Below are 57,671 nucleotides of genomic sequence, written 5' to 3'. Positions count from 1 at the left end.
ATCCGCAGGTTCCATCCTAGTCGCTCATGAAAAAATCGCCTATCTGGCTGGAAACATAAATTGCGCAAACTTCGGCAGGCTTCGGCTATGTCGTCGTCATCGGTCAGGATCATCCCGCCTTCCCCAGTCGTGATGTGTTTGTTAGGGTAAAAGCTGAACGTGCTGATCTCGCCGAAACTACCACACGGCCTCCCACGATACGTCTGTCCGATCGCTTCGGCGGCGTCCTCTATGATCTTTAGCTCGTAACGTTCGGCAAGTTCCAACACCGGATCCATATCGACTGGAAGTCCATAGATGTGCACGACCATTATTGCTTTAGTGCGCGACGTAATCTTGCATTCAATCTGTGTCACATCCATGTTCCATGTCCGCGGATCTGCATCGACAAACACGGGCTTGGCGCCGGAACGTACAATCTGAAGCACACAGGAAATGATGGTGAATGTAGGCAGGATGACTTCATCCCCCGGCCCAATTCCAAGCGCCTCCACGGCCGCGTCAATCGCTGCGGTCCCGTTGCATACAGCGATCCCATGCTTGCGCCCAATCCGCGCAGCGAACTCCGTTTCAAACCGCTCGACAAAGGGCCCTTCGGATGAAATCCACCCCGTGTCGATACACTCTGCAAGATACTTCTTCTCGTTGCCATCGAGGAGCGGTTCATTTACGGGGATCATGGCTGTCCTTTAATAGATACGTTTCGATTCTGGAAGACGTAAGGCCCCTTTCGGTCAAAGGAAGAAACGGCGATCATCTTCGCTCGCTCTGCCCGCCGTGGTTTATCGGTTTATCTATACCGGCGTGGTTGACCAGGGCCCCGCGACACCGTCGCACTCGCCACGCGGCGCAAGCCAGGGTCCAGCTAGCCGCTGCATGAGCCGCCGCGCCGCGCGCATCATGTTCTGGGTCCACTCTCACTACACGGTCTCCAGCAAATGATCTTGTCAGCTGAGGCCCCGCGCTGAAGTTAGGCGCCCGGCAGTCCCTTCTGGCTCGCGGGTGAGTCAGGGAGCCCTATGGCCGCCATAGGACACTTTCTGAGAGCCCCAGCCGTGCGAGGGTTTTCGGTTCATCGCCTGCACTCAGATCTTCCGCATGACCACACAAACGCCCCACGTCTCCTCCGACGGGGCTGCACCTGTCAGAAAGGCTTCGGCACCGATTCGCTCAAAACCGTTCATCGCCCCAAGCAGGTCGAGTTCTGGCAGTGAAAAATGGCGCATTCCATGAACCTCCGTTACCGTCTCCACCGACTTCGTCACCAGATCCGTCACGAATACGTTGTATGCGACATCCACGCGGTCCTCGTTGGGATAGACGATGGGTTCCGCAATACGAAGAACCTCCACCGATGCGTTCGCCATGCGCTTCACCCGCACTTCCGGGCGACTGTGATAGACCGCCGGACTGTACCAGATATCGAACACGAAGAGCCCACCGGCCTCCAGATGCTCCGCCGCACGGGCGAAGACAGCCGTTGCTGCTGCGTTGGTAACCTGGTAGCTCACCACATGAAAGAGCGACAGTACGGCATCGAAAGTACGAGCGAGTCGGACGCTACAGATGTCCCCGGCCTCACAGGTGAATCCTTCGGTCTGCAACGCCTGACTCACCATTTCCCGACTACGCTCGATGCCATGCACCCGATAGCCTAAGAGCGATAGAAGCCGCCCATGCTTTCCCGTGCCGGAGCCGAATTCGAGCAAGTCGCCATGTTTTACCCCGTGTCGCTGCAACACGTCATGGATGTAAGCAGCTTCGGCAGGGTAATCCTTGTCCTGGTACAGAAGATCGTAATAGCGGCTATAGGCGGTGAAAGGCGCTGACGCGCTTGTGTGCTCGACCTTCGCCTTATTCATCAAACTTCGCCTCATCGCCGGTTATGCCAGCAAAACGCGTCTTGTCCCCCTCGCCGGCGTATGGGCCCTGCTTTACCTCGATGATTTCTGATTTCTCCAGCATTTCGAAGCCATGCCCCCCGACTATAAGCAAAAGCACATCACCCTGCTGCAGAACGCGGCTTTCCAAATAATTCTGCTCATCGTCGTAGAAGTCCACACGAACCCGTCCTGATTTGATAAAAAGAACTTCGTTAGTGTATTGTACCTCGCGCCTGACCGGATTGTGCACATGCGGTGGAATCACATAACCTGCTGGACGATTCATGTAACCAAGTTGCTGCGAAAAGTCGCCGGGCGTGAAAAATCGAATACCGTCCTCATGGAAGCCAGCGCGCAGCAATACGGCCAATGTGCGGTCGAGTTGAACGATGTACTCGATCACTTATTTATCTCCAGGATAAAATGACAGTAAATATCTCGACCGAGCGACTCCTTATTTCTTATCGCCAATAGTCGAAAACCTAGGCCAGCGCGTTCCAGTGGATCAAGAACCCTAGACTTTAGCCGTCTCGCGTCGTACTTTCGAGAGGATGGGACACCGTAACAGTCCATGCGAATGTACTCCTTTGCAGCTGGGTCTGAACACCCCTTTCCGAAATATTCAGGGGTCGCGTACGCGCAATAATGCGTGTGCATATACAACGGCAGAATAACTGCCTTACCGCCTGGGGTAAGTATCCGAGCAAGTTCTGCCATTAGTTGGGTATCATCGTCCCCCATGAACATTTCATAAGCGCAGTGCAACGAAACACCGCGCACTGACGCGTTTGGAAAACTGGTCCTAGTGGCGTCCTCTCGGCGATAAAAGTGAAGATCTCGATAGGCGTCACTTACCGGGTTCAGGTCTAGGGCAAATGCCTGAAGACCGTATCGCTCCCTCAGCACCTTAACCCAGGGGGAACTACTGGCAGCCATGTCCACGTAGAGATCGTCAACGCCATACGTAGCGAGGCCAAGGCGGTCAGCGGAGATCCAGTGTTCCAGAAGCTTCTCATCCCAGACCACGCTTTTAGCTCCGCCATGATAATCGGGCGGGAACCATTGATTAGACTGAAAGTACTTGAATTCAATGGGATTTGGGGTATAGTCCTCGATTCCGACTCCCATTGAACTCAGATCCTGCTCGATTCTCGTCAAATCATTGGCAGTCGGGTTCGAGTAGCGTGGCGCGTTTCGAAAGCGGCATCGATCATAATAGGGACGAACCTGTCGCCACACCATACCAGCACCAATTCGCACGGACCCAGCGAGGCCGTTACGCCAAACTTTTTCCACCAGGCTCATCCCCCACCTCCCTTCATCAGTAATATTGCTTACGATGGACCCATTCTCGCACTTCGGGATCGGCTCGATAGGCATCCTGGTGGAAGGAAAAGCCCTCCCTGTATCCGCTGCGAAGCGCGTCAGTCGCCGCGTTAATTTGGGCCTGCTTTGAGGCCGCCTTAACTTTTCGCCACGCCCAACGGGCAACTTGGTAGGGTAATCGAGTGGTTATCCACACCTGCGCCGACCTACTACGTAGTTTTGTGTAGGAGTCAGATATACCTTGATTGAACCCACGCTGATGGAAATAGCGCAGCGTCATTCGCTCGGACGTTACCTTGTGATAGACCGACGCGCCGGAGTGAAACATGCACTTAAGACCCTGTTTCGAGATCCAGCGCGAAACATGCGACTCCCCATCACCACGGAAACGAATCAGTTCACGAGGCATCCCGTCTGGATGGAACCCACCGGCCTTCATCAGAACCTCCTTCCGGATCGCGAAGTTGCAGCCCCAGACATACATGGGGTCGATTTCCCTCACGCCCTCTGGCAGTTCGAGGATGCTAAGCGAAGCCAGACACCTGCCACCGATATGCCCTGGCTCAGCCCAAAGCTCTAGCAGCCAATCTGGCGGCGCCCCCACAAATTTCGGCAGATTATTTCCACCGACCAGAGCCACCTTCGGATCCGAAAATGCGTCGTCTATCGCTGCGAGCCAAGTCGGGAACGCCTCGATGTCGTCGTCGGCAAACACGAGAACATCACCGCGTGCCGCATTCATCCCCCGGTGTCGCCCGACGTGAAGGCCGGGTGTCGCATCGTAAATGTACCGTACGTTAGGGCAACGCCGGCGGAATGACTCGACGACCTGCTTCGTGTCATCGGTAGAGCCGTTGTCCACCACAAGAACCTCGAACTGCTCCACGGGCAATGTCTGCGCGTTAATTGAATCCAGACATAGCGCCAAAAAATTAGCGCGATCGCGGGTGGGAATGATGGCACTTAGCATGCTTAGCCTTTGATCGTGCCCCACCACATGTTTGGCAGGCTCTCCACGGAGTCAACCAACGGAAGAACGTCCTCGTTGACGACGCGCTTTACGCCATCAGCCCATCCCCAGTCATGGAAGACCACAACGGAACCGGGTTTTAGGAACTTTTTATAAGCTTCCCAATCCGATTTCACGCCCTGGTATGAGTGGTCTCCGTCGATAAAAAGCAGGTCCAGTTCCTCGATGCTATTCCGAATAGTCTCGACCACATCCGTGCTGAATCCCCTAACGCTTCTCACCAAACTCAGAAAAGGCGCTGTGTTTTTCACAAACTGCGCAAATGTATCCCAACCACCCTCAGACATCGCGTCGTTATTCCATGTATCGACACAAATCACCTGACCTGCACCGCGAGCCTTCAACTGCGCCGCAAAACAGCATGCAGACGCACCCAAATATGATCCTATCTCTAAAATTATCTTTTTGTCATTCGCCAGCCGGTAAAGCGCCAACCTTTCCCTGTAGGTCAAATCAGATTTCACACGAAACGACGATCTCAATGGTGGATAGCGGAGAATGTAGTATCTCCTCTTGAGAACGCTTTTGAGATTCTCTAGCATCGACACTCTTAGAATTCGTAACCGGGACATCGCATAAACCGAAATGAATGAGATACCTTAAAATATTCCGCCAAATAGGCCACACATAATGTACGGAACCACGTCGGAAACATCGCCCCTTCATTGGTAGAACTGGCCATCTCGGGGTGACCATAGACAAATGGTTCCGAGAGCCGAAAAACGAACCCCCCATCAGCTACCTGATTCACCAATACCCAGTTGAACGCCCGTGCCAAGGCAGCCCGGATCTCTCTTTGCTTTTCAGGTACGAGTGCTGCAAGCCGGATCAGTAGGTCTACGGAATCGATGTCCTCACAGGCGCTTGAGTTAGGGCAAACCCCGAACCCACCGATACTATTCTGAGTGCGCAATACCAACTCCACAATTCGATCGGCGTTTCTTATTGGAATTTCATCGTAGAAGAATAAAGGAAACAAATGATAGGCGAACTGTACCGCCCTTGATAGTTGGACGGGGTCGTTTTGGTTGAAGGTGCACCATAGGCCGGTATTTGAGTTTGTCTGTTCCGCAAGAAATGTCTGTATGAATCTTATCGCCTTTCCGGCGTGCTCGTCATTCCACGCATCGCGCTGATATTGTAGCGCACATCCGATGTTCATTATCTTGTTGTCAAGATCGCCGGCGCTCTCTATTGAGCCATGCCAGTTAAAGCCCTCAAGCCATCGCTTTAGCTGCGCAACGTCGTAATATGCTTCCAAGAAGTGGAAGGGCATCTTTGGCGTACCACCTAAATCTGTATAGGCGCTGATCATGTGCAAAGCGAGGTGTCGCGCCCCCCACCAGTCTTCTGATGGGTAATTTTCCGAATCTAAGACGGGGTCATAGTACAAACCGTCGTCAGCGTTTTGAAAGCTATCGAAATACTGGATCCAACTTGATTTAGCTTGGCCTGATAACTCGTCAAGTTTGCCGAGAAGAGAATATATCATGCACGCGTAAGCAGAAGCATACAGTGTCGGCCGATTACAACTGGCTGAGTATTTAAACGCGAAGCTTTGTTTTACACTCAAGCCTTCAGTGAAATTTAGGACAGGTTGGCGAAAGCTCTGATAGTCGAAAGTCTGGGCAATGTCTTGGTTGAGTGTCCTAGCCGGAAGTTGACGCTTAAACCTCACCGACCGAACATGGTTGGCAACCCTGCGTATAAGTCGCCTACTAAGATGGTAGATCATGCCGTTCTCTTTTTCCGCGCAAACGCTTCAAGGACTTGGGCCAGGACTTTAGTTTCAGACAAAAAGATCAGGAGAAAAGTTATCGCTATACCAGACGCCAACCCCACTATCCCATTGATTATAGGTTCCCGGAAGGTGAAAATAAGCGCAAAAAGCACTGCAGGCAAACACAGGATACTGATCTTCAACATATACCTTATCGTCGGGATAATTTGAATAGACAGAACCACCTTTGCGACCCAGAAGTGAATAGTCAAGGCCCCTAAAGCTAAAGCCAATCGTGTCCAGAGAAAGACTGAGAAGCCATGCCTGACACTGAGCAAGTAACCAATGGCGTAGAAAAGAACCATTACCGCCATAATCTTTGTCTCGTTCGCGGGGACACCTAAAGCCCGATACGCTTCACCATTGGCGCCGACTACCCAAGAATATCCATGCATCAGCGCCAACACTGAGATAACTTCGGCGACTCCATACCACTTCGCACCAAACGTGAAATCGGCGATAAAGAAAGCATTCGCGCAAAGGATTAGAGCAATAGGAATAGCAAGTAATGTGATCAACTTAATCACACGAAATAGGTCCGATTGGACCCGCTCTATGCTTCGTTGGACACCTGAGAAGTAGGCGTAGACGACAGGCATGACCGGACCAAAAACAAGACCATAAATCATGGACACGAATGCATTTCCGGTGCGGAATAGTCCCAAGTCATGCGGACCGAAGTATCGTCCGACAATCAATGAGTCAGCCCAGCTATAAACCCATGCTAATAGGGCAGTCGCCGCCACCCATCCACCAAACCTTGTTAACCTGTAAGCCGCTTGGGTATTGAACTGCATGCTGGGACGCCAAGGACTGGTGAGCCAGATGAGCGTTACTTGTAATGCCTGGCCAGCAATAGATCCGGCAACCAACGACCAATAGCCGAAACCATACCATGCAAGCGGAACGGAAGTGAGCCCCGGTAATGCCACAGTCACGAACCGGACCCAAAACAGGTGCTTGAACTGCATGTCTTTCTGCAGCAACGCCACATGGACCGAGATCGATGCTGCCAGGAACACCTGGATTGCCATCACCTTTAATACGGAGGCCACTCGTGCGTCATGAAAAATCCCCTCGGCGATGACATCGGAACCGGCGACGAGCGCTGCGGCAACCAAGATCCCACATCCGTTATTGATCCAGAATGCGGCACTCGCTGCCGATTGGCGATCACCCTGATATTGAATGATCGCCTTCCCCATCCCGGCTTCCCAGAAGATCTGAGAGAAGCTGATGACCATCGTAGCCGCGGCAACCACACCGTAATCTTCCGGAGTGAGCAAGCGCGCCAGCACCACGAAAACAGCTGGGCCCACTGCCTTTGAAGCAAGTTCGCCCAGGAAAGACCATTTCAAAGCATGGAGCACCGTGTGATGCTGATTTCTCGCCTCGTCCTTAACGTTCGCGCCCCGCTCCGTGGCGGGTACCTGCGCCTCGCCGAGCACGTCGGGGGCAATTAGCGCCTGAGAGGAACGCGGGCTGGGTGCTGACGCGGGCGAGGGCTTCACCTCCATACGTTCTGCTGAACTCGATTCCGTGGATCGGCGCTTCGAGCAGGCCACCGCGAGTAGGTACCCGAACGCCAACATCGCAAAGGCGATGCCTGACCATCCGCTTGGGATGAAGGACGCACTCAAGAGCACGCCGACTGCGCCTAGGATTGTACTGGTACCGATCAATACCCGCGCCCTGGTCTTCCGGCTGTGACCAAGCTGCACCGACAGATACCAAGGGTGGGGCAAGCAGGAGCCGCACCCGTCGGCTCGAAATCCACGCGGCAAAACGGAAGCCAGGAAATGGAGCATGGGCAGTGCGAAAGCCCACAGCAGCGTTGCTGTTGGCACACTGCCCGAGTACCAGGCCGTTGCCCCAAACCAAACTGCGACCCCACCCGGCAGCAATGCACCCAGAAAGCCAAAGCGATGTGCGGTCAGCCCTCGGAATCGGGAAAGCGCGATGAATAGCGCGGAGCCCATCAGCGCTACGAAGAGCCCTGGGGTTTTGCTGACGGGGAGCAAACCCGTGTCAAGCCATCCGGCGAACAGGACCCAACAGATTGCGACCCAAGGAACGCACAGAGCGACAGCGACCACCTTGTCGGCGTGCACCGCGGCATCGATGAACCTCAGCATGCACAGGGCTAACAGGAAAACGATCAAGAGGTCCCATGGAAGGACCCATGCGCCCCACAATTCCGCGAGGCGCCTAACTAGATCGGGCAGCATGGCTGGCGAAGCTCTAAACCCGATTTGGCAAGCGCCCAGCACAAAGGAGCACCGCGCGAAGTCCGGCTCCTGCCCGGACAGAAGTTATCTTCAGCGAGCTGTATCCACGGAAGAGTGGATTTTCTGGCCAGCGTGGGGATGCATGTACTGTCATGGCTGGTGGGTTGCCGCCACGGTGAGAAGACTGCTCGCCGGCGAGCAGAAGGATTTGTGACGTCCACGCAGATGAGCCGCGATACTTCTCGGGTGGCAGGCTGGTCTCGGTCCCTGGCAGCGATGAAAAGCACAGAGCAAAGCATCTCCTCTAATCACCCAAGCGGCAGCGCTTCAAGGGTTCGTTGCTTTCATCCGCTAATTGCGGGGCCACTCAGAAAACTGTCGAAATAGGCGATCGTGCGCCGCAGCCCTTCTTCAAGTTGGACTGTTGGTTCCCAGCCCAACTCGGCCTTGGCCACGCCAATGTCCGGCCTGCGCTGCGCTGGGTCATCGCTCGGCAAGCTCTGGTAGACAACTTCCGACCGAGACGCGGTCAAATCGATGACCTTCTCGGCCAGTTGCTTGATGGTGAACTCGCCCGGGTTGCCCAGGTTCACTGGACCGGGCAGTTCATCGCGCGTCGCCATGAACCGTACGAATGCTTCGATGAGATCATCCACGTAACAGAACGAGCGCGTCTGGCTACCATCACCATAGAGCGTAATCGGTTCGTTCTTGAGGGCCTGCACGATGAAGTTCGAAACGACGCGCCCGTCATTTGGATGCATCCGTGGGCCATAGGTGTTGAAGATTCGCGCCACCTTGATCCGCAGGCTGTGCTGCCGTCGGTAGTCGAAAAACAGCGTTTCGGCACAGCGCTTCCCTTCATCGTAACAGGAGCGAAAACCGATCGGGTTGACCCTGCCCCAGTAACCCTCAGGCTGTGGGTGCACTTCGGGATCCCCATATACTTCGCTGGTCGACGCCTGGAAGATCTTAGCCTTCACCCGTTTAGCAAGACCCAGCATGTTGATGGATCCATGCACGCTGGTCTTGGTAGTCTGCACTGGATCGAACTGGTAATGGATCGGCGACGCGGGGCAGGCCAAGTTGTATATCTCGTCCACTTCCACGTAAAGTGGAAAGGTTATGTCATGCCGCATCAACTCGAAATGCGGATTATCGAGGATCTGGAGTAGGTTTTCTTTCGCCCCCGTGTAAAAGTTGTCGACGCAGAGTACGTCGCACCCATCCTGCAGCAAACGCTCGCAGAGGTGAGAGCCCAAAAAGCCGGCGCCGCCGGTGACGAGAACGCGTTTTCTAAGGCTGGAGCGCATGGAATTTCTCGTACCGTCTGATAGATGGTTAACAATACTTTGGTCGTCTTGGTGGGAGAACTCCAGAATCAAGCGAAATCGCCCCTCATCCAAAGTAACGTCCCGTTCGGCCGCGTTCTAGAGTCCTATACCGGACTGACCCGATAATCCGGATTACCGTCGTGACATGATGGCTATCGGTCTTTCGCTTTGTCGGCGGATACATGCTACCAAAGCCGCACGATCGATATGGTTGCGACAGCATTCGCCCGATCTACTGGGACGGTGGCATCGGATCATTTAGCCCCAGCTCGTTGCGCAGTTTTTCCACTTCCTCCCGCAGCGCTTCATATTCGGCCTCCTTGCGCGCGAGATAGGTGCGCATCAGACGCAAGCGCATATCGATGCCGCTTGGCGTAAGCACATACAAATAACCAAGTTTTTTGTCACTGCGCCGGAAATTCTCAGCTTTTATCAGCCCTTTCTCGACCAGTGCCTTAATCAGATAGTTGGTTTTCCCAAGACTGACCAAAAGAGCCTCGGCCAGTTCGCGCTGACTGATCTCGGGTCGCTCCGCAAGTATCTTAAGCACTTGAAGGTGGGCTTGTTCCCGTGGCGTCATCCGCGCACCTTACGGTCAAATCCCCGCAGGCCTGCGTTGACTATAAAGCACTTCAGCTTCTGGTTTCCCCCTAGTACGCGCAACTCCAGATTAATCTCCTCAATTGTGGATGCTGTGGCCCCGTGGTCATGGCCGGTTTCGCTTGCCCTTGACCCGTCGAGCCTGTTCACTCGGCAGAACTCCATCAGTATGAGCCGTGGCAAGCAGTGCGTACGAGGGCAATGCGTCGGGCGTCCACCGGAGCGACGAATGAAGACCGCTCAATCCTTCCGTCCTCCCCGGACGGTCGCTTTGGGCACGCTACCGCTGTGCGGAGTCAGGATGGGACCTGGCACCGGTGCTCGGTCGCATGTGAACCGCCTCGCGCCGATCTTTACAGTGGCCTGAGCCGCGGGCAATCGATTTTGGGCGGACCGTTCATTTGTTGAACGGAAGGATAACGTGGGTCGACGAACGTGGCAAGTTACGCGTCGGGGCACAAATGGTTTAGACAGTAGCGCCGTTTTCGCAATAACATGTTGACGCGAGCGGGGTGCCCCGAGAGTTTCCAGCTGACGAGGAATGCTTTCCGTATCAACAACTAACAGACGGGAATTTTCCAAGGGGTGGTCAGAAATGAAGTTGGGCAACATACCCTGCATTTGGGACTGAATTCCTGTCGCCATCTGCAACCCATGAATAACCGGATGGGCTTGTCGGGATTGATCCTGGAAGACACACAGTTTCTTGATCTCATCATTTTAAGGCGATCCCCTATAACGCTCTGCGGCATAAATCCGACGCCACCCTTTGATGTCGTCCAAGATGTGTGGCGGCGTGCCGGACTATCGCGCAACCCCTTATCCTCGTCGTGCCTGATACTTAACCGATAGAAGAAGTCCAATTAAGCCATTGATTGCAGATGTGGGGATAGACGCATCCTCTCCGTTGGCAGGATGTTGAGGCCGTGAGTTGCGGCTATCGGGCGAGGCCGGGTAGCCCGGGAATTCCGTGGATTCCTGCGTTCGCGGGAATGAAGGGTCAGAGTTCCGTGGGAATGGCAGGTGAAGCCTCCCCGGCGAACCAAGCACCTGAATGCGGTGCGCGAACGCTCGAGCATGGACGGAGCGACCCCGCGGCAGGTGCCGGGTTCGGCACGTACCTGACCAGCGCTCGCATGACGATGCGATCGTGCAATTGCTTACGCTGCCCGTAGCATAAGCCGATGCGTTACCCATAAAGTCCACACAGCTGAAGGCTAGACCGTCGCCAAGCTTACTGCTAATGTTCGCCCATGTAACATCAATGCGCCTGAATTGGGCATTTGAGTGGCGCCGAGAGGCTCACGGGTGGGGATTTGATCAAGGGACACGAAGAGGCATTTATGCTTCCACCGCAATTCCTTATCTACATCGCATGGTGATCTAACACAGCTATTCCGGGGTCCTCCTGTAAGTATTCCTGGCATGGATGTGTCGTAGGAAAGCCTGAGATTCCCGGACTGGTGTCGTGTTACCGTAGGCGGGCGACCTGACCCATTGGACCGCATCAATGGCTTCAGTCAACACACTATCGTTGTAGCTGGACCTGAAGGATGGACACTGTCTGAACGAAGTCTGAAATCGTTATCTTTCGAGGAGTTAGCCCGTGGTTTACAAACTTTCACCGGGTGCCCGTATAGGGATTTTGCTGTGCCCAACGCTGCTCGCCGGGTGCGTGATCGCTCCGGGCCTGAATCTCGACGCGGGGCGCGGCTGGTTCGAATCGGAGGATCAAGCCAAGGAAGAGGAGACTTACACCTTGGTGCCGGTCACTACCGATGTGGTGACGCGGCTGCAGACCGAGCGAACTCAGGCCGTGGCCCGGGACGCCAAACGGGAAATCCCCGCGGATTGGATTATCGATCCGGCATCGCTGGTCTATCGGCTCGGACCTGGCGATCAGCTCGAAGTCGCGGTGTGGGACCACCCCGAACTGAGCATGACGCAGGCACCGACGGCGGCTAGCCCGTCGGCAACCGACGCCGCGCAGACCCAGGTGGGCAGTGGCTTGGCCGCCCTCACGGTCAGCGCCAATGGGGCCATCTTTTTTCCTTTTGCCGGCACCACTAAAGTGGCCGGCAGAACGGTTGAGGAAGTCCGCGAGATCCTCACTCAGGCCCTGGCACGCTACATTGCCGTGCCGCAGGTGGACGTGCGCGTGACGAGTTTCCGCAGCAAGAAGGTGCTGGTTACCGGTGAAGTCATGAAGCCGACTGGCGTGCCGATCTCTGACGTACCCTTGCGCTTACTCGATGCGATCCAGGCCGCCGGAGACGTGCGGCCCACTGCGGCAATGGACCGCGTCAAGGTGATCCGAAAGGACAAGACGCTGACGATCAGCCTGCTCCACATTTATGACTTCGGCCGTTTTGATGAGAACATCGTCTTGCTGCCCGGTGACATCGTCGAGATAGAAAACGCGGATTCCGAGCATGTATACGTGATGGGTGAGACGACGCGTCAGGGCTTACGTCCGTTTGAACGTGGAGGGTTGACACTTGCGGCAGCGTTGATGGGTAGCGCGCAAAGCCCAATTCTGGGAGCCAGCAGCGGCGGCGGCAACAGTGGCGGTGGCGGCGGTCTGATCATGGCCACGGCCGATGCTTCGCAGATCATAGTCTTGCGGCAAGGGCAAACGAAGCCGATCGTCTATCTGCTGGATGGAAATCGGCCTGACAAACTCGAATTGGCTAGTCGGTTCCCACTTCGCCACAAGGACGTGGTTTACGTCGCGACAGCAAATATCCATAGATTCGGCAAGGTTGTTCAGGCCTTCCAGCCGTTCATCCAATGGGGTACGGTCGGTGCTGCCATTGCCAAATAGCGCGGAACCCAAAGTCGGCTAGGTGTGACTGCAAAATCTGTCGCGCTGGGCCAGCCACCGCTGACCCAGCGTGCTCTTCCGCATAGGCCTGTAAGAATGGTCGTAACAACGCCTTTAGCGGTCGATAGCTTTAGGTAAACCGGTCTTGATCACCCGCGTAACGTCACACGGAACGTCCGAATTAATACCCCGCCCCGGATCATGAAAGAAAGCGAAGAGAAACCCGCCGGCCTCAGCGGCTCGGCGCCTGCGCGCACGGAACACCTGATCGAAGACGAAGGCGACGGCCTCGACCTGTTGCGCTGGTGGGCGATTATCGCCGAGAGCAAATGGCTGATTGCGGGCGTGACGGGTCTTGTGGCTTTGGCAGGCCAGGCTTACCTCTACAAGGCGGTGCCGATTTACGCTGCCGATGCATTGGTGTTGATCGAGGACGAGAAGAAATCGCTGCCGGGCCTCGAGGCGATGATGTCGCTGACACAGGAAGAGGCCTCGACCTCGGCCGAGATCGAGGTCATCAAGTCGCGTATGGTGCTCGGCCGCGTGGTCGACCACTTGCAATTGGATATCGTTGCCAGGCCGAACTTCTTCCCGATTATTGGCGATGCGATAGCGCGCCACTATCAACCGGACTCCCCGGAGTCCATCGCCGAGCCTTGGTTTGGGTTGGAACACTATGCCTGGGGCGGCGAGCGGATCAAGCTCTCCAGCCTGGATGTGCCCAACAGCCTGCTTGGGGCGTCCTTCATCCTGCGCGCTGGTGAAGAGGGGGCGTTCCAGGTTTTTGGGGAAAACGAAAAGCCACTAGTGGAAGGCCGCGTTGGTCAAAAGATCCGTTCTGAGATGGGTGACGGCCAGGCGCTGCAGCTGTTCGTGTCGGAACTGCACGCGCGACCCGGCACCGAGTTCAAAATCACGCGCCTGTCCCCCTTGTCCGCGATTCAGGCGCTCCAGACCAACCTGGTTGTGAAAGAGCGAGGGCGGCAGTCGCAGGTCATAGAACTGACGCTGAACGATCCCGACCCGGTCGCGGTCGTCGATATCTTGAATGAGGTTGACCGTGTCTACTTGCGGCAGAACGTCGAGCGCCGCTCCGAGGAAGCGCAAAAGCAGCTGACTTTCATCGAGAAGCAGCTGCCCGACATGAAGGACCAGCTTGAAACGGCGGAGCAGAACTACAACAGCTATCGCCGCAAGTCGGGCTCGGTGGATCTGCAGCTGGAAACGCAGACCTTGCTAAATCAGATCGTTTCCATCGAATCCGAACTGCGCATGCTCGATCTGCGACGCGGGGAGCTGACGCAGCGCTTTACGCCGGCTCATCCGCAGGTGATCGCACTGGATGCACAGATTGCCGAGACGCGCGCCCGGCTGGATGACCTTAACAAGCGGACAACCAAACTGCCTCAGACGCAGCAGGATGTGCTGAATTACTCCCGTGACGTTCAGGTCAGCACGGAACTCTACACCTCGCTATTGAACAGCGCGCAGGGGCTCCGGGTTGCCAAGGCGGGCACGATCGGCACGGTGCGTATCCTGGACCACGCGATGCACCCCGCGGCGTTGGTGTCACCCAAGGTCTCCCGGATTCGGCTGCTGTCGGTGCTGGGCGGGCTCGCCGCGGGCATCGGTTTGGCATTCCTGTTGCGCACGTTCCGCCGCGGCGTGGAGGATCCGGACGAGATCGAAGGAGGTTTGAATCTGCCTGTCTACGCGACCGTGCCCCACTGCGTGGAGCAGGAAAAGCTGGACAAGCAAATTCGGAAGGCCCCACGTCGCAAGACCGAACCCGCGCACCTCGTCAGCCGGGTCGTCGCCGATGTGGAGCGCGATGCTTTGGCCGTGGAAAGCCTGCGCAGCCTGCGGACCACCCTGCACTTCGCCATGATCGATGCGCGGGAGAATTCGGTCCTGCTAACCGGCCCGACGCCGGGGGTAGGCAAATCCTTCATCAGCGTCAACCTGGCCGCTGTTCTGGCGCAATCGGGCAAGCGGGTGATACTGGTCGATGCCGATATGCGGAAAGGTCATTTGAACCGCTTCTTCGGCTTGCCGCGTGACAATGGCTTGTCGGAATACATCAGTGCTGGCCTGACACTGGACCAGGTGGTACACGAGACCTCGGTCGCAGGACTGCATTTGGTACCCACGGGTGTGATGCCGCCGAACCCGTCCGAATTGTTGATGCATGACCATTTTGGGGAGCTGCTGCAGGAGTTGCAGAACCGTTACGACATCGTGTTGATCGACTCGCCTCCGGTGCTCGCCGCGACGGATTCGATGATCATCGGCCAGCAGGCCGGTGCCACGCTGCTGGTGGCACGCGCGGGCGCCCACCCGATGCGCCAGTTGCGCGACACGGTTAAGCGCCTGGAGAACGCGGGAGTCAACCTGCGGGGCTTCGTGTTCAATGGCATGCCGATCGCGACACGAGGGTACGGCTACGGTTATGGGTACGGGTACGGGTACGGGTACGGATATCGGAAGTACGATTACAGCTATACGTACAAGGACAAGAAGAAAAAGGCGTAACCGCAGACAGGGGGCTTTTCGTACGTAGGGCACGCGGCGTTTAGTGCGCATGGCGCACGCGACGGTTGAGGTTTTTCCTGAACGGGGTGCGCGCAACCACCGAGCGTGTCGTAGCATGCGCCGCGCGCACGTAGGCGAATTGTCGGGCTGAAGCCCAACCTACGGGCCGACCGACGGGCCGACCGACGGGCCGACCGACGCTACGGCTGGGTTGTTCGTGCGCATGGCGCACGCTACGGTTGACCGGCGGGGTGTCGGGCTCAAGCCAGACGGGGGCCCTCTCGGGCAATAGGGACAGAGACACCATGATCGGTAGAACTAACCTCAGACCAGGGACGAATACGCGAAGGTGACACGTGGAATTCCAATGGGACGACCGAAAAGCCGAGATCAACCTGAAAAAGCATGGTGTGTCTTTCCGCGAGGCCGCGTCGGTCTTTGGTGATCCATTGGCGCTTACCTTTGATGATCCCGATCATTCCATTGGCGCGCACAGGCTGCCGACATTCGGCACCACAAGAACCGGTAAATTGGTTTTTGTCTCCCCCTACCGAACGAGATGGATCCATGCGAATCGTTAGCGCTCGACTCATGCAGAAACGCGAGAGAGAGATTTATGAAAAAGGCTAAGGATCAAGATGAAATGAGGCCCGATTATAAAAGAGCGGACCTGGGTGCCGGGGTTCGTGGCAAATATTATGAGGCCTATAACGAAGGCCACAACCTGGTTCTTCTGAGACCTGAAGTAGCGAAGGCGTTTCCGTCAGAGGAAGCGGTCAATGAAGCACTCCTGTCATTGATCAGGATCGCCGAAGCATCCACTGGCCTGACAAAAGACACAAACAGAAGCTCATAAAGGCGCGTGAAATCCGCGGATGCGCCTGACGGCTTATCCGCCCTACGTTTGGCCCACAGAACTCAAGGTTGTTCGTGCGCACGGCGCTCACTACGGTTGACATACGGAGTTCAAGGCCGGCGATGCGGGGACGGCAGCGAGTGAGGTTACCTTCTGCCCCTGCCATGACGTGATCTGATCGTACTCACCCGATGACAGATAAGCTCTCAGGGCCACCCTCCTCTACGCGCCGCGGCAAGCGGCGACGCTCGTCGTCGAAGCGGCGGCAGCGCATCAAGCGGTGGCGTCAGATTGGTTCCTGGGTGCTGCTGGTCCTGCTGCTCGGGCTGCTGCTGCGCTGGCTGGGCGGCTATCGGCCGGCGCCGGCGGTGTATTCCAGTCACAGTCAGCATCAGGCGTTGGTGCAATTGCCGCGCGACGACGCGCCGCACGATGATTACATGGAGTGGTGGTACTACAACGGCCACCTGAAGGCGGACGACGGGCGGGAGTTCAGCTTTCATTACGTGTTCTTCGTCGTCAATTCGGCCGTGGGCTATACGGTGGCGCATGTCGCGCTGACCGATCATCAGACGCTGAAGCGCTACAGCTTCCAGAAGGAGACGACCGGCAATCCGTCCTTCGGCACGCAGGAGCGGTTCGGCTTCGTGCTGGGTGACCTGGCGATGACCGGCGGGGGCGGCAAGGACACGCTGAAGGCGAAGACGCGGGATTTCGCGTTCGAGTTGAAGCTGGAGAACAGCGCCCCGGCCGTGCTGCAGGGCGGCACCGGCTTGCTCGATTTCCATCAGGGGGGCACCAGCTATTACTATTCGCGGCCGCGGATGAAGGTGTTGGGGACGCTGTTGCTGCGCGGCAAGCCGATCGCGGTAACGGGGGAAAGCTGGTTCGATCATCAGTGGGGGGACTTTCACCCGCCCAGCCTCACCTGGAATTGGTTCGCGCTGCAGCTGGACGACGGTGCGGACATCATGCTGTACCAGTTGACCGACGGGTCGTCGGCGCTGCCGATGTTCTCGGGGACGTATACGCGGAATGGGCGGACGGAGGTGCTGCACGAGCCGGAGGTGAGCCTGTCGTCGACGAGTACCTGGATCAGTCCGGCGACCGCCATCCCCTACCCCATCGCCTGGCATGTGCGGATACCAAAGCACGGGATCGACGTGAAGGTCGTTCCGGTCATGCAGAATGCCGAGGTGGATTCACGCCAGACCACGCACACCATTTATTGGGAAGGCGCCGTGAAGGTGGCGGGCAGCCATACCGGCAAGGGGTTTTTGGAGGTCAATCCGACGCAGGAAAAGAAGGCGCCGAAGAAGGGGCCGGCGGATGGGCGGTGAGGGGGGTGGTTGGAGGGGTGCTGGAGGCGTGATTGCCTCCCCTGTAGGAGCCGAGCCCTCTCGGCGAATTGCCATTCGGCCGCGGCATTGGTCGGTTCGCCCGGAGGGCCGGGCTCCTACAGGAAATGCCATATACGGCCAGGGCCGTGGATTCCCGCTTCCGCGGGAATGACGGGGTTGGGAGGCGGAGTTCGGGCCGGCGCACGGCCGCGCTGCGGAGCCGCACCCGCCCTGTAGGAGCCGAGCCCTCTCGGCGAATTGCCATCCGGCCAGGGCATCGGTTGGTTCGCCCGGAGGGCCGGGCTCCTACAGGAAATGCGTAGGTTCTGCCAGGGCCTTGGATTCCCGCCTCCGCGGGAATGACGGGGTTGGGGGGTGCGGCAGTCTCGTAGCACGGAATGCTGGGTGCGTGTTGCGAAACAATCCGTGGTCTTTTCCCGTAGGGGCAATTCATGAATTGCCCCTACATGATCGCGGTCCGTTCATTGCCGTGTCGCGCCGCTTTTTGGTGCGCGGCCCATGCGCGTCCGGCAAGGGTATCGCTCGGTTCGCCCGGAGGGCCGGGCTCCTACCGGTAATCATGGAGCACGAGCCCATCGGCTTGCTGGTGTCTTCCGTCGAATCATTGATGAATGATCAATGAATGCCGACCAAGCTCGACATACCGAGCGTGTTCGAACGCTCGTAACACTGCTGGCAAGGCTGCTGAAATTAACCGTCCGAGCTCTGTATTGGAAACATTCCCCACAGCAATCAACAGTAGTCGCTGCGGCGTGTTCCGCAACAGGAAGGATTGGACAAAGTCGTCATCCTTCGTCACCACAATCCGACCGTGTTGATCTGCGAAACGCATGATTTCAGCGTCCGGTGTCCGATTGCCCAAGTCGAGGTCGAGGGTGTGTACTGCATCGTGCCCCTCTTGCCGCAACCAATCGCAGAGACGGCGCGGTAGTTGGGCATCTACCAGAAATCTCATGCGGCTATGCCATTGATACTCTTCACATGCGCTAATCGTGCAGCGTAGGCAAGAACGGCGAGAATATCTTCCCGTTCGAGATCCTCGTAGTCACCCAGAATATCGTCGATGGTCATTCCCCCGGCTAGCCATTCGAGCACGTTTTCGACGGGATAACGTAACCCCCGAATACAAGGCTTGCCATGACAAATGCTGGGGTCTGTCGTAATGCGGTCAATCGTTTGCATCGCGTTATTGCTCCTCGATCAGTGCAACTCAGTCGCCTGGCGTGCGCTGCGCGCAAGGAATGATGGGTGCGTGTTGCGAAACAGGCCGTGGTCTTTTTCCGTAGGGGCAATTCATTAATTGCCCCTACATGATCGCGGTCCACACATTGCCGTGTCGCGCCGTATTTTCGTACGCGGCGCATGCGTATCCGGCCCGGGCATTGGTTGGTTCGCCCGGAGGGCCGGGCTCCTACAGAGGATCCTGAAACACGGCCTCCAGCGTGTCGGCGTCGAGCAGACGATCGGCCCACAGTTCCAGTGTGTCGGTCGAGGCCTCGCTCAGCTTGGCTTCGACCCACTCGGGCAGTGGCCCGAAGCGGCGGATTAGCAAACGGCGCAAAATCTGGGCTTCGCCTTGGGGAATGCCTTCCAGCTTGCCTTCCAGCTTGCCTTCCAGCTTGCCTTCCCGCCGACCCTTTTCTTCACCGATCAAGATCCCCTTTTTGATCCCAAGTTGTTCGCCTTCCGCTCGGTAATGTTGTGCAAAGCCCATGAGTTCACCTCGTTCGTTGACGTAGGTCGCCCGGTAGCGGGCCTGTTCCTCGTCGGTCAAGTTGGCATAGTAATCGATGAAGTCGACGTATTTCGAGCGCCGGTTCGGATCGCTCTCGAGTTGGATCAACCCGATCTGCGCTGCGGCGTACACGTCCAGTCTCGCTTCGGCCGAATGGGCCATGGTCGGGAGCGCCAAGCGCACGACCAGGTTGTCGCTGTCCTGGTAATCGACCGCCGGCAGTGCGTAAAGGTCGCAGGCGAGGTAGTGAAAGTCGAGATAGGTAGCGCGGTGTCCGCCGAGGCATAAACGATCCGGCCGGGAACCTGATCGCAGAAAGATCACTACGGGGACCACCCGCTCCGTGTCGAGCAGTTCCGCCAAATCGAGGCAGTAGTGCGCCAACCGGTGGATGGAGAAGCGGCCCGTCTCCGTCTCTTCTTCGATCACGAACAACAGCCCCTCGCGGCGTCCATCGGGCCACTCGACGAGCAGCGGGGTGTCCAGTTCGCGGAAGCGCTCACCCAGGCGTTCCTGCAATTGCTCCTGACGCAGCGGCAAAATGCGCGCCCGAGCCAGCACGTCCCGGTCCACTTCCCCGGCCGCAAAGAAGGCCAACGCTTCCTTCGGATAGTCCAGGATCAGGTTCTTGAAGTTCTGATCGTGCATGCGTCCTGCGAGCCCTCGGTGCGTCAGGTCATCTGCCGTCAGAGCCTAACCCCGACGCAGCCGTGCCGCAAGCAGCCAGCGTAGCTCCGAATAGCGCAGCGTATTCGGAGGAATGGAAGCACCAAGTTCGTGCGATTACGCTACGCTAATCGCACCTACGACCCTCTCGGCGAATGAGCATCCGGCCTGGCCATTGGTCGGTTCGCCCGGAGCATGCCGTTGTCCGTGCGCACGGCGAACGCTACCCTGGATCATCCCGTAGCGCGCGCTGCGCGCACGAATGGGCTCAGAAATCGTCCGTTGCGGTAGCCCCGTTTGGTAACCAGCGTCGGTGCGCGGATTTTGGCGGATCGCCCCCGAATCGGTTTTGGGGCTTCCGCTGCGGGCATCTGCCAGGTTCAACCCAGTTGCTTCAGAAGTTCGGCGCATTCGCGACGGAGGACGGGTACGTCACGATCGGCAATGGCCCAGACCACTGCGTGGTTGACGGTGGCGTACTCGTGCGCCAACCGGTTGCGGAAGTCGATGATACGGCGGGCGTGTCCGATCGAGGTGAACAACTCGGGGGCACTCCGAGACAGCGCCGACAAGGCCTCGCCAATGATCGTGAATTCGCGTTCCACAGCCGAGCGAATCAAGCGGCTATTGCGCGGTAGGCATCAAGATCGACGCCTTGAAGGTCTGCCGCGATCGCGTCGCAAGCCTCGACGATATCCAGAAGATAAGCCCTTGCATCACGCCGCATAGACGATCTGCCGGGTGCGCTGGATCTCGGCCGCGATGTAGGGGTTCTCCACGGCATCTGCCATGACCAGATCGACTGGGGCGGCGAGGATAGAGCGCAGGGAATCCAGCAAGTCGAAATACGCGTCTGCCAGTTGGTGAGGACTCATTGGACCGAATTCGACGAGCAGATCGACATCGCTGTCGCCGGCCCGAAAATCCTCCCGGAGCGCGGACCCGAAAAGGTACATCCGCGACACACCGGACCGTCGGCAGGCCTCGGCTATGGCTTCTCGCTGGTGTTTCGGCAAGTGAATCACGGCTTTCTCCATTCCGTCCGCATTCTATCCCGCATTCAGCTGCGCTGCATGTAGGCGACGGTCTTGCTGCCGGTCAGGGGATCGAAGCCTCAGCGTGCGCCCGACTTCCCCGCGTCCCTCCCGGTGATCGGCCGGGGATTCTCTCCCTTGCGAGGAAACGAATCGAGATATAAGGGGCAATTCATGAATTGCCCCTACGTTTCGGACAGTCCAGGAGCAGGTTCTTGAAGTTCTGATCGTGCATGCGTCCTGCGGGCCCTCGGTGCGTCAGGTCATCTGCCGTCAGAGCCCAACCCTGGCATGGAGGCACCCCGACCATGCCCCGCTTGCTTGCCTGCCCTTCTCCCGCTCCGTGGCGAGAAGCTATGTGGCATGTGTTACGGGGCGCCTTCCCTACCCGTACTTCGATGGGTCCCGATGCGAAATTTCGCCCGATTGGATTAACTCTGCTGCATTCGGGCTTCGGCGAACTCGCGTATCCGAGCATAGGTCTTCAGCAGCATATCGGTAAACTCTCGCGCCAAGTGGAGGTCAGCAGCGAACGCTGCGGGATCGACCATGTAGTCGTGTATCAGCCGGTTGCGCAGCTTCCTGGCCTGTAGCCACCGCTCGGTGCTCTCAACCACACCAAGTCGCTCAGCCCGATTCAGAACCTCAATCAGACTTCCAGGGGTTTCCGCCAGTGCCAGGAGCCAACGCGGCAAGAGCTTGTCGGCAATGGTGTCCTGCATGCGGCCAAAACGGGACACGAATGCCTCTAGACGCTCGCCCAACTCCGGGTACTGCTCCAGTGACTGGACCCAAGCGGCGTCGATGTCGTGCTGAAACAGTCGACCTTGACTGAACTCGAGGTGTTTCGCCTCGCGCCCAACGACCTCCAGGGTCTGCCGAAAGCGATCTACCGGAAGTAATTCCACGCCGTTCACAATAGGACACCCTGTCGTTGCGCCAGGTCGTAGATATCGCCGGGTTGGACTTGCGGGCCAGCAATCAGTACATCGATCGGCTGATCCCCCATTCGGAGCTGCAAGCGGGCCACCAGTTCCAGCCGCTTACGCTCGGGTTCGGCAATCGGCAGGCCCGGCTCAACGAGAAGGTCGATGTCACCGCCCCGTGCGGAATCGTCTAGCCGCGATCCGAAGAGACGGACGCGCGCCTCAGCGCCAAAAATCTCCCATGTCGTGCGCCGGATGGTCTCAATCTGTTCAGGGGTGAGTCTCATGCCTGCGGTTGGAAAGCGATAAACCAGAAGTGCCTATTCGCGCAGAAGGCTGCGCGCCTAGAAGTACGTCATGGGGCCGGTTCTCCTCCGTGAAGCCGGGCCAGGACCACAGTTCTAGAATACGGCCTCCAGCGACTCGGCGTCGAGGCTGCGGTCGGCCCACAGCTCCAGCGTATCGGTCGAGGCTTCGGTTAGTTTGACTTCGACCCATTCGGACAAAGGGCCGAAGCGGCGAGCGAGCAACCGACGCAAAATCTGGGCTTCGCCTTGGGGGATACCCTTCTCGATCCCTTGCTCTTGGCCGATCAAGATCCCCTTTTTTATCCCAAGTTGTTCGCCTTCCGATCGATAACGTTGTGCGAAGCCCGATAGTGCAACTCGTTCCTTGACGTAGGTCGCCCGTTAGTAGGCCTGTTCCTCGTCGATCGGGTTGGCATAGTAATCGATGAAACTGTGATCGTGGGCGTAGCGCTCGACAGATGAAAGACCTCGCGGTAGATCTCACGCGCCCAGCTTGCTGCGCCAGGCATCGTAGCACTGCGCCAGTTCCCGGCCCGCGTCGATTGCTGCCCTCATGACGGCAAATCGCAGATCATCCTTGTCGGGATACTCATGCGCCAATCGGTTGCGGGTTTCACGCCAACGCATCCAGTCGTCCACGTCCAGATATCCGAGCTTTTCCACGCGATTTAGACGGTCACGCATCGGCCACGCGTCATTCGGTTCAGCGAGTGCGGCCAGGGTCGCAGGAACGAGACGTTGACCAAGGGCGTCCTGTAATTTGGTAAATCGGAACAACAGTTGGTCGACCAGTCGCGTCTTGCCGCGGTCGGCCTCCAGCTCCGCCAGGCTTTGTGCTGGTAAGCGATCCCAGTCCTGCAAGGCCTCCGTCAGCACTTCGAAATGGCGATCCGCTTCCCAAACCGCCGTTGCTAACTGCGGATGCTCTGTCTTCATTTCACTTCGGTCAGTTGGCATCCTTGACGTCGCGCCGCTCGCACTACAGGCCGGTCATCCGGGCAGCCCGATGGCACGATCAGCACATCGATGCGCTGTTCCCCCAGAAGCCGGTATAGCCGGGAAATGAACCTTTGACGCCGCGCCACGAGATCGTCCGGGGCAAGAGCCGTCGGAGTTTCTATCAACAGATCAATATCTCCTCCGCGTCGCGCATCGTCGAGCCGCGATCCGAATAAGGACACGCGGGTACAGGGCACGAAACTTTCACGTGCAGCTTGTTCGATGCAGGCGATTTCACGCTGATTCAATCGCATCGGTGTCGTAGAGGACGGTCCATCATGAACTTCCCGCCCAGCCATCGGCCATCGAAACGAATTGGCGGGATTGGGCATCCCAATGGTTCAGAAGCAAATGTGGTGCAAACCCCATCAGTTCACCTGGTTCGTTGACGTAGGTCGCCCGTTAGCGGGCCTGTTCCTCGTCGGTGAAGTTCGCATGGTAATCGATGAAGTCACCTTATTTCGAGCGCCGGTTCGGAACGCCCGCGAACTGGATCAGCCCGATCTGAGCGGCCGCATAGATGTCGCGGCGGCGCTCGGTCAGAAAATGCATGGTCGGCAGCGCCAAGCGCACGACCAAATCGTCGCTGTCTTGATAGTCGAGCGCCGGCTGTGCAGGGTGGTCGCAGGCGGTGTAGCGAAAATCGAGATCGGCATGCCGATCCTCGCCGAGACGTAAACGATCCGGCCCGGAACCTGATCGCAGGAAGATCGCTACGGAGATCACCCGCTCACTAAATGAAAGCGGGGCCGGTGATGAGTCAGGTCATTTGCAGACAGCGCCTAATCCCGGCGCAGCCGTCCGCAAGCAGCGCCGGTGCAATGACGGACCCGCACCCGCTCTGTAGGCGCCGAGCCCTCTCGGCGAATTGCCATTCGGCCAGGGTATCGATGGTTCGCCCGGAGGGCCGGGCTCCTACAAGAAATGCCCGATGTGCCCGGGGCCTTGGATTCCCGCTCCCGCGGGAATGACGGGTTGGGAGGCGGGGTTCGGGCCGGCGCACGGTCGCGCTGGCGGAGCCGCACCCGCCCTGTAGGCGCCGAGCCCTCTCGGCGTATTGCCATTCGGCCAGGGCATCGGTCGGTTCGCCCGGAGGGCCGGGCTCCTACAAGAAATGCCCGATGTGCCCGGGGCCTTGGATTCCCGCTTGCGCGGGAATGACGGCCTGGGGCGGGGTTCGGGCCGCCGCACGGCCGCGCTGGCGGAGCCGCACCCGCCCTGTAGGCGCCGAGCCCTCTCGGCGAATTGCCATTCGGCCAGGGCATTGGTCGGTTCGCCCGGGGGGCCGGGCTCCTACAAGAAAATGCGCGGATACGGCCAGGGTCCTGGATTCCCGCTTCCGCGAGAATGACGGGGGATGCGGGGTTTGGACCGGCGCACGGTCGCGCTGGCGGAGCCGCACCCGCCCTGTAGGCGCCGAGCCCTCTCGGCGTATTGCCATTCGGCCAGGGTATCGATGGTTCGCCCGGAGGGCCGGGCTCCTACAAGAAATGCCCGATGTGCCCGGGGCGTTGGATTCCCGCTTCCGCGGGAATGACGGGTTGGGAGGCGGGGTTCGGGCCGGCGCACGGTCGCGCTGGCGGAGCTGCACCCGCCCTGTAGGAGCCGAGCCCTCTCGGCGTATTGCCATTCGGCCAGGGCATTGGTCGGTTCGCCCGGAGGGCCGGGCTCCTACAAGAAAATGCGCGGATACGGCCAGGGCGTTGGATTCCCGCTTCCGCGGGAATGACGGCGTGGGGCGGGGTTTGGGCCGGCGCACAGCCGCGCTGGCGGAGCCGCACCCGCCCTGTAGGCGCCGAGCCCTCTCGGCGAATTGGCATTCGGCCAGGGTATCGATGGTTCGCCCGGAGGGCCGGGCTCCTACAGGAAATGCGTAGGCTCTGCCGGACCCTTGGATTCCCGCTTGCGCGGGAATGACGGCCTGGGGCGGGGTTCGGGCCGGCGCACGGCCCCCAGCGACACGGCGTCGGGGTTGCGGTCAGGACGGGAGGGGCACCATTGAAGTGCCCCTTATCTGAGCGCGGGTCGCTGGGCAGGAGGTTCAGCGCGGGTTCGGGTGTCCGTCGTCGCAAGCGGTAGCGAGCTCGCAACCATTGATCACGGCCTTCGGGCACTCCGAAACATCACGTCCACAATACCCGATGAACGGTGACCGTGGTGTCAGGGTCCAGAACAGCAATGCGACGGCGATGAAGCTGTAGGTCAGTGCTGGTTCGGGAACGCGGAAGTGAGCACCCAGGACCCCGACGGCGCAGAACACGATGTTGACGGCGACCAACGTACAGGTCGTCGCGGAAGGCGTCATTCCGTGGGCTTGCAGGATGTGATGCAGGTGGTCGCGGGCACCGGAAAACGGGCTGACACCGCGCTTCAGCGGGCGTTGAATCATCAACCTCAGCGTATCGATGACAGGCAGGCCGAGAATCCACAATACCGCTGCCGGCGGCAGCGCCTTTTGCTCACCCTGACTCAAGCTGATGGCATACCACGCAAGACAGACCCCAAGGATCATACTGCCGCTATCGCCAAGGAAGGCCTGCGCCCGCGGATTGAACGGATGGCGCGAATTCACGACCAGAAAACCCACCACGGCCGCGATGATCACGGGCAGTTCGGGCGGGAAAGCGCCGGTCGACAGCCAGGCCGCCAACAGCAGGGCCGTTAGACTGCTCGCGACGTGGGCCGCCGCGAGACCATCGACGCCGTCCGCCATGTTGATGGCGTTGACCAGGCCCACGCCGCAGAGGATCGTGAAGGCCAGACTGCCGGCGGCACCCAGTTCGATGGGGCCGAAACCGAACAGGTTGCCCAGATCGGTCACGCCATGGCCGGCGATATAAACCATCGCCACCAGGATGGCCGTCATGGCGCCCAGCCGCATTCTTGCCGAGAGCCCCCGCCGGTCGTCCACCGCACCGACCAGGCCGGTCACGATCAGAAACGGCAGGATCGTGGCGGGCCACCAGCCGCTGAGCATCACGATCGCCGCTGCGAACAGGATCGCCGGCCCGCCGGTCAGTGGCGTCACGCAATCGTGGGCCTTACGCCCCTGGGGCTTGTCGACGAGGCCGAGTGCGGCAGCCGGCAGCTCCAGCAACCAGACCAGGGTCACGGTCAACAGCAGCGCCGTGACGCAGGAAGTCCACAGGGGGTGAGACAGAACCGTGAGTGAAACCAGCAGGACGTTGAGTGCCAACAAGCAGGCAGTGCGTTGCGCGGGGGCACTGTCGACCTTGAGTCGGTACTGCGGCACGGTCGGCCTGAAACGCGGCGAACGACCGAGACGCCATTCATGCCCCGATAGCAGACGGGGCCGCTTTGAAGCAGAAATCAGCGACTTCAAATACGACATATCGGCAAAAACTCCATTCCGCCTTAGTCCATGCGCAGTATACGGTTAACTCGATCTGGGCACCATTCGCATGATGATGCGTAGGCAGGTTCCTACGTCTTGTAGTGCGCACCCCTACCGTCCGAATTCCCGATCCCCACGCGGCTGCGTCGCAGTCGCTAGCCTAGAATGCCTAGTCGTGCTATTAATGTGCGGCCTGTCTCGCGTCACTTAGACCCTTTACCGGATGAGCGCCATCGCGACTCACGAATCCGCCCGCGTTCGCACGGTGATCGTTGAAGACGATCCCGTCATTTCTCGCTTCATTCAGCATTGCATCTCCCGGCACCAACGGGCCGAGTTCGTCGGCGCGTTCGCCTGCCTGCACGATCTGCTGCGCACAACCGATATCAGTCCCGATCTTCTGTTGCTCGATCTTGGCCTGCCGGACATCGGAGGACTCGACTCGATCCCGTTGCTCCGGGCCCGGTTCGCCGAGGCGAAAGTGGTGGTGATCACGGGAAGCCAAGGGGAAGGCATGGTGCTCGGTGCGCTGCGCGAAGGCGCCTCGGGCTACATCGTGAAGACCGGCAGTTCGCGTGATGTTGCCGACAACGTCGACCGTGTCCTCGACGGCGATACCGTGATCTCGCGCCCAGCGCTCGATACGCTGCTGAATGCGATCCGCTCCGAGACATCCGATCTGAATCAGCTGACGAACCGTGAACGGGAGGCGCTGTTGCTGCTGCGATCCGGACAGTCTTACAAGCAGGCCGCCCACACGATGGGCGTCAGCATCAACACCCTGCGCACGCATGTTCGGACGCTGTACCGCAAGCTCGGCGTTCGTTCGATCGTCGAAGCGTCCACCAAGACACAAGGCGGCGTGGTCGAGCCCTCCACGCGCAACTGAGCCCGCACCAGCGGGCTACCTCGCGCCTGCCCGGCCCGCAACCATCGTTCTCCCGGTAATCGCTCGCGGCTTGTTAGCCAATAGGGCTTCTGGCATGCTAGGACCCGATGGTTGCGAAATTACATCTTTTTTGCTCTTTTCAGCAACACGACGGACTCGAGAACCCGAAGCCTTCGTGAGCGGAACCGCCCTCCGAGCCGCTCTGAGACGTTACGTACCGATCACCCAGTCATTGCGACGCGAAACAAGGAGTCTTACATGAGGAAAAGTGCCCTGATTACATCCGCCCTGCTCAGTGCGCTGGCTACCGGGCCAGTCGCAGCGCAGAGCGCTACCGATGCAACCGGCATGAGCCCGGCCGACGAAACGATGGTTGCCGACCCGATGGCAACGGGAACCGAAGCGGCCCCGGCCGCCTCCGATACCGCTGCGGCGGCGATGACCTCGACCTACACCTGTCCGGATGGCACCTCGGTCGCCACGGCCGATGCCCAGTGTGCCGACGACCGCTGGTACCTCGCCCCCTTTGCGACCTTCATGCAGCCCGGCGGCGACCGCAAGGCCTTCGGTGCCTGGGGTGGCGGCATGGGCATCGGCAAGGTCATCAACGAATGGTTGAATCTGGAAATCCGCGGGTTCTGGATGAACTATTCCAATAACCGACCGGGGGTCGGCGGCCAGACCGACGTCACGGGCGGATCGGCCGATGCGTTGTTCTTCTTCGACCGCGATGTCTTTTCGCCGTATGCGGTGGCCAGCCTTGGCGCGAACAACACCAGCTATCGCACGGCGTTCGGCTCGGGCAACACCCAGCCGATGTTCCAGTGGCAGTTCGGTGTGGGCGCCACGTATGAATTGGCCGACAACTTCCTGCTCCGCAGCGACGTGCGCTACCAGGGCATGTTCCAGAACGGTAACACCATCGCCCAGGGCGGCAATTACAACGCCTCGGTGCTGAACGATCTGGTCGTGAACGCGGGCTTCGTGATCCCGCTGGGCGAGAAGCCGGTGCCGGTGGCGGCGGCAGCGCCGGCGGCGGTTGACGACTGCTCGACGAAGGATTCGGACGGCGACGGCGTCAACGACTGCGACGACAAGTGCCCGGGCACGATGAAGGGCGCCAAGGTCGACGAGTACGGCTGCTTGGTCCGCATCGAACTGCGCGGTGTGAACTTCCACTACGACTCGGCGGAACTGACCGAGACGGCGAAGGGCATCCTGGACGAAGTGTCGACCGGTCTGATCGCCTCGGGCGAGACCAAGGACATCGAAGTGCAGGGCCACACCAGCACCGAGGGTACGGACCAGTACAACATGAAGCTGTCGCAGCGTCGCGCGGCGTCGGTGGTCGACTACCTGAAGATGAAGGGCGTGCCGAACAACCTGTACCCGAAGGGCTACGGCGAGATGTACCCGAAGGTATCGCCGGACCGCACCGAGGAAGAGCGTTCGGTTAACCGTCGCGTGGAACTGGTCTGGATGGGCGAATAACGCCTGACGGGTCAGGACCGAATCAGGCCCACGGAAGGGTCCGGACAAACCCGCCGCATGGCGGGTTTGTCTTTTGTGGGGCGGTCGCACGCGTGTTCCTCCCCCCGAAGCCCGCGCCTTGCACATTCTCCCCGTCAAGCGCACTCGCACAAATTGACGATACCCCGCGGCTCGAAGGTTTTGTAGCCTTGCGTCCGTGTAACGCCGCATTCCCCCCCAAATCTTCTGCTATTCGCCGCCTCGACTAGTGGAAGGCGCGTGCGTTACACACTACCTGCTCCGCACCCGCGCGTTTTCGATTCCCCGCATACACTCAGCCGACACGGCCTCGCCGTGATTTCGTGCGCACGGCGCACGAACCGCGGTTACGCAATTCCTCAGCCGTGCGCTGTGCGCACGACACGCGCAATCCGGCAGCGGTTCTCAAGGAACAATCTGGGCTTCGGCCGGGCGCGGGTTGTAGGTCTTGCCCCGGGCCTTGACGATCCAGCCACCGCCCATGGCCCGATACAACTGGATCGTGGCGACGAAGGTTTCGCGCTGCGCAAACAGCAGGTCGATCTGCGCCTCGTAGAGCTGCCGGAGCGAGTCCAGCACGGTGATGAAGTCGGTATAGCCTTCGTCGTAGCGCAACTTCGCGAGCCGATAATACTGATCGACCGAGGCGACGCGCTGCGACTGGTGGTCGCGCCGCTCCTTCGCCTTGCGGCTGTCGACCAGCGCATTCTCGAACTCCCGGAAAGCATTGATGATGGCCTGACGGTAGGCGGCAACGGTTTGGCGCTGCACCGCCTCGGCCGCCTGCACCTCGCCGGCGAGTCGCCCGGCGGTGAAGATCGGCAGCAGGGCGTTGGAACCGACGGTCCAGAAGTTGGCATTGGGCGACATGATGTTGCCCAGGTCCTGGCTGACCTGCCCGATATCGCCGGTCAGGAAGATGCGCGGGAAGAACAGGCCGCGCGCGACGCCGATGCGGGCGTTCGCGGCGATCAGGGCCTGCTCGGCCTGGCGGATGTCGGGACGGCGCCCCAGCAAATCGGACGGCAAACCGGCCGGCACGGCGGGCATCTTCAGTTCGTCCAGCGTCAGCCCACGGATGATCGTGCCCGGATTCTCGCCGAGCAACACCTTGAGAGCGTGTTCGGTCTCGGCAATCGTCTGCTCGACCAGCGGCAGGTTGGCACTGCGGCGCTCGAGTTCCGAACGCACCTGCTCGACCTCGAGCTGCGACGTAAAGCCCTCCCGGAACCGGGCCTCGGCGATGCGTAACTGTTCCCGCAGGATCCCCATGATCTCCAGCGTGATGTCGCGGTTCTTGTCCAGTTCGCGCAGCACGATGTAGGTCTGCGCAACCTGGCTGACCAGCGTCAGGATCACGCCTTGCTCAAAGGCTTCCTGCGCCAGCAAGTCGGCGCGCGCGGCTTCCTTGGTCCGGCGCAGCTTGCCCCAGACGTCGATCTCCCATTCCATCGTCGCCGCGAGCTGGCCAATGTTGGTATCGGGAATGCCCCCGAACAGGGCCGGATCGACGCCGAACTGACCGGCGGAAATCTGCTGCCGGCGATACGCCGCCTGGCCATAGATCTGCGGGAACAGGATGGAACGGGCCGACCCGTACAAACCCATGAACTGATCGACCCGGGCCGCGGCGACCTGCAGATCGAGGTTGCCGCGCAGGGCGCGTTCGATCAGCGCATCGAGACGGCGATCGCCCAGTTGCTCCCACCAGGCCGTGTTCGTGACATCCTTCACTTCCTTGACCCCGAAACGCCATTTCGCCGGGACAGCCTTGGGCAGGGGCTCGTAATCCGGCCCCACCTTCCAGGAGCACCCGGCGGCCAACAGGCCGGCCATCAGGAAAAAGACGAGACTGGCGCGCACCATCAACCGTTCTTGGCAGCCGAGCCCTGGGCGCGCTGGCGCAGCCGCTCGACGAGGGTGAACGACACCGGAATCAGGAACACGGCGATGAACGAGGCCGCGATCAGGCCGCCGAGAACCGCAAAGCCCATCGCCTGCCGCGCCAGCGCACCCGCCCCCGACGCGAGACACAGAGGCAGGAAGCCCAGAATGCTGGCGAGACTGGTCATCAGAATGGGCCGCAGCCGTAGCCGCGCCGCCTCCAGCGCCGCGTCGACCAGGGGCTTACCCTGTTCGACCCCGGACTTCGCGAACTCGACGATCAGGATCGCGTTCTTAGCGGCGAGTCCGATCAGCATCACCAGCGCGATCTGCGCATAGATGTTGTTCTCGTAACGGCCGACCATCAGCGCGAAGAACGCTCCGAACACCGCGATCGGCGTCCCCAGCAACACGCTGAAGGGCAGGCTCCAGCTCTCGTACTGCGCGGCCAGGATCAGGAACACGGCCAACAACGAAAACGCGAAGATGGCCAGGGGCGAAATCCCCTGCTGCGCCTTCTTCTCCTGGTAACTCATGCCCAGATAGTCGTAGCCCATCTCCTGCTTCGGCATGGTGTCGGCGAAGACCTCTTCCAGCGCCCGCATCGCCTGCAGCGAGCTGTAACCGGGGCTCGCGGCGGCGTTGATCTGTGCGCTGCGATACAGGTTGTAGCGCATCGTGAATTCCGGCCCCAGCGTGTTCCGCACGCTGGTCAGCGCCGCCAGCGGGACCATGCCCCCTTCCCTGCTGCGCACGTAGAACTGGCCCAGCTGGTTGGCATCGGTGCGGAATTCGCCCTCGGCCTGCACATAAATCTGCCATTGCCGGCCGAAGCGGTTGAAATAATTGACGAAGCCGCTGCCCATGAAACATTGGAGGGTCTGATAGACGTCCGCGAGGTTGACGCCGCGCGTCAGCACTTTGTCGCGGTCGACGTCGACGAAGGCCTGCGGAATCGTCGGCAGAAAGGTCGTGCTGACCGAAGCGAGCTCCGGCCGCTGCCGCGCCGCCTCGAGGAAGCGTTGGACGTTGTCGGACAGGAAGGCCAGGTCTCGGCCGGCGCGGTCCTGCAACAAAAAGGTCACGCCGCCGGAAGTGCCGATGCCGGGAATGGCCGGGGGCGAGAACGCGAAGCCGATCGCCTGGCTCAGCTGCCGCATCCGGCCATTGATCCGCATCTTGATCGCCTCGTACTGCTCCTCGGGCGCGGTGCGCTGCTCCCAGTCCTTCAGCGCGATGAAGAAGAAGGCGCTGTAGGTATTGGTGACCTGGCTCAGCATGTTGTAGCCGATCACCGACGAATAGCTTTCGACGCCGGGCGTCTCGGCCAGGATGCTTTCGACCTGCCGCACCACGTCGTCCGTCCGCTGCAGCGACGCCGCGTTCGGGAGCTGGATGCCGGCGAACAGATAGCCCTGGTCCTCCTCCGGCAAAAACCCGGTCGGCAGGCCCTTCCCGATCAGGCCGGACAGCGCGGCGATGCCGAGCAGTAGCAGCACGCTGATCAGGCTCTTGCGGATCAGAAACCCGCACACACCGACATACCCGTTGGTCGCGATGCCGAAGGCGCGATTGAACGCATCGTAGAAGCGCTGCATCAGTCCGGCGTGCTGCCGCGGGCGCAGCAGCAGTGCTGACAGCGCTGGACTCAAGGTCAGCGCGTTGAAGGTCGAGATCATCACCGACACGCCGACGGTGACCGCAAACTGCTGGTACAGGCTGCCCGAGATGCCTGGGATGAACGCCGTCGGCAGGAACACCGCGATCAGCACGAGGCTGGTGGCCACGACGGGCCCCGAGACTTCGGCCATGGCCTTCAACGTCGCCTCACGCGGCGACAGCCCCTGTTCGATCTGATGTTCGACCGCCTCGACCACGACGATGGCATCATCGACCACCAGACCGATCGCCAGCACCAGCCCGAGCAGCGACAGCGTGTTGATCGAGAACCCCAGCATCGGGAACAGCAGGAAGGTGCCGATCAACGACACCGGCACCGCCAGCAACGGGATCAGCGTCGCGCGCCAGCCCTGCAGGAACAGGAACACCACCAGGATCACGAGGATCAGCGCCTCGTACAGCGTCTGCACGATCTCTTCCATGCCGGCGGTCACGGCCAGCGTCGTGTCCAGCGCGACCATGTAGTCGAGATCGGCCGGGAAACGCTGCTTCAGCTCGCTCATCAGCTGTTTCGCCCCGTTCGCCGCATCCAGCGCGTTCGAACCCGGCTGCTGGTACAGGGCCACCAGCGCGGCCGGCTTCCCGTTCAAGCGGCCGCGCATGTCGTAGGTCTGCGCGCCCAGTTCGATGCGGCCGACATCCCTGATGCGGACCAACGACCCGCTGGGGTTCGCGCGCAGCACGATATTGCCGAATTCCTCCTCGGTCACGAGCCGGCCCTGCGCACGCACCGCGTAGGTGAACTCCTGGCCGGGCGGCACCGGTTCACCACCGATCCGGCCAGCCGGATTGACGGTGTTCTGGGCGTCGATCGCGGCCATGATCTCGGGAATCGTGATGTTCAGCTTCGCCAGTTGATCCGGCTTGACCCAGATCCGCATCGCATACTGCCCTGCGCCGAACACCGTGACACTGGCGATGCCCTGAATGCGGGTCATCTGGTCATTGATGTTGATGTAGGCATAGTTGGCCAGAAAAACACTGTCGTAGGTGCCGTTCGGCGAGTACAGCGCGAACATCAGCAGCGGCGAAGCCGTCGATTTCTCGACCTTGATGCCGAAGTTCCTGACTTCGACCGGGAGCTGCGACTCGGCCTGCGACTTCCGCATCTGGCTCAGGATCAGGCCGGTGTCGGGATCCGAATCGACGTCGAAATTGACGCGCAGCGTGGCCTGCCCGTTGTTGGCGTTGACCGAGTACATGTAATTCATGTTGTCGACGCCGGACATCTGCTGCTCGATCGGCGTCGCGACCGACTGCTCGACGGTGACGGCATCCGCTCCCGTGAAGGTGGTCGAGATCTGGACCTCGGGCGGAACGATGTCGGGATATTGGGAGATGGGCAGCCCGGCCATTGCGACGAGGCCGAGCAACACCAGGAAGATCGACAGGACGATCGCGACCGTCGGCCGGTTGACGAAGAATTGCGCCATGGCTGGCGGCGCGCCCTAGCCTGGCCGGGACGCCCCGGAGACCGGGGGGGGGGTTTCCGGGGGCGCTTGGTAGGGCTGCGGCTGGACGGGCATTCCCGGCCTCACCTTCTGGATGCCTTCGACGATGACGCGCTCGCCCGAGCGCAGCCCCTGGTCGATCACCCATTGCGATCCGACGCGCTCCCCGGTTCGCACCTTGCGAAATTCCACCGTGTTGTCCGGTTTCACGACGGCCAGCTGCGCCATGCCTTGCAGCTCGGTCACAGCGCGCTGCGGTACGAGCACGGCCGCGGGCTGGATGCGGGTCATGGCGCGCACCCGCGCGAACTGGCCCGGCCGCAGCAGATTCCCGGGGTTCGGAAACAGTGTCGCGAGCAGGATCGCGCCCGTCCGGGAATCGACCTGCCGATCGGCGAAATAGACTTGGCCGCGTTCGGAATGCAGCGAGTTGTCGGCCAGGATCAGCTCCATCCCGGTGCCGCGACCATCCGAACCGCTCGGGTTCGCGCGATTGAACGCGAGATACTCCTGCTCGCTGATCGAGATATACACACGGATCGGGTTGACCTTGGATACGGTCGTCAGCACGGCATCGCCGGTACCGGGTCCGACCAGATTCCCGAGTTGGGCTTTCGAGATTCCGGCGATGCCGTCGATCGGCGAGACGATGCGCGTGAATGCGAGGTCGAGTTGCGCCTTCTGCAGGCTCGCCTTGGCCGTCAGCACGTCCGCGGCGGCCGTGGACTCGCGGCCCACCGCCGCATCGCGATCCCGCACACTCACGGCATTCTGGGGCAACAGCCGGCGGATGCGCTCCAGTTCCAGCCGCGCCGTGATCAGTTCGGCTTCCTCGCGGGCCAGGGAACTCTTGGCCGCATCCACGGCCGCCTGAAAGGTCCGCGGATCGATTTCGTAGAGCAACTGGCCCTTCCGAACGAGATCGCCCTCGCGATAGTTCTGCTTGACCAGATAACCGGTGACCTGAGCGCGAATCTCGGCGTTGACCATGCCATCCAGCGTGCCTACCCACTCGCGGTAGATCGGCACGTCGCGCTGCGTGGCCGCGACCACCTCGACGGCCGGCGGCGCCGGCTGCGGAGGCGGCTTATCCGCAGTCTGGTCGCACGCGGCCAGCAGCAGGGGCACACACAGGCCCAGCTTTCGGAGCATGGACGGGAGGCCCTGCGGTCGCTGCCGATCCGGCAACGACCCCGGCAGAGTCTGGCGAGGTGACTCGCGGCGACGAACGCTCGGCACGGCCTCAGCGCGGCTCGGACGTGATTTCGTCACCGATGGTCAGCGAGGTTTCCCAAGTCGGCATAAAGCCACCGCGGGGCTTGAAGTAGCGCATGACGACCTGTGTCGACTTGCCCCGCTGTGTGAAAGTGGTCGCGCCACCGGTCTGCCCGCGGGTCTCGGCCTTGGACCATGGCGCCGTCAGGCAACCGGCAATCAAACCGGCATTTTTTTCGTACGTCGCGCGGGCTTCCGCCTCCGATCCGTCAGGCCAGGTGCAGGCGTAGTTCGTGCGGCCACCGACCCATTCCAACACATCGCACTGGGAATCCGGGAACACCGGCCGCGTTTCCCATTTCGTCATGCCGGAAAATGGGCTGATCGTCGGGGTCGTCTTGAACTTGCGGAAGCGGGTTTCCGACTGCGCGACGACATCCTTCAGCGAGGCGCACAGCTCGGCGGTCGTCGGCGGCGGTGCGGTTGTCTGGGAGGCGCACCCGGATAAGAGCAAAGAGCCCGCCAGCCCGATCGCGACAGCGGGAAACGTCAGACGAGCGCCGGAGGTTCGAACGAATTGCATGATGGATCCTTGTAATCGATTCTTGCGGCCCGATGCCGGACGGCGGCCACTTTACGGCGAAAAAATGCTATCACGTCGCGACGCACGGGGCCATGTTTGCCCTGCAGCCCATCCGCGTTGCCCTTAGCGCTCCCAGCGGCGCGTCAGTCCCTCCCGCCATCCGCCGCTGGTGCCGGACGCGCCCAGCGCCGAAACAGCCGCCGCAGGGCGGCGCCGAGCAGCTGATAGACCAGCGCGAAGCCCAGCGCCATTGCGCCGATCAGCGCGGCCGCGATCAGGAGCTTGCGATAGGCGTAGTCGACGAGATCACGGCCGCGGGTTTCGGCCTGGCGGGTCACGACGTCAAGTCGCTCGGTCAGGGTTTGGGCGTTCGCGGCGCCGATGGTCTGGTTGAACAAACCCAGCAGTTCGGCGAGGCGCTCGGAGGTCTGGCTGATCTGCGCCGCCGCGGCGGTGTACTCGGCAATGCGGAACGGCTCGGCGTTCGGGTCCGGCGGCCGGGCGTTCAACTGCGCCATTACGACCTGGAACGACTTCAAGGTCGCATTGGCCGAATCGGCCATCTGCTTGCCGGCCGTCAAGGCTTGCTTTGATTCGGCTGCCAGCGTCGTCAATCCCTGGCGCTCAGATTTCAGCGTCTCGACCAGTTGCGCGCGTTCATTGCTGATCAACTCGGGCAGTTGCTGCGACAACAGGCTGACACGCTCGGCCGATTCCGACATTTTCGTGGTGTCCGCCAGGAGTTTCGAAATCTCCGGCACCTCCACCGTGTTCAGTGTGAAATATTCGGTTTCCCAGCGAATCAGCTCGGGCAGGTGCCGCGACAGGAACAAGGCCCGCTCGGCCATCAGTCGCGTCTCGGCGAGTTCCTTCGCCGCCGGGTCGAGCCCGGACAGCGGATCGATCATCAACAGGCTGAACACGCTGGCGGGAGCCGAGGAGGAACGGCTCCGGCTGAACTTACGGATCTCCGAAACGAAATCGAGATCCGCCATGTCGGGCGTGAAACGCAGCTTGGGGTTGCGGCCCAACCATTCCGTTAGGGCGGCGCGGAGTTCGGCCTGCTGATCGGGCGCAAGCACGGTTGCGCTGATGCGCCAGATCTCGGCTTCCGACTCCCGGAAAGCCTGCAACACCGGTTTGATGTCCTGGTTCTTGGACTGCTCCTTCCAGTAGTTGTCGACGCGCATCCGTGTCAGCGTGACCAGGACGACCATGTCGAGCAGATTCGCGTAGGCATTGGCCCCAGTCGTGATGGCCAGGACCTCGTTGGTGTACTGGATACGGCGACGGGTGAGCTCTCGTTTACCAATCGGCTTGCCGTCCCGCTGCAGCAACCGCATGTTGCGGGTCACCGCCTCCAGGTACTGATCGGCGAAGCGAATGACCTTCGACTGCACTTCGACCGGATCACTCTGCGGCTTCCGTACGAAAGGCAGCAGCGCCTGCAAGGCGAGGTCCGGGAGTTGTAATGTGCCCTTGACCAGGGTGCAGCCGCCGAGACCGGCAGACAGCAGCAGCCCGCAAGCGACAGCCGCAGGCTTCAGACCGCCCATCGCGCGTTCCCTGTCGTCGTCTGCAGTATGGTCACGCCCCCCCATCCTCGCATGGCGTCGTCTCTTCGCATGAATTGCTCCTGAGGTACCGCCGCGCAAGGCGACAGCGGCCGTTCGGCTTCGTCGAGCCAAAGCCGGCAATGTACTGCGGAACCGCGTGACGCGCCATGGAGGGCAGAACCGGACCCGGGGCACCTCCTGCCGGCGGCGGTACCGATCGGCTTTGCGGCGCACCCCGCACAACTCGACCCGACGCGTGCGATCCCGTATGCTTTCCCGCCTGACCTCGTCACGACGGGATCCCTCCGGGGACTTGCCGGCCTCCCGTCAACCCTGCACCTACTAGCGAGACTCGCCGCCATGACTTACTGCGTCGGATTGTGCCTCGACCAAGGGCTGGTGATGGCGTCCGACTCACGGACCAACGCCGGGGTCGACTACATCTCCTCGTTCAGCAAGCTGCACGTGTTTCAACCGGCACCGGATCGGCTGTTCGTGCTGCTCGCCGCCGGCAGCCTTGCGACCACACAGGACGTGCTGAACCGGATACGCCGCGACCTGGATTACGCCGAGAATGCGCGGGCCCAGGGACTGCAGCCGGGTGTCAGCCTGCTCACGGCGAATTATCTCTTCGAGGCGGCCGCCTATATCGGCCAGTTGATGGTCGCGGTCCAGAACGACTACGGTCCGGCCCTGCGCCAGGCCGGTGTCAGTCCCGAGGCCACCCTGATCCTGGGCGGCCAGATCGCCGGGCAGCCGCACGGTCTGTTCCTGATTTATCCCCAGGGCAATTTCATCTCGGCCACCCGCGAGACTCCGTATCTGCAGATCGGGGAAAACAAGTTCGGCAAACCGGTTCTGGATCGTTTCGCCAATCAGGAGCTGTCGCTGGAACACGGCGCGCGCCTGTGCCTGGTATCGCTCGACGGAACCGCGCGTTCCAACCTCACCGTCGCGCCGCCTTTCGAGGTGGCCATCTATCCCCGCGATTCGCTGGCGCTGTCGCACCGCCTCAAGTTCCTGGCCGACTCGCCGGAACTCGTGGAATTGTCCCGCAGCTGGGAACAGAGTCTGGCCCGGGGCTTCCGGGAACTGCCCCGGTTTGCCTGGGAAGACTCGTCGTCGCCCGCTTGATGCGGTCCGGACTCAGAAAAAATCGGTGAATAACTGCAGCTGATACAGGGTCCCGCTCTCCCCGGCCCGGTATCCGGTCAGCAGATTCTGGGCTGGCGAGCGGTTGACGTTCAGCACCTCGAAGGTCATCCGCCAGTCGCGGGACGCCCGCAGATACCAGTTGACCCCGCCACCGACCTCGTACCCGCCGCCGAAACGACCGCTGACGAAGGAACTGCGCGCAAACCCTTCGAGCCGGCCCGGAATCACGAAATAAGCGGTCTGCAACAGGGCTCCGTGGTCGAACAACGAGTCCATGGGCAAGGTACCGCCGCGGTAATCGAAGCCGTCGAGCCACCTCAGGAAATACTCGCCCGACAGGGTGAAGCCGCGATACTTCAGGGCAGCGTCGAGCGCCCACAAGTTAACGTTCGCTTTCGACAATTCGACCCCGGGCGCCAGCGCGCCAGGCCGGAACAGCGGTGTCCCGTCCGATAGACGCAGGATGGTGTCCTCCGGGTTCCCGTTCTCGGTCGCGCCGAAGCCCTGATTCGACTCGCGGGAAAAGGCGAAGCTGGTGCCGAGACGAGGACTCGGGCGAGGATGGTGCTCGATATCCGACGGCCCCGGCCCGAAGGACCCCATCGGCTCCCACCAGACCGTACCGCCGAAGGCGATCGAGGTCCCGATTCGGTCCACGCCCTGATTGAACCGATTCAGTGAGTTCGCGACCATGGCCACGTAGTGCACATTGTCGAACGGCTCACCCTGCGCCCAGACCCCCGGACTGATATTCGGGCGGAAAAAGGTCGTCGCCATCAACCGGTCCGCCCCCAGCGTGTAGCGGAAGGATTCGAGCCACTCGCGCGTGCCCGGCACGATCCAGTTGCCGGCCCGGAGGTCGAAGGCACGGTTGAACCGGTAATTTATCCATCCCAGGTAGACCGTGTTGTTGATCGCCGTCGACGAAAAGATGTTCGCCGTGAATTGCAGGCGCGGATCCAGCGCATACCCCGAGAACTGGATGAAATTGCGGGTCAGTTCGAAGGAATCGAAGCTGCTCAGCGGCTGGAGGTTGCCGGCGCTATCGATCCAGTAGTCCTGATCGCGTGCGAAGTTCGTGTAGCGGATCTGCGTGAACAGATCGGCCCGCAGTTCGAAAGGCATCGGCCCCTGCTGGCGCCGGGCGACGACGATCTGACCCGCCGGATCGTCCTCGTCGGCATCGATGATGGCCTGCTTGGGCGGCTGGGGCCGGGCCGGCGGTGGGGCCACGACGACCGGCCTGGTGGTCAAGCTGGGCGGTGCGCGGGACGCCGAATCCACCGAGAGCGGATCCCCTTGGCGAGCACTCGCATCGGAATGACCCTTGGCGCCTTCGACCAGTTGCCTTGCCAGCGAGTCGTTCTGCTCCGCCAGCCGCGCGTTCTGTTCCATCAGCTTGGCGTTTTGTTCGGCCAGGCGCGCGTTCTGCTCCTCCAGTCGTTTCAAAAGCTGGCTGACCTGTCCGACGGAGATGGGCGCGTCCTCCGCGCGACCTGGGACGTCCCGCTTCCGCGCCGTCACGGGACCCGACTCGGCCGCCACCGCGTCCGGTCCGACCCTGAGGGACAGGGACAGCAGGATCGCTGCCAGCGTGAGCGACGCACTCCACCAACGGGAGCGGGGGGCACGGTGGCATGCCGCCGTCGCCGACAGATGCCCGTTCATGCGCACGAACCGGCAATGTTGAAGCGCTTCCCTGCGGTCGAGAGGTCGAGTGCCTGCACCGGCGCTACCCTGTGAACGCTTAGCGGATCGGCGTCATGACGCCCAGACCGACCAGGCCCATCAGCACCAGTTCGACCGCCAGAGCCACCAGGATGACGCCCATGACCTTGCCGACCACGCTCAGCGCGACCGGGCCGAGCATCCGGGCGATGGCCTGGCAGGCGCGCAGGCAGAGGTAGTTCACCGCCATGATGGCCAGAATGGCTCCCAACAGATACAGCAGCGCCCAAAGATCGTCGCCGGCCTGCGCTACCAGGGAGACGATCGCGATCAGCCCCGACACCGAGGCCAGCAGCGGCACCGCGATCGGATAGGCCGCCAGCTCCAGCGAAGGCGCGTTGGAAGTGGCTACGCCGTCACCGGCCCCGCTGTCACTGCTCGCCCTGCCGCCCATGACCATCTCGATCGAGAACAGCATCACGATGATGCCGCCGGCAATCTGGAATGCCGGCAATGACACCCGGAACACGAGCAGGATCAGTTCACCCAGGACGGCGAAGACGAGGCAGACACTGGTCGCAATGCGGACGGCCCGCCCTGCGAGTTGCTTCAGGAAGGCCGGGCTGGCATCGCCCGCCAGCGTGGCGCAGACGATCGTGGCCCTGAGCGGTCCGATCGTCGCGAATAGCAGCAACATCGCTTCCGAAGGGTTGAATTCCATGCTCGATTCCCGCCGCCGTTGTGCCATGCGCAGAGCCCTGCACGCCGGGGCCCGTGTCCGCTGCGTTCGCGTGGGGGACTGCTCTGGCCGAACTGGCCGGTAAGCCCATGCCCCCAGCGTGCCACCGCCACGCTATCACAAGCCGCGGGGCGGTACTGCCTTCCGCCGGGGCGTGGCGGAAATTCACTGTTTGAAACTAGTTCTTCGGAAAAAACCGGCCCTGCAGATAGGCTCCGACAAAAATGCCGACCAGGGCGATCAGCAGCGGCCAGTTTCCGGCACCCAGCCCTGCAATCGCGGGACCCGGGCAGACGCCGCACAGTCCCCAACCCAACCCGAACAGCGCCGCCCCGATGATCGTGCGGCGGTCGAGAACGCTCTCGCGTTGGGCGAACGTTCCACCCAGCAGCGGCTTCGACAGCAGGCGCGGAGCGATCTGGTAGCACGCGAGCGCCACCACCACGGCCCCGCCTAGGACCAGCAACAGCCCGAGATCCCGGAACAGCAGGAAATCGATGACGATTTCCGGACGGATCATCGTGGACCAGGCCAAACCGAGGCCGAACAGGGTTCCCGCCACGAGCGCGGCCAGCCAGCGCGGCGCGGTCATGGCATGCCTCCCGCCCACTGCACCAGATGCGCCATACCGATCGCCGTCGCGAGAAAGGTCAGCACCGCGAGCAGTGACGGCCATTGCAACGACGCCAGACCGCAGATGCCGTGTCCTGCCGTACAGCCGTTCGACAGGCGCGCACCGAAGCCGATCAGAACGCCACCCAACAGCAGCCGCCAAGCGGCGACCCCGGTCTGGAAGGGTTCGCCGTAAACGGCAAGGTAAAGGGCAGCGCCGAGCACCAGTCCCAACGCGTAGACGGCACGCCATGCGCGGGTGCCGACGAAGCGGGCCTGCTGAAAGAAGGGTCTTTCGACGACATACGACAGGGTCGACGTGAAGAAGGTGCTCGTCCCGCCGATCAGTCCGCGGAGCACGAACAACAGGCCGACCCCGCCGCCGATCAGCATGCCACCGATCAGGTAATGGGCCATTCCTCTCGGAAAAAAACTCTCGATCATCGCCGATTGATTGCTCCTCGCTGGGTGGTCAGTGCGCGGCCCGCGCGCTCGCGCCGGCGTCGGACTCGTACCGGTGGGTCAGGCGGTAATGCGCTCCGGCGACGGGGTCGTCCAGAACCGGTTCGCCGGAGAAACCGCGCTTCAACGCATCGTGGATGGCCCCGATGTGCTCGGTGTCGCCGATCGTGACCAACTGTTCGACCCAGGTCTCGCGCGGCATCACCCAGATCTCGCTGGCGATGACCTGATAGCCCAGCGACAGCGCCCGATCGACCTGCGCGCGCAGATCCGCCGCCTGTTGCTCAGCGGACCAGTCGGGATGGCGGATCAGGGTCTCGGCGACCGAGATCCACTTGAAGCGCGGGGCAGGACTCGGAGCCGCCGAAAGCCCCTCGACTCCCGGGTTGGTCGCACTCCAGGTCGCCCACTTCCAGGGAACTTCGAACTCGAAGCCGCGGTACAGGAAGACCGTGTGCGCGGGATCGAAGTGCTGTTCCAGACGCGCCAACAGCGACAGGTAGCGGGTGTCCCCGCCCCGCCCCTGGGCCAGCACCGAGGCGTTGTAGACCAGCGGCAGCAGGCACAGCACCGCGGCCAGCGCCAGGCGCCACGGAGCCGGGCCGGGATTGTGGGTCCCGGTCAGGGGATCCCCCTGTCCGGTCAACAGGGACATCATCACGGCCCACCCGAGTATGACCCACGGCATCACGGTCAACTGCATCTGCGGATCGTGCGGCTGGGAGTACAGGTTGAACACCTGGCCCGCGCAAAACGTGCCGCCGAATACGATCAGGTGTGCGACGACGCAGGGCTCGCCGCGCCGTTTCCAGGCATAGCGCAGCGCGCCCAGTGCGAGCACGATCAGCAGCAAGGTCCCGACCCCGGCCTCCAGCACATGGGCGAGATGTCGGGACCAGTGGTCGGACCCGATGAAGCGTCCGCCGATCAGCGACTGCACCATGCCGACCCAGGCAAGCTTGACCTTGACCCAACTGAACCCCGCCCAACCGGTGCCGAGGCCCTTGCCGGTCCAGAACATCTGCTGCAGGCACTCGGCTGTCCGGGTACAGGTGCCGCGCACCATCAGTGACGAGGTCAACAGCAGCGGCACGATGGTCAAGCCGGCAGCGAACAGTACCACCCGCCGCAACCGCGCCGTCCAGCGTCGGGCCGACAGCCACAGCGCCAGCAGCATGGGCGGCACGACGGGAAACATCAGCCGCCACTCGAACAGCCAGCCCACCGAGACGACCAGGGCGACCAGCACGATGCGGGTCGGGCTTGGGCGGCCGAACCACAGGGCCCCCAGCATCATGCCGGTCAGCGTCCAGACGTAGCTGGGCATGATGTCTTCGTTGATGACGGCCAGCGCCAGAAAGAACCCCGTGCCCAGATAGAACACGGCGGCCAGCACGCCGATCAGCCGGCTGCGGAACGCCGTCGCGATCCAGAGGTAAATCAGCCCCACACCGATGGACGCGAACACCGTATTGAGCAGCGCCATTTGCCGCCATGTCTGGCCGACGAAAATCCCGAAGGCATCGAGCAACCGGCACAACAGGCCATAAACCGGGAAATACAGCAGATTGGCGAAGTCCACCGGCGCCGTGGCGGGGCTGTTCGCCCACATCCGTACGTAGACGCTCTTCCAGAGCCCGTTGGCATTGATGACGAAGCAATTGTCGAGGTATTGCAACAGACTGACGAGCAGAACGAGCGTCACCCCCGCCAGTATCAGGGCTTCGGAGATCCGCGCGTCGGGGGACGGCTCGCCTTCCGGCATGACGGTGTTATAGGGGGGGGCGGCAGTGATCATCGCTGGGGTCGGCCTCCTGCACGATCGCCGGCGGCAATTGGGCCGAAAGGTTCGCCGGTCGGAGACCGTCAAGAGTATCAGAAAAGCGCGGCCACAGCGCCGCCATGCAGGGCGGGGGATGTGCTGCCGTTCCGGGATGAGGCGCTGCGGATCGAAGGGAGCTGACGCTCAGCTCCGACCGGGCGTTCCGACCGCGCTCGTCTCCGAACTGGCTGATAGCGCCAGCCCTCGCATCCACTCCCGCGTCACCTCGATGGTCCACTCGGGCTCATCCAGCGGCAGGTCGTGACCTGCGGTCGGATGGCGCAACGGTTCGAGTTGCCAGATGCGCGCGAGAGCGTCGGTGCAGCCCGGCGACACCATGCGGTCGCCCTGCCCGCTCAGCAGCAGCACAGGGACGGGCGGCTTTTCGAGGCTCGGCCGGAAGCGGGAGGCAGCCCACAATTGCCGCAACAGCGTACGCCCGCTGACCGGATGACGGCGATAGGCATCGACGCGAGCGGCGATCAGTTCGGGGCTGAACGAGGCAGCATTGCTGGTGAGCCTCAGGATCTGTTCTTCCCGGCGCGCGACATCCCGTTCGAGGGCCATGCGCAGCATGTCCGGCAGCACCCGCCAGTTCAGACGCTCGTGCAGCGGGCTCAGACCGCCCAGGCTGGTATTGATCAGCACGACGCCGGCCAGCTCGGCCGGATGTCGGCGCGCCCATTCGATCGCGACCATGGCCCCAAGGGAAACCGACAGCACGAAGAGCGGCGCGCCCGACAACGCGGCCGACCGCTGCAGCGCCTCGGCCCGTCCCGCTTCCATGATGCCGGCCACGGAGAAGGGACTCAGGGTCTGCCAATGCACGCCCGTTCCCGGAAAATCGACGGAGTAGCACCGAGCCCCCGGCACGCTGGCGGCGAACCGCTGCGGGAAATCGTCCCAATGGGCACTTTCGCGCACCAGACCGCGCAGCAGCACCCAGCGTGACGCATTGGCCTCATTTTGCATACCAGAGTCCCACGGCATGGCCCATCAGTCGCTCGCGGCTTCCATCGCCCATCGCGGCCCAAGGCTCGGGTGACTGCACCGCCCGGTAAAGAAAATCGAACAGATGCAAATGGCGCCGCAGAGCGCGCTGTTCACGGTGGGGCAAGTGGGGGTTGAACGCGCCTAGCCGGTCGAACAACTGCCACCAGTTCTTTCGGACCCAGACCCATGAACCCAGTTCCAGCGTGAACGGAATGAAATGGCCGGGCGCCCCCCGCGCGTGATAGTCGTCGTAGAGGTAATCCCACAGATCACCGTGGGTGACGTATTGCCGCGACTGGGGCTCGACGCAATAGATATGGTGCGGGTAGGTGCTGTCCAGCAATCCCTTCAGCGCCAGGACCTCGGGCACGCGCGGGAAGGGGTCGCGCGTCCGGGCGTAGGGAAACCAGATGCGGTCCCTGTTCCCGTAGCCGGAATGCACGTCGACCACCAGGGCGATCGAGGCCGGGAAAATCTCCTCGCGCACCAGCTTGCAGACGGCCTGGGCCTCGGCCTCCATTGGCGCACCCGCTGTGCCCTGGTACCAGGGCAGACGTGGTGAGATGCTGTGCCCGGCGAACAGATGCCATCGCCCTATCCCATCGGCCCGCACCGGCGAGTTCCGCATCAGATCGACGCCGTTGCCATTCGAGCGACGCTTCAGCAGCATGCCCACCGGATTGACCAACGGGAACAGCACGATCCGTGTGGTCTTCAGCATCTCGCGGGTGATACGATCCCAGCGCGCCAGCTCGCTGAGCGTACGCAGGTAGGACAACACGATGCGGGTGCCGATACGTTCGAGGCCGTGCACGCCGCCGAACAGGGCCAGCACTGGCGCCCTGGGATCGTCCGGGCCGAAGGCCACCGAAATCAGGGGGAAGGCGCGGCCCCGGTGCGCGATAGTGTCCAGCACGTCGACACGCGCCAGGCCGTGCAGGTTTTCGGTCAAGTCCAACAGATCCCGCATTTCCGGAAAATCCATGCCGCCGGCCATGGCTTCGCGCATGGCCTCGGCGACGGGTGAGCGGAATAGCGGGCTCGTGACGGCAGGAACGGCGTTCAATGGGCTCGGCGACCTCCTGAAAGGCTGGGAAATTGAGGGGAACGGTTTGATAGAACAAGAATTCTACGGCGCTCCCGGGCGACCGCAAGTTACAGTGCAGCGAATCTGCGGAGGCGATGGGTCGATCGGCATCCGCTCTGCCGGCGGGGAGTTCGGGCCATGATCCGCTTCGGTATCGACCTCGGCGGCACAAAGATCGAGTTGCTGGCCCTGAACGGCACGGGCGAAGCCCTATGGCGACGGCGGGTACCGACACCCAAGGGGGACTATTCGGGCACGCTGCAGGCCATCGGGCAACTCGTCACCGATGCCGAAACGGAGTTGGGCGGCCAGGGGAGCATCGGAATCGGCACCCCCGGTGCGATTTCGAAAGCCAGCGGCCGGATGAAGAACTGCAACTCGACCTGGCTGAACGGGCAGCCGCTGCTCGAAGACCTGCAGCAACTGCTGTCCCGACCGGTACGGATCGCGAACGATGCCGACTGTTTCGCGCTGTCGGAAGCCGTGGACGGTGCGGCGGCCGGCGCGACCACCGTGTTCGGCGTGATTCTGGGCACGGGTGTCGGGGGCGGTATCGTGGTCAGAAACCGACTGCTGGACGGGCCCAATGCCATTGCGGGTGAATGGGGCCACAATCCCCTGCCCTGGCCGACCGACGCCGAACGCCCGGGCCCCGACTGCTACTGTGGCCGCTCCGGTTGCATCGAGAGCTTTCTGTCCGGCCCGGGATTGACGCGCTGTCATCGCGAGCGGACCGCCGAGACGCTCGAGGCTTTTCAGATCGTCGAACGCGCGGATGCCGGTGACCCGTCCTGTGGTGCGACGATCGAGATCTACGAGGACCGCCTGGCGCGGGCGCTGGCGCACATCATCAACATTCTCGACCCGCATGCGATCGTGCTGGGGGGCGGCCTGTCGAATTGCGCGCGCCTGTACCGCTCGATCCCGCTGTTGTGGGAGCGTTATGTGTTCTCCGATCGCGTGGACACGCGCCTCGTGCCCCCCCGTCATGGCGACTCCAGCGGGGTCCGAGGCGCGGCCTGGCTGTGGGAATATTGAGCGGCGGGTAGGCAGCTGTTCACACGCCTCTCGCGGGAGCGGGCCGGGAGGCCGAGCTAGGCCGCGAATCCGTCGCTGGAGGCTGGCCCGCGGGTTTCCGCCCGCAGACGGTCTCTCCGTCCCGGCCCTCTCCCACGACCAAGCATGGTCAAAGCGGGAAGTGGAAGTCCCGACCTTGCCACCGGACGTCTCCTGTCAGGGGGAATTAGCGGGGCGCGGTCCAGAACGTGCCGGCCGGCATTGCGGCACCTGCGAACGTCTCACCGCCTGCCTCGCGCAGCAGGGCGAACAGTCGTCCAGCCGCCTCGGCCTGGCGCTCGGGTGGGTCGCCCACCCCGCCTTCGCAATAACGCTGGCGCAGCAGCACGATAGCCTTCGGGTTGGTTTCCTGCGTCAACGGCACGATATGCTGCCACGCCGCATCGTTGTCACACAGGCGCGCATGCGCGCTGCGAAACCGTTCCAGCAACGCATGCAACGCCTCCGGATGCTGCTTTGCCCACGACTCCCGGAACACGAAACCCAGATTGGCGAGGTCGGCGTCCACACCGAATTCCCGCAGCAGGGCGCGGCCGTCGAGCAGCTTTCGGAAACCCTGCGCTTCGAGCTTCACCGCATAGTGCCAGTAGTTCAGCAGCGCATCGATGCGCCCCTGGGTCAACTGCTGGTTCAGCAGCGGCGGCGCCCCAAATACCGGTTCGATGGCCTTCTCGGCGTCCAGCCCATACTTCCGCTTGGCCAGCAGCTTAAGCATCAGCCAGTTCTTGTCGAGCCCCCCACCGACCACCCCGAGTTTTTTCCCCTTCAAATCCCCGACGTCCCGGATCGCCGAGTCCGCCGGCACGACCAGCGCGCCGTGCATCGTCGAGTAGGGCACGAAGGTGAAATCCAGACCCTGGCTGCGCTGGCGGGCGACCCAGATCCAGTCGGCGACGATGAGGTCGACTGCCTTGCCCTGCAGCGCGACTTTCCCGGCCTCGGCGCCGGCCAGCACCGTCGGCACGATGGCCGGCGAGCCGGTTGGCGCCGGGGCTTCCGCTTCCATCGCGGCGAGTTCCCAACTGACGGTGCCAAAGGCGAGCACACCGATACGAACGGGCTCGGGCTTTGCCGGCACGCCTTTCGCCGCAGCGCCCCCTGCCGCGAGCAGCGCCATCAACGCGCCAGCCAGAAGCCGGCGACGCCCGAGGCCGATCACGCGGCAGGCAGCGAGACGGTCAGCCATTTAGCGCAGTCCGCCGTAGTAGTTGCCCAGCACGTCGATCTCCTCGGGAGACAAGCGCTCCGCCATGATCCGCATCCTGCGGTAGATGTCGTTGTGGCGCTGCCCCGACTTGTAGGCCAACAGCGTCTCCTTGAGATAGGACGCCTTCTGACCCGAAAGGCGCGGCGTATCGACCGGCTCGCCCTGCCCATGGCCACCGTGACAGATGCCGCACGGCGCGATCAGGCGTTTGCTGTCGCCGTCGACGACCAGCCGCGGCACATCGCCCCGGCCCTCCGGCATCTGCACCGGCGCCTGCTGGCTGTACCACTGGGCAATGTCCGCCATGTCCTGATCGCTGAGCGCAGCAGCGATCCCCGTCATGATCGGATGAGGACGGCCACCGGCCTTATAGTCCTGCAACTGGCGATACAGATACGTCGCCAGCTGTCCGTTCAGGTAGGGGAACGGTGTGGCCGCATTAGCGGGCTCCGCACCGTGACAGCCTTGGCAACTGGCCGCCTTGGTCTGACCCCGCGCGGGGTCGCCGCTCTTCACCAGATTCAGCGTCTGCGGCGTCCACGCGATGCGGGTCGACGGCTCGGCTGCGGCGACGGCCGACAGGCCCGGCAGGATCAGCCACGCGAGTGCAATGAAAGTTCTCATCTCAGTACCCCCATGCCGACGGACTGAATGAGTCCATGAAGAAGAACTGCCCGATAGGCACGGCGAAACTGACAATCATCAGCACCAGGATCACGCGGTTCCATAGCCCGAAGCCGTTCAGCATGGCGGGAAGCTTTACGACCGGGTGCAGCGGCTCGGCGTAGGCCACGGCCCGGTCCGGTTCCTCGGCTCCCTTGGTCTGGGTCTGGAACAGGATGTAGACGAACAGCAGCGCAGAGGCGAGCAGTACGCAGCCACCCAGGATCATTGCCAGTTCGTAGGGATCCCACGCCAGTGTCAGCAGCGTGTTGTAGGTGACGTCGGAGATCCGACGCGGCTGACCCAGCAGGCCGAGGACGTGCCACGGTGTGGTCAGAATGGCCATGCCGATGAACCAGGACCACAACTGCAGCGTTGGCAGCGAGGCCGAACACAGTTGCTTGCCGGTCAGTTTGGGCCATAGGTAGTAAGCGATCGCGAAGTACATCGTGATCACCGTACCGGCAAAGATCAGATGAAAATGACCCGGCACCCACGCGGTGTTGTGGACCATGGTGTTCATCGCGTAGCTGGCGTTGATCATGCCCCCGAAGCCGCCGAGCATCAGCATCAGCAGCGACAGGATGGCCGCCAGCACCATCGGATTGCGCCAGGGCAGAGCACCGATCCAGCCGAACAGGCCATGTCCGCCGCGCTTGCGTCCGGCGACTTCCAGCGACGCGATGACCGTGAATCCGGTCAGCAGGGTCGGGATCGCCACGGCAAAGGTGCCGATGCCATGCGCCAGCTTCCAGCCGGCCGCCTGCTCCGGATCGACATACAGGTGATGAAAGCCGATCGGCAGACCGAAAACCATGATCATGATGAACGACACCCGCGCCAGTTCGTCGCTGAACAGTTTCCCGCCGGCCGCCGCCGGCACGAACACGTAGAACGCGATGTAGGCCGGAATCAGCCAGAAATAGACGATGGGATGCAGCGTCCACGCAAACAGCGTACGCGCCAGACCGACATCGATCGTGTCCATCAGGCCCAGCGCCCAGGGCAGCAACTGGAAGAGCATTTCGAGCGCGACGCCGACACTCGTCCACAGCCACAGGATGGCATTGGCCGCGTTGGCGTACATCGGCAAGGGCACGGTTTCACCCGGATGCGCCACCTTCCACTGGTGCAGCATGACCAGCATGATGCCAGCCCAGAACCAGGATCCGACCACCAGCAAGGTCGCGCCGAGATAGAACAGCACGTTCGCCTGCACCGGCGGATAGAACGTATACAGCACCGAGGCCTTGCCCAGCAGCAGCGGGATCGCGGCCATGACCGTGCCACCCAGTGCGATCCAGTAGCCGGTCTTGGCCAGCGGCTTGTTCCAGATCGGCATTTTCAGGCTCGTCGTGGCCACGTAGTAGCCGAACCCCATGATGAAGAAGGTGGTCAGCACGTAGGCCATCAAGACCCCGTGGGTGCTGACCGATGCGAAGTAGACCGCCGGCGACTGGATCGCCGGGATGATGCCGCTGCGTTCCAGCACCTGATAAACGCCAAGCACACAGGCCAGCGCGAAGGCGGCGAAGGCCACCCAGAAATGGTCGATGACGAACCGTCGTGCTTCCTGATCGCTCATGGCTTGCTCCCCTGTTGCTCAGCCGCCGCAACGCCGTGCCATTCTTCCTTGGCAACGACGGTCACTTTGCTCCACATGTGGTCATGACCGAGACCGCAATACTCGTTGCACAGCATCGGGTAATCGCCCGGCTTCGGGAAAGTCGTCGTGATCTGGGAGACATAACCCGGCACGACCATCGTGCTCATGTTGGTCATCGGGATATGCGCGGCATGCAGCACGTCGACGCTGGCCATCCGGAACGTGACCGGGGTATCGGCAGGAATCTCGATGTGGTTGGGATAGAAACCATAGCGGGCTGCGACCAGCGTCACACGGAGCGAACCGTCAGGCTGCTGCCGCACCCCCAGTTTGTCCTCGGCGAACTCGTCGCCCAGATGCAGGCTGGCCGAGTCGACGGTTTCGACGTTGCTGGGCGGATGCACGCCCTCCGTAATCGCGGTCAACACGATCGATGCCACGAACAGGCCGACCATGCCGAGTGATACGTAAACCCATTTTCTTTCGAGTGGATTGATATGCATACCCGGCCTCACTGCACGACGCCGCGTGGCAGAAAGATGCCGAAATACAGGAAGAGCCACCCCGCTGTCATCGCCGCGCCGACGATACAGAGCAGGGCCCAGGTTCCGACAGGCGATGTATGATCGCCCGGCGCTTCTTCGTGATGCTCAGGTGCAGGCATAACCTTCTCCGTTCTTGTAATTGCAGTCCCCGCTCGGCTCGCGCGGCGGGCTGACGGCAGTCTAGCGGATGCCCGGATGCGCCGGCTAGTCTTTCCTCAGTGTTCACAAGGGAATGCCTCGTTTCCTCGGGAAGAGGCAACGGGAGGGCGTGCCGGTCGGGACCCGCAGCGCCCCTGGAGGCCGTTTCCGGGAGGACGACGGTGAGGTCGGAACCGTTGGCGTCCGCTGCCTTCCAACGGTTCGCTCGCGACGGTGTCGAACGGACTGACAGCCCGTGCGCGGGCCGGACGAGCCGGGTGGCGGGTCACCACGACCCCGACGGTTGCCGCTACGCCCGGGGGTCGTCGCTAGCCGCCGGACCGGTAGAGCGAGAAATCGCGAATCACCTGGGCAAACGAGCGCGTGTGCATCTTTTTCAGGATGCTCTCGCGATGCTTTTCGACCGTTCGTTCGCTGATGGCCAGATCGGTGCCGATCTTTTTATTCGACTGGCCCTGCACGACGCGCACGAGGATCCCCTGCTCACGCTCGGTCAATTGGTTGAACAATTTATTGAACGTCGTCTTCGCCACATCGCGGACGCGAGTTTCCTCGCTGGCGCGCAACGCATCGCGCACCCGCTCGAGGATCTGCTCCGGCAAACCCGGCTTCTCGATGAAGTCGAAGGCGCCGCTCTTCACGGCCTGAACGGCCATCGGTATGTCGCCATGCGCCGTCAGCATGATGACCGGGAGGTGGCGGCGTTCCACCTGCAGTTGCCGTAACAGGCTGAGCCCGCCCATGCCGGGCATGCGCACGTCGAGCAACAGGCAGCTGGCCTCGGATGCGTCGGGATGTGCCAGGAAGTCCTCCGCGCTCTTGAAGGCGCGCGAACGCAGGCCGATGGATTCGACCAGCCATTGCATCGACTCTCGAATGTCGCGATCGTCGTCGACCACGACGACCGTACCTTCACACTGCACAGTCAGCCTCCTCGCGGCGCAGCGGCAGTGTGACATGAAATGTCGTGCCTTCGCCATGCACTGACTCGGCCTCGATCTCTCCGCCGTGAAGCTCGACGATGCTGCGGCAGATCGCCAGGCCAAGCCCCAGGCCCTCCGGCTTGGTGCTGACGAAGGGTTTGAACATGCGATCCTCCAGTCCGGACGCAATACCCGAGCCCGTATCCGCAACATCGATCCTCAGCGCCGCCGCGTCGATCTGCCGCGCGGACAGCGTCAACACCCGTCGCGAGCGAAAGGTGTCCCGCATCGCCTCAACCCCGTTGGTCACCAGATTCAGGAACAACTGCTTCAGCAGGACCAACTGGCCCCAGACCGGCGGCAGGTGCGGCGGCAAGTCGACGACCAAGCGTACCCGCCGCAGCTGCAGATCGGGCGACACCAACTGCAGCGTCTCCTCGAACAACTGATCGATGGTCACCCAGGCTGGTTGAAAATCGTGTTTCCTGACCAGATTGCGAATGCCCGAGATGACGCCTGCGGCGCGATCCGACAGCCGCAGCGCCGAATCGATGATCTGCTGCAATGGCGGGTGATCGGCCAGCACAGGCCCGAACCGGAGTTTGGCGCCGCCCAGATAGTTGCTCAAAGCCGCCAGCGGCTGATTCAGCTCGTGCGCCATCATCGCAGCGATTTCGCCCGCGGTCGTGAATTGCTGCGCGTAGGCCAGCTCCTCGTTCTGCTCGGCGAGTCGGCGTTCGAGTTGCTTGCGCGCCGTGATATCCATGTGGGTGCCGCTCGCGCGCAGCGGCGTTCCTCCCGGTTCCCGCTCCATGACGCGACCGCGGGACAGCACCCACAGCCATTCGCCGCCACTCGTGACGAGCCGGTGCTCGGCCTCGTACAACGGCGTCAGACCCCGCAAATGCTCATCCAGCAGGGCCTGCACACGCGGCAGGTCATCCGGGTGCACCAGCTTTTCCCACTGCTGAAAATCGGACCGGATCTCGGACGGTTCGTAGCCCAGCATCGTTGCCCATCGCTCGCTGAACACGATCCGACCGGTGGCCAGGTTCCAGTCCCAAGTCCCGAGATCGGACCCCAGCAGGGCCAGTTCCAGACGCTTCTCGCTGTCGCGCAGGGCGGCTTCGGACGCCTTGCGCAGGGTAATGTCGCGCACGAGGCCGACGTAATTGCCGCTATCCGCGCTGGAGAACCGACCGACCGCAATCTCGAGCGGGAAAGCCCCGCCGTCCCGTCGGCTACCGCTCAACTCCCGGACGACATTCTCGGCATGCCACTCGAAGCCCGGGTCCGGAATCAGTCGAGTCATTTCCTTGCCTACCAGCGAGGTCCCCTCATAACCGAACATCGAAGCCGCTGCCGGATTGGCGGTCTCGATCCTGCCATTACCGTCAAAAACGATGATGCCCTCGATGGCGGTGTCCAGTATCGCCCGCAGGCGGGCCTCGTTCAGACTCAGTTCGTGCTGGATCCGCTCACGTTGAGCGGCTTCCACACGCAGCCTTTGCACCGCCTGTCGCCGCTGCTCGGCCTCCTGGCTCAGGTCGCGGTTCAACGCGGCGAGCTGAGCCGGTCCCGGCAGCGCCAGCGCATGCGGGATCAAGCGCCACAGCAGCACCGCCGTGGCCAGCGAAATGCCCGCCGTCAACGCCTTCACCGTGCCCTGAAGAACGTAACTGGGGTGCCAGAGGGTCCATACATCGAGCATGTGGTTGGTACCGCACGCCAGGATGAAAGCCGCGAACAGCAGGACCATCCAGCGATATGCGAGGTCCGCTCGGCGCCAGGCGAAATAGGCCAGGCCGAAGGGAATCGAATAATATGAGAAGGCAATCACCGAATCCGACACGGCGAACAGTCGCAGCAGATCCCGGTTCCACAACAGGCAACTGGCATGCGGAACAAGGCCTTGCGTTGCCGACCAATCAAACAGACCCGATGTCATCAGCAAACTCCGTCTGGGTGCAGGTACAGACCGACCTCCGTGCTTCTGAAATGCGCCCTCCGATCATAACGCGACGCAGCTTCGTGGATCGAGACCTCGGCGGCGCGATCACGAGAGTCCCGCTCCTGACCGTGAACGCGCCTGTGGTTCCCCGTGCGGGCTCAGCCAGGCGGTAGCATGAACTCCTGCGCGATCAACTCGAACGCATTGCCTTCCGGATCGCGGCAGAAAATCGCGGGCCGACCAGTGGCACTGTACGTGTAGGGCACTCCGGCCCCATCCAGCTTCGCGCGCATGCCGTCGATGTCGTCGATCAGCAGCGCGACATGACGGTCTCGACCGCCGTGTTCAGGACGCACTGCATCGACATCGGGATTCGGCAGCGCCAGCAAATGGATCTGCTGCGCGCCGATCTCGTACCAGACACCGTCGTACTTCAGCTGAGGCCGCTTCGGACTGGGTTGCAGGCCGAGAATGTTCTCGTAGAAACCTCGGGCGACGGCGAGATCGCTGACCAGCAACGAGGTGTGATGCAATGCGGTAATACGTGCCATGGGGATGAAACCTCCGTTCAGTTCAGTTCCGGATCGTATTGCAGACCGCGCGCCGGATCATCCGCAACGGAGCTTCGGCACGGCCGCCAACAGCCGGCGTGTGTAGGGATGGGCAGGCGCGAGCAGAACCTGAGCCGTGGGGCCCTGCTCGACGATCCTGCCCTGAAACATCACCGCGACCTCGTGCGCAATTTCGGCCACGACGCCCAGATCGTGCGTGATGAACAGATAACTGAGCCCCAGCCGTCGCTGCAAGTCGACCAGCAACGCGAGTATCTGGGCCTGCACCGACACGTCCAGCGCGCTGGTCGGCTCGTCGCAGACGAGGAGCCTGGGCTCGACCGCGAGGGCGCGGGCGATGCAGATCCGCTGCCGCTGTCCACCGGAGAATTCATGCGGATAGCGGCTTCGCGCATCGGGCGGCAATCCCACGGAGACCAGCAGCGTCTCCACCCGCTCCCGGCGCGACTCATGTCCGATCTCGGGACGCAGGGCTCGCAGCCCCTCCTCGATGATGTCACCGACCAGCATACGCGGATTCATCGCCGAAAAAGGATCCTGAAACACGATCTGCATCTGGGCCCGCAGCCGGCGCTGCGCGTCGTCACTGCCCGGACGCGAAAGATCCACCCCGTCGTAGCGAAGCTCACCTTCGTTGTGGTCGATCAGTCTCAACAGCGCCTTCCCGAGCGTCGTCTTGCCGCAGCCCGACTCCCCTACAAGAGCCAGTGTCCGCCCCCGCGGCAGCTCGAGAGACACGCCGTCGACGGCCCGGACCTGATCGACGATGCGCTGGAACACACCCTTCCGCACCGGATAGTAGACCTTGAAATCGCGCACTTCGAGCAACGTCGGGGGCGGCGCATCGCCCCCCGCGTCGCGGTGGTCGCGGCAGGCGCTCAGGCGCGGCAGCCGTTCGAGCAACTGGCGGCTGTAGGGGTGCTCGGGCCGGGCGAAGAAGCGCTTGCAATCGGCGGTCTCGACGATTCGTCCGCTCTGCATCACGGCCACGCGATCGGCCATTTCGGCCACGATCCCGAGGTCGTGGGTGATCAGCCACAAGGCCATGCCCAGGTCGCGCTGCAGGGTCTTCAGCAAGACCAGTATCTGGGCCTGCAGCGTGACATCAAGCGCGGTGGTCGGCTCATCCGCGATCAGCAGTTCGGGTTCGCCGGCCAGGGCGATGGCAATCATGACCCGCTGACGCATACCGCCGGAGAGCTGGTGCGGGTAAGCCGACACCGCCCTCCGCGGCTCCGGCAGGCCGACCTGTTCCAGCAGTTCCAGCGTCCGGTCTACGGCGGCGCGGCCCCGTCGCAGACCATGCCAGGCCAGGACCTCGCCGATCTGGGTTCCGACGGTCAGGACGGGGTTCAGCGAGGTCTGAGGATCCTGGAAGATCACCCCGATGCGGCGGCCCCGCACCCGGCCCATCATCAGTTCGGGCAACTGCAGCAAATCCTCGCCGGCGAGCGCCACCGAACCGGACAGGATGCGCCCGTTCTGCGGCAGCAGCCGCAGTACTGACAGCGCCGTGACCGACTTTCCGGAGCCCGACTCGCCGACCAGCGCAAAGGTCTCCCCGGCCTCGACCTGGAAATCGATGCCGTCGACCGCCCGAACGACTTCCCCGCCCTGAACGAATCCGGTGCGCAGGTTCGCGACCTGCAGCAGTGGCATCGACGCCGCGCCCATCAATCGGCGCGCCTCGGATCCAGCGCATCCCGAACCGCGTCGGCAAACAGATTCGCTGCCAGCACCAGCGTGAACATGAACACGAACGCCGCCGCCAGCGACCACCATACCGGCGGCTCGCGGGCCAGTTCCAGGCGGGCGCTGTTGATCATATTGCCCCAGCTCTCGGTCGTCGGGTCCACGCCGATATTGATGTACGACAACACGGCCTCGGCGAGCACCAGTCCGCTGAAATCAAGCACGACCGAGATCAGCACGATGTGGAACACATTCGGCAGGATGTGGCGCAACAGGATGCCGTGATCCCGCACGCCGAGCGCCCGCGCCGCCTGGACATACTCCAGTTCGCGGAGTTTCAGCGTCTCCGCCCGCAACAGCCGGCAGAGTCCCGTCCAGTTGGTCAGGCCAAGGATCAGACAGAGGAACAACAGCCGCAGGTCAGCTCGCAGGGCCAGACTCGCGAATGCCTCTTCGTGCTTCGCCATGTAGACCTGGGTCAGCAGAATCGCGGCCGCGATCAGCAGCACATGCGGTATCGAATTCAAGGTGGTATACAGGTATTGGATGAGATCGTCGGCCCAGCCACGGAAATAGCCGGCCGCAAGCCCCAGGACCAATGCCAGCGGCAAGGTCACGAAGGTGGTCAGCGTCCCGATCAGCAACCCCGTCCGTATGCTCTTGATGGTCTGATAGAGCACATCGGCGCCGACCTTGTCCGTGCCGAACACATGGTAGTGCGCACTCCACTCGGCAATCGCACCGCCCCCAACGCACAGCAGCAGCAGCGTGAGCAACATCGCACGCCATGGCAGGGGCGTCTGACCGCGGGCCACGCGATGGACGACCCGGCCAATCGGCTCACGCCGCGACCTCGCAATCAGCGCCGCAATACCGGCCGCGGCAATCAGCCACATCAACCCGCCCTGCCCGGCACCGCGCACACCGGTGACGGCGATATCGCGGACCCTCTCGGACTCGGGATCGACCAGATGCGCGCCGCCATATGTCAGTCGGGGGTAATCCCAACGCTGACCGCCGTCGGCAGTCGGCAGATGCTCCTTCGCATAGGCGTAGGCCGCGAAGGGTTCCGAGTAGGTCTTCTCGGTACGGGTACGCAATCCCCCGAGCCAGTGATCGAGCAGGCTGATCGGCTCGTTCGCGCCCGCTGCGCTTCCTGCCGCATCGGCGCGCGGGAAGAAGTGCACGGAGTCA

53 protein-coding genes (2 of these 53 running past the window's edge) are annotated in these 57,671 nt (G+C 61.8%); 9 read left to right on the top strand and 44 right to left on the bottom strand.

The genetic code is table 11. From position 1 onward, the window contains the following. From BWR02_RS05050 to BWR02_RS05005, 10 genes are all read right to left on the bottom strand, one after another. Nucleotides 1-680: the 5' portion of a DegT/DnrJ/EryC1/StrS family aminotransferase gene (locus tag BWR02_RS05050; protein WP_139556663.1), read on the bottom strand. The gene continues 433 nt to the left of window position 1, outside the view; only the first 680 of its 1,113 coding nucleotides appear in the window; its start codon is at nucleotides 678-680; its stop codon lies off the left edge, out of view. Nucleotides 681-1,085: 405 nt separating this feature from the next. After that, a complete protein-coding gene (locus BWR02_RS05045) occupies nucleotides 1,086-1,862 on the bottom strand; it encodes a class I SAM-dependent DNA methyltransferase (RefSeq protein ID WP_162560024.1) in 777 nt (258 codons plus the stop codon). Beyond that, nucleotides 1,855-2,286: a cupin domain-containing protein gene (locus BWR02_RS05040; RefSeq protein WP_139556661.1), complete on the bottom strand. Its 432-nt coding sequence runs from the start codon at nucleotides 2,284-2,286 to the stop codon at nucleotides 1,855-1,857. Before BWR02_RS05040 ends, BWR02_RS05045 begins: the two co-directional genes overlap by 8 nt. Next, on the bottom strand, nucleotides 2,283-3,188 hold the full coding sequence (locus BWR02_RS05035; RefSeq protein WP_162560023.1) for a methyltransferase domain-containing protein: 906 nt from the start codon (nucleotides 3,186-3,188) through the stop codon (nucleotides 2,283-2,285). Before BWR02_RS05035 ends, BWR02_RS05040 begins: the two co-directional genes overlap by 4 nt. Nucleotides 3,189-3,204: 16 nt before the next feature. After that, a complete protein-coding gene (locus BWR02_RS05030; protein ID WP_139556659.1) occupies nucleotides 3,205-4,179 on the bottom strand; it encodes a glycosyltransferase family 2 protein in 975 nt (324 codons plus the stop codon). A 2-nt stretch (nucleotides 4,180-4,181) separates the two neighbouring features. After that, the gene (locus BWR02_RS05025; protein ID WP_162560022.1) at nucleotides 4,182-4,781 is read right to left on the bottom strand and encodes a class I SAM-dependent methyltransferase; all 600 of its coding nucleotides are present in this window, start codon (nucleotides 4,779-4,781) and stop codon (nucleotides 4,182-4,184) included. An 8-nt stretch (nucleotides 4,782-4,789) separates the two neighbouring features. Continuing rightward, complete coding sequence (locus BWR02_RS05020) at nucleotides 4,790-5,812, bottom strand: prenyltransferase/squalene oxidase repeat-containing protein (RefSeq protein WP_162560021.1); 1,023 nt, start codon at nucleotides 5,810-5,812, stop codon at nucleotides 4,790-4,792. 158 nt (nucleotides 5,813-5,970) lie between these two features. Then, nucleotides 5,971-8,154 carry a lipopolysaccharide biosynthesis protein gene (locus tag BWR02_RS05015; RefSeq protein ID WP_162560020.1) on the bottom strand — a complete coding sequence of 728 codons (2,184 nt, stop codon included), beginning with the start codon at nucleotides 8,152-8,154 and terminating at the stop codon, nucleotides 5,971-5,973. Nucleotides 8,155-8,591: 437 nt separating this feature from the next. Then, nucleotides 8,592-9,632, bottom strand: coding sequence for a UDP-glucuronic acid decarboxylase family protein (locus BWR02_RS05010; RefSeq protein ID WP_236101935.1), 1,041 nt, complete (start codon nucleotides 9,630-9,632; stop codon nucleotides 8,592-8,594). A 181-nt stretch (nucleotides 9,633-9,813) separates the two neighbouring features. Further along, complete coding sequence (locus tag BWR02_RS05005; protein ID WP_139556655.1) at nucleotides 9,814-10,161, bottom strand: MarR family EPS-associated transcriptional regulator; 348 nt, start codon at nucleotides 10,159-10,161, stop codon at nucleotides 9,814-9,816. A 1,626-nt stretch (nucleotides 10,162-11,787) separates the two neighbouring features. On the opposite strand from BWR02_RS05005, the gene BWR02_RS05000 reads away from it, so the two are divergent. The 5 genes from BWR02_RS05000 (at nucleotide 11,788) to BWR02_RS04980 (ending at nucleotide 17,733) form a co-directional block, all read left to right on the top strand. After that, on the top strand, nucleotides 11,788-13,005 hold the full coding sequence (locus BWR02_RS05000) for a polysaccharide biosynthesis/export family protein (protein ID WP_139556654.1): 1,218 nt from the start codon (nucleotides 11,788-11,790) through the stop codon (nucleotides 13,003-13,005). A gap of 201 nt (nucleotides 13,006-13,206) precedes the next feature. Further along, the gene (locus tag BWR02_RS04995) at nucleotides 13,207-15,537 is read left to right on the top strand and encodes a polysaccharide biosynthesis tyrosine autokinase (protein WP_139556653.1); all 2,331 of its coding nucleotides are present in this window, start codon (nucleotides 13,207-13,209) and stop codon (nucleotides 15,535-15,537) included. Nucleotides 15,538-15,893: 356 nt separating this feature from the next. Further along, a complete protein-coding gene (locus BWR02_RS04990) occupies nucleotides 15,894-16,118 on the top strand; it encodes a BrnT family toxin (RefSeq protein WP_201276157.1) in 225 nt (74 codons plus the stop codon). A 35-nt stretch (nucleotides 16,119-16,153) separates the two neighbouring features. Next, a complete protein-coding gene (locus BWR02_RS04985; RefSeq protein ID WP_139556652.1) occupies nucleotides 16,154-16,393 on the top strand; it encodes a hypothetical protein in 240 nt (79 codons plus the stop codon). Nucleotides 16,394-16,584: 191 nt separating this feature from the next. Continuing rightward, nucleotides 16,585-17,733, top strand: a complete 1,149-nt coding sequence (locus BWR02_RS04980) for a lipocalin-like domain-containing protein (RefSeq protein WP_139556651.1) — start codon at nucleotides 16,585-16,587, stop codon at nucleotides 17,731-17,733. Between the two features lie 622 nt (nucleotides 17,734-18,355). On the opposite strand, the gene BWR02_RS04975 is transcribed toward BWR02_RS04980, so the two are convergent. From BWR02_RS04975 to BWR02_RS04920, 12 genes are all read right to left on the bottom strand, one after another. Further along, nucleotides 18,356-18,709, bottom strand: coding sequence for a DUF5615 family PIN-like protein (locus BWR02_RS04975; RefSeq protein ID WP_139556650.1), 354 nt, complete (start codon nucleotides 18,707-18,709; stop codon nucleotides 18,356-18,358). Further along, on the bottom strand, nucleotides 18,706-18,936 hold the full coding sequence (locus BWR02_RS04970) for a DUF433 domain-containing protein (protein ID WP_139556649.1): 231 nt from the start codon (nucleotides 18,934-18,936) through the stop codon (nucleotides 18,706-18,708). The genes BWR02_RS04975 and BWR02_RS04970 overlap by 4 nt, the downstream gene beginning before the upstream one ends. A gap of 229 nt (nucleotides 18,937-19,165) precedes the next feature. After that, the gene (locus tag BWR02_RS04965; protein ID WP_139556648.1) at nucleotides 19,166-20,137 is read right to left on the bottom strand and encodes a DUF4351 domain-containing protein; all 972 of its coding nucleotides are present in this window, start codon (nucleotides 20,135-20,137) and stop codon (nucleotides 19,166-19,168) included. A 398-nt stretch (nucleotides 20,138-20,535) separates the two neighbouring features. Then, nucleotides 20,536-20,775 carry a HepT-like ribonuclease domain-containing protein gene (locus BWR02_RS04960; protein ID WP_139556647.1) on the bottom strand — a complete coding sequence of 80 codons (240 nt, stop codon included), beginning with the start codon at nucleotides 20,773-20,775 and terminating at the stop codon, nucleotides 20,536-20,538. Between the two features lie 96 nt (nucleotides 20,776-20,871). Further along, nucleotides 20,872-21,180: a nucleotidyltransferase family protein gene (locus BWR02_RS04955; RefSeq protein ID WP_201276156.1), complete on the bottom strand. Its 309-nt coding sequence runs from the start codon at nucleotides 21,178-21,180 to the stop codon at nucleotides 20,872-20,874. 440 nt (nucleotides 21,181-21,620) lie between these two features. Continuing rightward, on the bottom strand, nucleotides 21,621-22,097 hold the full coding sequence (locus tag BWR02_RS04950; RefSeq protein WP_201276155.1) for a hypothetical protein: 477 nt from the start codon (nucleotides 22,095-22,097) through the stop codon (nucleotides 21,621-21,623). 5 nt (nucleotides 22,098-22,102) lie between these two features. Next, nucleotides 22,103-22,402: a nucleotidyltransferase domain-containing protein gene (locus BWR02_RS04945; RefSeq protein WP_129885028.1), complete on the bottom strand. Its 300-nt coding sequence runs from the start codon at nucleotides 22,400-22,402 to the stop codon at nucleotides 22,103-22,105. A 114-nt stretch (nucleotides 22,403-22,516) separates the two neighbouring features. Beyond that, nucleotides 22,517-22,711 carry a DUF4351 domain-containing protein gene (locus BWR02_RS04940; protein WP_162560019.1) on the bottom strand — a complete coding sequence of 65 codons (195 nt, stop codon included), beginning with the start codon at nucleotides 22,709-22,711 and terminating at the stop codon, nucleotides 22,517-22,519. Nucleotides 22,712-22,903: 192 nt separating this feature from the next. Continuing rightward, the gene (locus BWR02_RS04935; RefSeq protein WP_139556643.1) at nucleotides 22,904-23,359 is read right to left on the bottom strand and encodes a hypothetical protein; all 456 of its coding nucleotides are present in this window, start codon (nucleotides 23,357-23,359) and stop codon (nucleotides 22,904-22,906) included. Then, nucleotides 23,356-23,676, bottom strand: a complete 321-nt coding sequence (locus tag BWR02_RS04930; RefSeq protein ID WP_139556642.1) for a nucleotidyltransferase family protein — start codon at nucleotides 23,674-23,676, stop codon at nucleotides 23,356-23,358. Before BWR02_RS04930 ends, BWR02_RS04935 begins: the two co-directional genes overlap by 4 nt. Nucleotides 23,677-23,878: 202 nt before the next feature. Further along, a complete protein-coding gene (locus BWR02_RS04925) occupies nucleotides 23,879-24,148 on the bottom strand; it encodes a hypothetical protein (RefSeq protein WP_139556641.1) in 270 nt (89 codons plus the stop codon). Nucleotides 24,149-25,463: 1,315 nt separating this feature from the next. After that, nucleotides 25,464-26,774, bottom strand: coding sequence for an MraY family glycosyltransferase (locus tag BWR02_RS04920; protein ID WP_139556640.1), 1,311 nt, complete (start codon nucleotides 26,772-26,774; stop codon nucleotides 25,464-25,466). A 226-nt stretch (nucleotides 26,775-27,000) separates the two neighbouring features. On the opposite strand from BWR02_RS04920, the gene BWR02_RS04915 reads away from it, so the two are divergent. Then, a complete protein-coding gene (locus BWR02_RS04915) occupies nucleotides 27,001-27,666 on the top strand; it encodes a response regulator (RefSeq protein WP_139556639.1) in 666 nt (221 codons plus the stop codon). 258 nt (nucleotides 27,667-27,924) lie between these two features. After that, the gene (locus BWR02_RS04910) at nucleotides 27,925-29,157 is read left to right on the top strand and encodes an OmpA family protein (RefSeq protein WP_236101930.1); all 1,233 of its coding nucleotides are present in this window, start codon (nucleotides 27,925-27,927) and stop codon (nucleotides 29,155-29,157) included. 423 nt (nucleotides 29,158-29,580) lie between these two features. Here the strand turns inward: BWR02_RS04910 and BWR02_RS04905 are convergent, their stop codons facing one another. The 5 genes from BWR02_RS04905 to BWR02_RS04885 form a co-directional block, all read right to left on the bottom strand. After that, nucleotides 29,581-31,038 (bottom strand): efflux transporter outer membrane subunit, encoded by a 1,458-nt coding sequence (locus tag BWR02_RS04905; protein WP_162560018.1) that lies wholly within the window; start codon nucleotides 31,036-31,038, stop codon nucleotides 29,581-29,583. Between the two features lie 2 nt (nucleotides 31,039-31,040). Then, nucleotides 31,041-34,172 (bottom strand): efflux RND transporter permease subunit, encoded by a 3,132-nt coding sequence (locus BWR02_RS04900; protein ID WP_139556637.1) that lies wholly within the window; start codon nucleotides 34,170-34,172, stop codon nucleotides 31,041-31,043. 15 nt (nucleotides 34,173-34,187) lie between these two features. Beyond that, nucleotides 34,188-35,342, bottom strand: coding sequence for an efflux RND transporter periplasmic adaptor subunit (locus tag BWR02_RS04895; RefSeq protein WP_139556636.1), 1,155 nt, complete (start codon nucleotides 35,340-35,342; stop codon nucleotides 34,188-34,190). Nucleotides 35,343-35,433: 91 nt separating this feature from the next. After that, nucleotides 35,434-35,988: a hypothetical protein gene (locus BWR02_RS04890; protein WP_139556635.1), complete on the bottom strand. Its 555-nt coding sequence runs from the start codon at nucleotides 35,986-35,988 to the stop codon at nucleotides 35,434-35,436. A 143-nt stretch (nucleotides 35,989-36,131) separates the two neighbouring features. After that, nucleotides 36,132-37,544 carry a hypothetical protein gene (locus BWR02_RS04885; RefSeq protein WP_139556634.1) on the bottom strand — a complete coding sequence of 471 codons (1,413 nt, stop codon included), beginning with the start codon at nucleotides 37,542-37,544 and terminating at the stop codon, nucleotides 36,132-36,134. Nucleotides 37,545-37,904: 360 nt separating this feature from the next. Here BWR02_RS04885 and BWR02_RS04880 point away from each other — a divergent pair, with 360 nt between their 5' ends. Beyond that, a complete protein-coding gene (locus BWR02_RS04880) occupies nucleotides 37,905-38,678 on the top strand; it encodes a proteasome-type protease (protein ID WP_139556633.1) in 774 nt (257 codons plus the stop codon). Nucleotides 38,679-38,690: 12 nt separating this feature from the next. Here the strand turns inward: BWR02_RS04880 and BWR02_RS04875 are convergent, their stop codons facing one another. The 7 genes from BWR02_RS04875 to BWR02_RS04845 all read right to left on the bottom strand — a co-directional run bounded on the left by BWR02_RS04875 (nucleotide 38,691) and on the right by BWR02_RS04845 (nucleotide 46,061). Then, nucleotides 38,691-40,367, bottom strand: coding sequence for a cell division protein ZapB (locus tag BWR02_RS04875; RefSeq protein ID WP_139556632.1), 1,677 nt, complete (start codon nucleotides 40,365-40,367; stop codon nucleotides 38,691-38,693). A 79-nt stretch (nucleotides 40,368-40,446) separates the two neighbouring features. Then, a complete protein-coding gene (locus BWR02_RS04870) occupies nucleotides 40,447-41,088 on the bottom strand; it encodes a MarC family protein (protein ID WP_162560017.1) in 642 nt (213 codons plus the stop codon). A 196-nt stretch (nucleotides 41,089-41,284) separates the two neighbouring features. After that, nucleotides 41,285-41,698, bottom strand: coding sequence for a DUF6691 family protein (locus BWR02_RS04865; RefSeq protein ID WP_139556630.1), 414 nt, complete (start codon nucleotides 41,696-41,698; stop codon nucleotides 41,285-41,287). Further along, nucleotides 41,695-42,162: a YeeE/YedE family protein gene (locus tag BWR02_RS04860; RefSeq protein WP_139556629.1), complete on the bottom strand. Its 468-nt coding sequence runs from the start codon at nucleotides 42,160-42,162 to the stop codon at nucleotides 41,695-41,697. Before BWR02_RS04860 ends, BWR02_RS04865 begins: the two co-directional genes overlap by 4 nt. A gap of 28 nt (nucleotides 42,163-42,190) precedes the next feature. After that, on the bottom strand, nucleotides 42,191-43,978 hold the full coding sequence (locus BWR02_RS04855; protein ID WP_139556628.1) for a glycosyltransferase family protein: 1,788 nt from the start codon (nucleotides 43,976-43,978) through the stop codon (nucleotides 42,191-42,193). A gap of 168 nt (nucleotides 43,979-44,146) precedes the next feature. Further along, the gene (locus tag BWR02_RS04850) at nucleotides 44,147-44,974 is read right to left on the bottom strand and encodes an alpha/beta fold hydrolase (RefSeq protein WP_139556627.1); all 828 of its coding nucleotides are present in this window, start codon (nucleotides 44,972-44,974) and stop codon (nucleotides 44,147-44,149) included. Next, nucleotides 44,964-46,061: a M14 family zinc carboxypeptidase gene (locus tag BWR02_RS04845; protein WP_236101928.1), complete on the bottom strand. Its 1,098-nt coding sequence runs from the start codon at nucleotides 46,059-46,061 to the stop codon at nucleotides 44,964-44,966. Before BWR02_RS04845 ends, BWR02_RS04850 begins: the two co-directional genes overlap by 11 nt. 159 nt (nucleotides 46,062-46,220) lie before the next feature. Here BWR02_RS04845 and BWR02_RS04840 point away from each other — a divergent pair, with 159 nt between their 5' ends. After that, on the top strand, nucleotides 46,221-47,120 hold the full coding sequence (locus BWR02_RS04840; RefSeq protein ID WP_139556626.1) for an ROK family protein: 900 nt from the start codon (nucleotides 46,221-46,223) through the stop codon (nucleotides 47,118-47,120). Between the two features lie 205 nt (nucleotides 47,121-47,325). On the opposite strand, the gene BWR02_RS04835 is transcribed toward BWR02_RS04840, so the two are convergent. From BWR02_RS04835 to BWR02_RS04795, 10 genes are all read right to left on the bottom strand, one after another. Beyond that, nucleotides 47,326-48,345 (bottom strand): ABC transporter substrate-binding protein, encoded by a 1,020-nt coding sequence (locus BWR02_RS04835; protein WP_139556625.1) that lies wholly within the window; start codon nucleotides 48,343-48,345, stop codon nucleotides 47,326-47,328. Continuing rightward, nucleotides 48,346-48,990: a c-type cytochrome gene (locus BWR02_RS04830; protein ID WP_139556624.1), complete on the bottom strand. Its 645-nt coding sequence runs from the start codon at nucleotides 48,988-48,990 to the stop codon at nucleotides 48,346-48,348. It lies immediately after the preceding gene. A 1-nt stretch (nucleotide 48,991) separates the two neighbouring features. Continuing rightward, the gene (locus BWR02_RS04825) at nucleotides 48,992-50,614 is read right to left on the bottom strand and encodes a b(o/a)3-type cytochrome-c oxidase subunit 1 (protein ID WP_139556623.1); all 1,623 of its coding nucleotides are present in this window, start codon (nucleotides 50,612-50,614) and stop codon (nucleotides 48,992-48,994) included. Beyond that, nucleotides 50,611-51,138 (bottom strand): cupredoxin domain-containing protein, encoded by a 528-nt coding sequence (locus BWR02_RS04820; protein ID WP_129882259.1) that lies wholly within the window; start codon nucleotides 51,136-51,138, stop codon nucleotides 50,611-50,613. Before BWR02_RS04820 ends, BWR02_RS04825 begins: the two co-directional genes overlap by 4 nt. Before the next feature lie 8 nt (nucleotides 51,139-51,146). After that, nucleotides 51,147-51,299, bottom strand: a complete 153-nt coding sequence (locus tag BWR02_RS21050) for a hypothetical protein (RefSeq protein WP_165370037.1) — start codon at nucleotides 51,297-51,299, stop codon at nucleotides 51,147-51,149. A gap of 348 nt (nucleotides 51,300-51,647) precedes the next feature. Then, entirely contained in the window at nucleotides 51,648-52,262 is a 615-nt protein-coding gene (locus BWR02_RS04815) for a response regulator transcription factor (RefSeq protein WP_162560016.1), read from the bottom strand. Further along, nucleotides 52,252-54,210 carry a PAS domain S-box protein gene (locus tag BWR02_RS04810; protein ID WP_139556621.1) on the bottom strand — a complete coding sequence of 653 codons (1,959 nt, stop codon included), beginning with the start codon at nucleotides 54,208-54,210 and terminating at the stop codon, nucleotides 52,252-52,254. The genes BWR02_RS04815 and BWR02_RS04810 overlap by 11 nt, the downstream gene beginning before the upstream one ends. Nucleotides 54,211-54,371: 161 nt before the next feature. After that, nucleotides 54,372-54,764, bottom strand: coding sequence for a VOC family protein (locus BWR02_RS04805; RefSeq protein WP_139556620.1), 393 nt, complete (start codon nucleotides 54,762-54,764; stop codon nucleotides 54,372-54,374). 57 nt (nucleotides 54,765-54,821) lie between these two features. After that, complete coding sequence (locus tag BWR02_RS04800) at nucleotides 54,822-56,444, bottom strand: ABC transporter ATP-binding protein (protein ID WP_139556619.1); 1,623 nt, start codon at nucleotides 56,442-56,444, stop codon at nucleotides 54,822-54,824. 14 nt (nucleotides 56,445-56,458) lie between these two features. Beyond that, on the bottom strand, nucleotides 56,459-57,671 hold the 3' portion of the coding sequence (locus BWR02_RS04795) for an ABC transporter permease (protein WP_139556713.1). The gene runs 179 nt beyond the window's last position; the window shows 1,213 of its 1,392 coding nt (coding positions 180-1,392); the start codon falls outside the window, past its right edge; the stop codon is at nucleotides 56,459-56,461.

Origin of the sequence: Methylotetracoccus oryzae, assembly GCF_006175985.1 — a bacterium.
Lineage (GTDB): Bacteria > Pseudomonadota > Gammaproteobacteria > Methylococcales > Methylococcaceae > Methylotetracoccus > Methylotetracoccus oryzae.
This window is presented reverse-complemented; position numbering and strand designations above follow the sequence as displayed.

Excerpts from the sequence above, each read along its gene's own strand:
- BWR02_RS04930 (WP_139556642.1), bottom strand. The coding sequence starts at position 23,676 with ATGCGATTGAATCAGCGTGAAATCGCCTGCATCGAACAAGCTGCACGT.
- BWR02_RS04840 (WP_139556626.1), top strand. The coding sequence starts at position 46,221 with ATGATCCGCTTCGGTATCGACCTCGGCGGCACAAAGATCGAGTTGCTG.
- BWR02_RS05045 (WP_162560024.1), bottom strand. The coding sequence starts at position 1,862 with ATGAATAAGGCGAAGGTCGAGCACACAAGCGCGTCAGCGCCTTTCACC.
- BWR02_RS04850 (WP_139556627.1), bottom strand. The coding sequence starts at position 44,974 with ATGCAAAATGAGGCCAATGCGTCACGCTGGGTGCTGCTGCGCGGTCTG.
- BWR02_RS05025 (WP_162560022.1), bottom strand. The coding sequence starts at position 4,781 with ATGCTAGAGAATCTCAAAAGCGTTCTCAAGAGGAGATACTACATTCTC.
- BWR02_RS04855 (WP_139556628.1), bottom strand. The coding sequence starts at position 43,978 with ATGATCACTGCCGCCCCCCCCTATAACACCGTCATGCCGGAAGGCGAG.
- BWR02_RS04800 (WP_139556619.1), bottom strand. The coding sequence starts at position 56,444 with ATGCCACTGCTGCAGGTCGCGAACCTGCGCACCGGATTCGTTCAGGGC.
- BWR02_RS04825 (WP_139556623.1), bottom strand. The coding sequence starts at position 50,614 with ATGAGCGATCAGGAAGCACGACGGTTCGTCATCGACCATTTCTGGGTG.
- BWR02_RS21050 (WP_165370037.1), bottom strand. The coding sequence starts at position 51,299 with ATGCCTGCACCTGAGCATCACGAAGAAGCGCCGGGCGATCATACATCG.
- BWR02_RS04920 (WP_139556640.1), bottom strand. The coding sequence starts at position 26,774 with ATGTCGTATTTGAAGTCGCTGATTTCTGCTTCAAAGCGGCCCCGTCTG.
- BWR02_RS04945 (WP_129885028.1), bottom strand. The coding sequence starts at position 22,402 with ATGAGACTCACCCCTGAACAGATTGAGACCATCCGGCGCACGACATGG.
- BWR02_RS04865 (WP_139556630.1), bottom strand. The coding sequence starts at position 41,698 with ATGACCGCGCCGCGCTGGCTGGCCGCGCTCGTGGCGGGAACCCTGTTC.
- BWR02_RS04975 (WP_139556650.1), bottom strand. The coding sequence starts at position 18,709 with ATGAGATTTCTGGTAGATGCCCAACTACCGCGCCGTCTCTGCGATTGG.
- BWR02_RS04870 (WP_162560017.1), bottom strand. The coding sequence starts at position 41,088 with ATGGAATTCAACCCTTCGGAAGCGATGTTGCTGCTATTCGCGACGATC.
- BWR02_RS04810 (WP_139556621.1), bottom strand. The coding sequence starts at position 54,210 with ATGACATCGGGTCTGTTTGATTGGTCGGCAACGCAAGGCCTTGTTCCG.
- BWR02_RS04880 (WP_139556633.1), top strand. The coding sequence starts at position 37,905 with ATGACTTACTGCGTCGGATTGTGCCTCGACCAAGGGCTGGTGATGGCG.
- BWR02_RS05035 (WP_162560023.1), bottom strand. The coding sequence starts at position 3,188 with ATGAGCCTGGTGGAAAAAGTTTGGCGTAACGGCCTCGCTGGGTCCGTG.
- BWR02_RS05030 (WP_139556659.1), bottom strand. The coding sequence starts at position 4,179 with ATGCTAAGTGCCATCATTCCCACCCGCGATCGCGCTAATTTTTTGGCG.
- BWR02_RS04830 (WP_139556624.1), bottom strand. The coding sequence starts at position 48,990 with ATGAGAACTTTCATTGCACTCGCGTGGCTGATCCTGCCGGGCCTGTCG.
- BWR02_RS04875 (WP_139556632.1), bottom strand. The coding sequence starts at position 40,367 with ATGAACGGGCATCTGTCGGCGACGGCGGCATGCCACCGTGCCCCCCGC.
- BWR02_RS04985 (WP_139556652.1), top strand. The coding sequence starts at position 16,154 with ATGAAAAAGGCTAAGGATCAAGATGAAATGAGGCCCGATTATAAAAGA.
- BWR02_RS05005 (WP_139556655.1), bottom strand. The coding sequence starts at position 10,161 with ATGACGCCACGGGAACAAGCCCACCTTCAAGTGCTTAAGATACTTGCG.
- BWR02_RS04935 (WP_139556643.1), bottom strand. The coding sequence starts at position 23,359 with ATGAAGACAGAGCATCCGCAGTTAGCAACGGCGGTTTGGGAAGCGGAT.
- BWR02_RS05015 (WP_162560020.1), bottom strand. The coding sequence starts at position 8,154 with ATGCTGAGGTTCATCGATGCCGCGGTGCACGCCGACAAGGTGGTCGCT.
- BWR02_RS04980 (WP_139556651.1), top strand. The coding sequence starts at position 16,585 with ATGACAGATAAGCTCTCAGGGCCACCCTCCTCTACGCGCCGCGGCAAG.
- BWR02_RS04895 (WP_139556636.1), bottom strand. The coding sequence starts at position 35,342 with ATGCTCCGAAAGCTGGGCCTGTGTGTGCCCCTGCTGCTGGCCGCGTGC.
- BWR02_RS04965 (WP_139556648.1), bottom strand. The coding sequence starts at position 20,137 with ATGCACGATCAGAACTTCAAGAACCTGATCCTGGACTATCCGAAGGAA.
- BWR02_RS04805 (WP_139556620.1), bottom strand. The coding sequence starts at position 54,764 with ATGGCACGTATTACCGCATTGCATCACACCTCGTTGCTGGTCAGCGAT.
- BWR02_RS04835 (WP_139556625.1), bottom strand. The coding sequence starts at position 48,345 with ATGGCTGACCGTCTCGCTGCCTGCCGCGTGATCGGCCTCGGGCGTCGC.
- BWR02_RS04885 (WP_139556634.1), bottom strand. The coding sequence starts at position 37,544 with ATGGGCGGTCTGAAGCCTGCGGCTGTCGCTTGCGGGCTGCTGCTGTCT.
- BWR02_RS04970 (WP_139556649.1), bottom strand. The coding sequence starts at position 18,936 with ATGCAAACGATTGACCGCATTACGACAGACCCCAGCATTTGTCATGGC.
- BWR02_RS04910 (WP_236101930.1), top strand. The coding sequence starts at position 27,925 with ATGAGGAAAAGTGCCCTGATTACATCCGCCCTGCTCAGTGCGCTGGCT.
- BWR02_RS04860 (WP_139556629.1), bottom strand. The coding sequence starts at position 42,162 with ATGATCGAGAGTTTTTTTCCGAGAGGAATGGCCCATTACCTGATCGGT.
- BWR02_RS04820 (WP_129882259.1), bottom strand. The coding sequence starts at position 51,138 with ATGCATATCAATCCACTCGAAAGAAAATGGGTTTACGTATCACTCGGC.
- BWR02_RS04900 (WP_139556637.1), bottom strand. The coding sequence starts at position 34,172 with ATGGCGCAATTCTTCGTCAACCGGCCGACGGTCGCGATCGTCCTGTCG.
- BWR02_RS04890 (WP_139556635.1), bottom strand. The coding sequence starts at position 35,988 with ATGCAATTCGTTCGAACCTCCGGCGCTCGTCTGACGTTTCCCGCTGTC.
- BWR02_RS04995 (WP_139556653.1), top strand. The coding sequence starts at position 13,207 with ATGAAAGAAAGCGAAGAGAAACCCGCCGGCCTCAGCGGCTCGGCGCCT.
- BWR02_RS04915 (WP_139556639.1), top strand. The coding sequence starts at position 27,001 with ATGAGCGCCATCGCGACTCACGAATCCGCCCGCGTTCGCACGGTGATC.